The organism is Ruegeria sp. YTSA072, assembly GCF_059610285.1.
Genome location: NZ_JBXWNI010000001.1, coordinates 230,687 through 287,020, shown reverse-complemented (window position 1 = coordinate 287,020; position 56,334 = coordinate 230,687). Strand labels below are relative to the sequence as shown.

General features: G+C 57.5%; 54 protein-coding genes, 1 tRNA gene and 1 riboswitch (2 of these 56 only partly in view). Of the genes, 25 read left to right on the top strand and 30 right to left on the bottom strand.

Features of this window, described 5'->3' with window-relative positions; genetic code table 11:
* On the top strand, positions 1 to 571 hold the 3' portion of the coding sequence (locus AC2FIB_RS01400) for a LysR family transcriptional regulator (protein ID WP_496736530.1). Its footprint begins 326 nt before the window's first position; the window shows 571 of its 897 coding nt (coding positions 327-897); its start codon lies off the left edge, out of view; its stop codon occupies positions 569 to 571.
* A 55-nt stretch (positions 572 to 626) separates the two neighbouring features.
* Here AC2FIB_RS01400 and AC2FIB_RS01395 read toward each other — a convergent pair whose 3' ends face one another.
* From AC2FIB_RS01395 to AC2FIB_RS01375, 5 genes are all read right to left on the bottom strand, one after another.
* A complete protein-coding gene (locus AC2FIB_RS01395) occupies positions 627 to 1,859 on the bottom strand; it encodes a flavin-containing monooxygenase (RefSeq protein ID WP_496736528.1) in 1,233 nt (410 codons plus the stop codon).
* An 820-nt stretch (positions 1,860 to 2,679) separates the two neighbouring features.
* Entirely contained in the window at positions 2,680 to 4,089 is a 1,410-nt protein-coding gene (locus tag AC2FIB_RS01390; RefSeq protein ID WP_496841579.1) for a DUF5906 domain-containing protein, read from the bottom strand.
* Complete coding sequence (locus AC2FIB_RS01385) at positions 4,086 to 5,021, bottom strand: PriCT-2 domain-containing protein (protein ID WP_496841577.1); 936 nt, start codon at positions 5,019 to 5,021, stop codon at positions 4,086 to 4,088. Before AC2FIB_RS01385 ends, AC2FIB_RS01390 begins: the two co-directional genes overlap by 4 nt.
* A gap of 366 nt (positions 5,022 to 5,387) precedes the next feature.
* On the bottom strand, positions 5,388 to 5,576 hold the full coding sequence (locus tag AC2FIB_RS01380; RefSeq protein ID WP_496841575.1) for a helix-turn-helix domain-containing protein: 189 nt from the start codon (positions 5,574 to 5,576) through the stop codon (positions 5,388 to 5,390).
* A gap of 310 nt (positions 5,577 to 5,886) precedes the next feature.
* Positions 5,887 to 5,973 (bottom strand) — tRNA-Leu (locus AC2FIB_RS01375).
* Positions 5,974 to 6,117: 144 nt separating this feature from the next.
* Between AC2FIB_RS01375 and AC2FIB_RS01370 the strand changes: the two genes are divergently transcribed.
* On the top strand, positions 6,118 to 6,777 hold the full coding sequence (locus AC2FIB_RS01370) for a DsbA family oxidoreductase (protein ID WP_496732971.1): 660 nt from the start codon (positions 6,118 to 6,120) through the stop codon (positions 6,775 to 6,777).
* A gap of 39 nt (positions 6,778 to 6,816) precedes the next feature.
* Positions 6,817 to 7,473 (top strand): lipoyl(octanoyl) transferase LipB, encoded by a 657-nt coding sequence (gene lipB / locus AC2FIB_RS01365; protein ID WP_496732970.1) that lies wholly within the window; start codon positions 6,817 to 6,819, stop codon positions 7,471 to 7,473.
* 298 nt (positions 7,474 to 7,771) lie between these two features.
* Here the strand turns inward: lipB and AC2FIB_RS01360 are convergent, their stop codons facing one another.
* On the bottom strand, positions 7,772 to 8,719 hold the full coding sequence (locus AC2FIB_RS01360) for a cation diffusion facilitator family transporter (RefSeq protein WP_496732969.1): 948 nt from the start codon (positions 8,717 to 8,719) through the stop codon (positions 7,772 to 7,774).
* A gap of 84 nt (positions 8,720 to 8,803) precedes the next feature.
* Here AC2FIB_RS01360 and AC2FIB_RS01355 point away from each other — a divergent pair, with 84 nt between their 5' ends.
* Positions 8,804 to 9,229: a MerR family transcriptional regulator gene (locus AC2FIB_RS01355; RefSeq protein WP_496732968.1), complete on the top strand. Its 426-nt coding sequence runs from the start codon at positions 8,804 to 8,806 to the stop codon at positions 9,227 to 9,229.
* A gap of 11 nt (positions 9,230 to 9,240) precedes the next feature.
* On the opposite strand, the gene AC2FIB_RS01350 is transcribed toward AC2FIB_RS01355, so the two are convergent.
* Complete coding sequence (locus AC2FIB_RS01350; protein WP_496732967.1) at positions 9,241 to 9,660, bottom strand: HIT family protein; 420 nt, start codon at positions 9,658 to 9,660, stop codon at positions 9,241 to 9,243.
* A 289-nt stretch (positions 9,661 to 9,949) separates the two neighbouring features.
* On the opposite strand from AC2FIB_RS01350, the gene ctaD reads away from it, so the two are divergent.
* The 4 genes from ctaD (at position 9,950) to AC2FIB_RS01330 (ending at position 14,044) form a co-directional block, all read left to right on the top strand.
* The gene (gene ctaD / locus AC2FIB_RS01345; RefSeq protein WP_496732966.1) at positions 9,950 to 11,623 is read left to right on the top strand and encodes a cytochrome c oxidase subunit I; all 1,674 of its coding nucleotides are present in this window, start codon (positions 9,950 to 9,952) and stop codon (positions 11,621 to 11,623) included.
* A 148-nt stretch (positions 11,624 to 11,771) separates the two neighbouring features.
* Positions 11,772 to 12,800: a bestrophin family protein gene (locus AC2FIB_RS01340; protein WP_496732965.1), complete on the top strand. Its 1,029-nt coding sequence runs from the start codon at positions 11,772 to 11,774 to the stop codon at positions 12,798 to 12,800.
* Between the two features lie 105 nt (positions 12,801 to 12,905).
* Positions 12,906 to 13,505: a 2-hydroxychromene-2-carboxylate isomerase gene (locus AC2FIB_RS01335; protein ID WP_282118722.1), complete on the top strand. Its 600-nt coding sequence runs from the start codon at positions 12,906 to 12,908 to the stop codon at positions 13,503 to 13,505.
* 44 nt (positions 13,506 to 13,549) lie between these two features.
* Positions 13,550 to 14,044, top strand: coding sequence for a DUF2244 domain-containing protein (locus AC2FIB_RS01330; protein ID WP_282118866.1), 495 nt, complete (start codon positions 13,550 to 13,552; stop codon positions 14,042 to 14,044).
* 21 nt (positions 14,045 to 14,065) lie between these two features.
* Here the strand turns inward: AC2FIB_RS01330 and AC2FIB_RS01325 are convergent, their stop codons facing one another.
* Positions 14,066 to 14,551, bottom strand: a complete 486-nt coding sequence (locus tag AC2FIB_RS01325) for a GatB/YqeY domain-containing protein (protein WP_058274249.1) — start codon at positions 14,549 to 14,551, stop codon at positions 14,066 to 14,068.
* A gap of 183 nt (positions 14,552 to 14,734) precedes the next feature.
* Between AC2FIB_RS01325 and carA the strand changes: the two genes are divergently transcribed.
* Positions 14,735 to 15,901, top strand: a complete 1,167-nt coding sequence (carA, locus tag AC2FIB_RS01320) for a glutamine-hydrolyzing carbamoyl-phosphate synthase small subunit (RefSeq protein ID WP_496732964.1) — start codon at positions 14,735 to 14,737, stop codon at positions 15,899 to 15,901.
* Positions 15,902 to 15,981: 80 nt separating this feature from the next.
* Positions 15,982 to 17,850, top strand: coding sequence for a glycosyltransferase (locus tag AC2FIB_RS01315; RefSeq protein ID WP_496841570.1), 1,869 nt, complete (start codon positions 15,982 to 15,984; stop codon positions 17,848 to 17,850).
* Between the two features lie 3 nt (positions 17,851 to 17,853).
* On the opposite strand, the gene AC2FIB_RS01310 is transcribed toward AC2FIB_RS01315, so the two are convergent.
* The gene (locus tag AC2FIB_RS01310) at positions 17,854 to 18,501 is read right to left on the bottom strand and encodes a GntR family transcriptional regulator (protein ID WP_058273905.1); all 648 of its coding nucleotides are present in this window, start codon (positions 18,499 to 18,501) and stop codon (positions 17,854 to 17,856) included.
* A 100-nt stretch (positions 18,502 to 18,601) separates the two neighbouring features.
* Between AC2FIB_RS01310 and AC2FIB_RS01305 the strand changes: the two genes are divergently transcribed.
* The 3 genes from AC2FIB_RS01305 (at position 18,602) to AC2FIB_RS01295 (ending at position 20,854) form a co-directional block, all read left to right on the top strand.
* Positions 18,602 to 19,246, top strand: a complete 645-nt coding sequence (locus AC2FIB_RS01305; protein WP_496732962.1) for a pyrimidine 5'-nucleotidase — start codon at positions 18,602 to 18,604, stop codon at positions 19,244 to 19,246.
* 86 nt (positions 19,247 to 19,332) lie between these two features.
* Entirely contained in the window at positions 19,333 to 19,581 is a 249-nt protein-coding gene (locus AC2FIB_RS01300) for a hypothetical protein (protein WP_109312021.1), read from the top strand.
* Between the two features lie 76 nt (positions 19,582 to 19,657).
* Positions 19,658 to 20,854 carry a UbiH/UbiF family hydroxylase gene (locus AC2FIB_RS01295; protein WP_496732961.1) on the top strand — a complete coding sequence of 399 codons (1,197 nt, stop codon included), beginning with the start codon at positions 19,658 to 19,660 and terminating at the stop codon, positions 20,852 to 20,854.
* Positions 20,855 to 20,867: 13 nt separating this feature from the next.
* Here the strand turns inward: AC2FIB_RS01295 and AC2FIB_RS01290 are convergent, their stop codons facing one another.
* Positions 20,868 to 21,995, bottom strand: coding sequence for an aminotransferase class V-fold PLP-dependent enzyme (locus AC2FIB_RS01290; RefSeq protein ID WP_496841567.1), 1,128 nt, complete (start codon positions 21,993 to 21,995; stop codon positions 20,868 to 20,870).
* 230 nt (positions 21,996 to 22,225) lie between these two features.
* Here AC2FIB_RS01290 and hutC point away from each other — a divergent pair, with 230 nt between their 5' ends.
* Positions 22,226 to 22,927 carry a histidine utilization transcriptional repressor HutC gene (gene hutC, locus AC2FIB_RS01285; RefSeq protein ID WP_496841565.1) on the top strand — a complete coding sequence of 234 codons (702 nt, stop codon included), beginning with the start codon at positions 22,226 to 22,228 and terminating at the stop codon, positions 22,925 to 22,927.
* A gap of 6 nt (positions 22,928 to 22,933) precedes the next feature.
* On the opposite strand, the gene AC2FIB_RS01280 is transcribed toward hutC, so the two are convergent.
* Positions 22,934 to 23,392, bottom strand: coding sequence for an Lrp/AsnC family transcriptional regulator (locus AC2FIB_RS01280; protein WP_496732959.1), 459 nt, complete (start codon positions 23,390 to 23,392; stop codon positions 22,934 to 22,936).
* The gene (locus tag AC2FIB_RS01275) at positions 23,389 to 23,844 is read right to left on the bottom strand and encodes an Lrp/AsnC family transcriptional regulator (RefSeq protein ID WP_109312017.1); all 456 of its coding nucleotides are present in this window, start codon (positions 23,842 to 23,844) and stop codon (positions 23,389 to 23,391) included. Before AC2FIB_RS01275 ends, AC2FIB_RS01280 begins: the two co-directional genes overlap by 4 nt.
* A 132-nt stretch (positions 23,845 to 23,976) precedes the next feature.
* Between AC2FIB_RS01275 and ilvC the strand changes: the two genes are divergently transcribed.
* Together ilvC and AC2FIB_RS01265 are read left to right on the top strand one after the other, a co-directional pair.
* On the top strand, positions 23,977 to 24,999 hold the full coding sequence (gene ilvC / locus AC2FIB_RS01270; RefSeq protein WP_108858914.1) for a ketol-acid reductoisomerase: 1,023 nt from the start codon (positions 23,977 to 23,979) through the stop codon (positions 24,997 to 24,999).
* A 73-nt stretch (positions 25,000 to 25,072) separates the two neighbouring features.
* Positions 25,073 to 25,975: a DMT family transporter gene (locus AC2FIB_RS01265; protein ID WP_496732958.1), complete on the top strand. Its 903-nt coding sequence runs from the start codon at positions 25,073 to 25,075 to the stop codon at positions 25,973 to 25,975.
* Here AC2FIB_RS01265 and glmM read toward each other — a convergent pair.
* From glmM to AC2FIB_RS01220, 9 genes are all read right to left on the bottom strand, one after another.
* The gene (gene glmM / locus AC2FIB_RS01260; RefSeq protein WP_496732957.1) at positions 25,972 to 27,315 is read right to left on the bottom strand and encodes a phosphoglucosamine mutase; all 1,344 of its coding nucleotides are present in this window, start codon (positions 27,313 to 27,315) and stop codon (positions 25,972 to 25,974) included. The two genes, AC2FIB_RS01265 and glmM, sit on opposite strands and share 4 nt — an antisense overlap.
* 34 nt (positions 27,316 to 27,349) lie before the next feature.
* Positions 27,350 to 28,348 carry a dihydropteroate synthase gene (gene folP, locus AC2FIB_RS01255; protein WP_496732956.1) on the bottom strand — a complete coding sequence of 333 codons (999 nt, stop codon included), beginning with the start codon at positions 28,346 to 28,348 and terminating at the stop codon, positions 27,350 to 27,352.
* Positions 28,345 to 29,265 carry a dihydroneopterin aldolase gene (locus AC2FIB_RS01250; RefSeq protein ID WP_496766805.1) on the bottom strand — a complete coding sequence of 307 codons (921 nt, stop codon included), beginning with the start codon at positions 29,263 to 29,265 and terminating at the stop codon, positions 28,345 to 28,347. Before AC2FIB_RS01250 ends, folP begins: the two co-directional genes overlap by 4 nt.
* A 103-nt stretch (positions 29,266 to 29,368) precedes the next feature.
* Complete coding sequence (locus tag AC2FIB_RS01245) at positions 29,369 to 30,739, bottom strand: multicopper oxidase family protein (RefSeq protein ID WP_496766806.1); 1,371 nt, start codon at positions 30,737 to 30,739, stop codon at positions 29,369 to 29,371.
* Between the two features lie 73 nt (positions 30,740 to 30,812).
* On the bottom strand, positions 30,813 to 31,454 hold the full coding sequence (locus tag AC2FIB_RS01240) for a cell wall hydrolase (protein WP_058277625.1): 642 nt from the start codon (positions 31,452 to 31,454) through the stop codon (positions 30,813 to 30,815).
* 186 nt (positions 31,455 to 31,640) lie between these two features.
* Complete coding sequence (locus AC2FIB_RS01235; protein WP_496719912.1) at positions 31,641 to 34,202, bottom strand: putative PEP-binding protein; 2,562 nt, start codon at positions 34,200 to 34,202, stop codon at positions 31,641 to 31,643.
* Between the two features lie 43 nt (positions 34,203 to 34,245).
* A complete protein-coding gene (glyS, locus tag AC2FIB_RS01230; protein ID WP_496841559.1) occupies positions 34,246 to 36,465 on the bottom strand; it encodes a glycine--tRNA ligase subunit beta in 2,220 nt (739 codons plus the stop codon).
* 9 nt (positions 36,466 to 36,474) lie between these two features.
* The gene (gene gltS, locus AC2FIB_RS01225; protein ID WP_496732952.1) at positions 36,475 to 37,689 is read right to left on the bottom strand and encodes a sodium/glutamate symporter; all 1,215 of its coding nucleotides are present in this window, start codon (positions 37,687 to 37,689) and stop codon (positions 36,475 to 36,477) included.
* A 7-nt stretch (positions 37,690 to 37,696) separates the two neighbouring features.
* A complete protein-coding gene (locus AC2FIB_RS01220; RefSeq protein ID WP_109312008.1) occupies positions 37,697 to 38,221 on the bottom strand; it encodes a DUF6446 family protein in 525 nt (174 codons plus the stop codon).
* A 91-nt stretch (positions 38,222 to 38,312) separates the two neighbouring features.
* On the opposite strand from AC2FIB_RS01220, the gene AC2FIB_RS01215 reads away from it, so the two are divergent.
* Entirely contained in the window at positions 38,313 to 38,945 is a 633-nt protein-coding gene (locus AC2FIB_RS01215) for a MarC family protein (protein WP_058277621.1), read from the top strand.
* An 8-nt stretch (positions 38,946 to 38,953) separates the two neighbouring features.
* Here the strand turns inward: AC2FIB_RS01215 and AC2FIB_RS01210 are convergent, their stop codons facing one another.
* On the bottom strand, positions 38,954 to 39,883 hold the full coding sequence (locus AC2FIB_RS01210) for a glycine--tRNA ligase subunit alpha (RefSeq protein ID WP_058274256.1): 930 nt from the start codon (positions 39,881 to 39,883) through the stop codon (positions 38,954 to 38,956).
* A 205-nt stretch (positions 39,884 to 40,088) separates the two neighbouring features.
* Between AC2FIB_RS01210 and AC2FIB_RS01205 the strand changes: the two genes are divergently transcribed.
* Positions 40,089 to 41,822: a serine protease gene (locus tag AC2FIB_RS01205; protein WP_496841556.1), complete on the top strand. Its 1,734-nt coding sequence runs from the start codon at positions 40,089 to 40,091 to the stop codon at positions 41,820 to 41,822.
* A 55-nt stretch (positions 41,823 to 41,877) separates the two neighbouring features.
* Here AC2FIB_RS01205 and AC2FIB_RS01200 read toward each other — a convergent pair whose 3' ends face one another.
* Positions 41,878 to 43,452 carry a thiamine pyrophosphate-binding protein gene (locus tag AC2FIB_RS01200; RefSeq protein WP_496732950.1) on the bottom strand — a complete coding sequence of 525 codons (1,575 nt, stop codon included), beginning with the start codon at positions 43,450 to 43,452 and terminating at the stop codon, positions 41,878 to 41,880.
* Positions 43,452 to 44,900, bottom strand: coding sequence for a TrkH family potassium uptake protein (locus tag AC2FIB_RS01195; protein WP_109312003.1), 1,449 nt, complete (start codon positions 44,898 to 44,900; stop codon positions 43,452 to 43,454). Before AC2FIB_RS01195 ends, AC2FIB_RS01200 begins: the two co-directional genes overlap by 1 nt.
* Between AC2FIB_RS01195 and AC2FIB_RS01190 the strand changes: the two genes are divergently transcribed.
* Positions 44,899 to 45,591 carry a hypothetical protein gene (locus AC2FIB_RS01190; RefSeq protein ID WP_496732949.1) on the top strand — a complete coding sequence of 231 codons (693 nt, stop codon included), beginning with the start codon at positions 44,899 to 44,901 and terminating at the stop codon, positions 45,589 to 45,591. The two genes, AC2FIB_RS01195 and AC2FIB_RS01190, sit on opposite strands and share 2 nt — an antisense overlap.
* A gap of 335 nt (positions 45,592 to 45,926) precedes the next feature.
* Here AC2FIB_RS01190 and folE2 read toward each other — a convergent pair whose 3' ends face one another.
* Complete coding sequence (gene folE2 / locus AC2FIB_RS01185; protein WP_496732948.1) at positions 45,927 to 47,030, bottom strand: GTP cyclohydrolase FolE2; 1,104 nt, start codon at positions 47,028 to 47,030, stop codon at positions 45,927 to 45,929.
* A gap of 169 nt (positions 47,031 to 47,199) precedes the next feature.
* The gene (gene metZ, locus AC2FIB_RS01180) at positions 47,200 to 48,390 is read right to left on the bottom strand and encodes an O-succinylhomoserine sulfhydrylase (RefSeq protein ID WP_496704400.1); all 1,191 of its coding nucleotides are present in this window, start codon (positions 48,388 to 48,390) and stop codon (positions 47,200 to 47,202) included.
* A gap of 65 nt (positions 48,391 to 48,455) precedes the next feature.
* A riboswitch (SAM riboswitch) is annotated at positions 48,456 to 48,533 on the bottom strand.
* 121 nt (positions 48,534 to 48,654) lie between these two features.
* Here metZ and AC2FIB_RS01175 point away from each other — a divergent pair.
* Positions 48,655 to 49,344, top strand: coding sequence for a glutathione S-transferase N-terminal domain-containing protein (locus AC2FIB_RS01175; RefSeq protein ID WP_496732947.1), 690 nt, complete (start codon positions 48,655 to 48,657; stop codon positions 49,342 to 49,344).
* Between the two features lie 14 nt (positions 49,345 to 49,358).
* On the opposite strand, the gene AC2FIB_RS01170 is transcribed toward AC2FIB_RS01175, so the two are convergent.
* Positions 49,359 to 50,444: a Hint domain-containing protein gene (locus AC2FIB_RS01170; protein WP_496732946.1), complete on the bottom strand. Its 1,086-nt coding sequence runs from the start codon at positions 50,442 to 50,444 to the stop codon at positions 49,359 to 49,361.
* Positions 50,445 to 50,567: 123 nt separating this feature from the next.
* On the bottom strand, positions 50,568 to 50,942 hold the full coding sequence (locus AC2FIB_RS01165; RefSeq protein ID WP_496732945.1) for an OB-fold nucleic acid binding domain-containing protein: 375 nt from the start codon (positions 50,940 to 50,942) through the stop codon (positions 50,568 to 50,570).
* Positions 50,943 to 51,069: 127 nt separating this feature from the next.
* Between AC2FIB_RS01165 and AC2FIB_RS01160 the strand changes: the two genes are divergently transcribed.
* Positions 51,070 to 51,393, top strand: a complete 324-nt coding sequence (locus AC2FIB_RS01160; protein ID WP_058273927.1) for a 2Fe-2S iron-sulfur cluster-binding protein — start codon at positions 51,070 to 51,072, stop codon at positions 51,391 to 51,393.
* Positions 51,393 to 52,115, top strand: coding sequence for an FG-GAP repeat domain-containing protein (locus AC2FIB_RS01155; RefSeq protein ID WP_496841552.1), 723 nt, complete (start codon positions 51,393 to 51,395; stop codon positions 52,113 to 52,115). Before AC2FIB_RS01160 ends, AC2FIB_RS01155 begins: the two co-directional genes overlap by 1 nt.
* 81 nt (positions 52,116 to 52,196) lie before the next feature.
* Here AC2FIB_RS01155 and purD read toward each other — a convergent pair whose 3' ends face one another.
* Entirely contained in the window at positions 52,197 to 53,459 is a 1,263-nt protein-coding gene (gene purD / locus AC2FIB_RS01150; protein ID WP_496732943.1) for a phosphoribosylamine--glycine ligase, read from the bottom strand.
* A gap of 74 nt (positions 53,460 to 53,533) precedes the next feature.
* On the opposite strand from purD, the gene xseA reads away from it, so the two are divergent.
* Positions 53,534 to 55,027, top strand: coding sequence for an exodeoxyribonuclease VII large subunit (gene xseA / locus AC2FIB_RS01145; RefSeq protein ID WP_496841549.1), 1,494 nt, complete (start codon positions 53,534 to 53,536; stop codon positions 55,025 to 55,027).
* A 12-nt stretch (positions 55,028 to 55,039) separates the two neighbouring features.
* Here xseA and AC2FIB_RS01140 read toward each other — a convergent pair whose 3' ends face one another.
* Entirely contained in the window at positions 55,040 to 55,465 is a 426-nt protein-coding gene (locus AC2FIB_RS01140) for a hypothetical protein (RefSeq protein WP_282118867.1), read from the bottom strand.
* A 103-nt stretch (positions 55,466 to 55,568) separates the two neighbouring features.
* Here AC2FIB_RS01140 and AC2FIB_RS01135 point away from each other — a divergent pair, with 103 nt between their 5' ends.
* Entirely contained in the window at positions 55,569 to 56,207 is a 639-nt protein-coding gene (locus AC2FIB_RS01135; protein ID WP_496732941.1) for a lysoplasmalogenase family protein, read from the top strand.
* A gap of 58 nt (positions 56,208 to 56,265) precedes the next feature.
* Positions 56,266 to 56,334, top strand: partial view of a signal recognition particle-docking protein FtsY gene (ftsY, locus tag AC2FIB_RS01130; protein ID WP_496841547.1) — the beginning only. The gene runs 1,095 nt beyond the window's last position; the window shows 69 of its 1,164 coding nt (coding positions 1-69); the start codon lies at positions 56,266 to 56,268; the stop codon falls past the right edge of the window.

Sequence of the window (56,334 nt, the reverse complement as noted above, 5' to 3'; positions counted from 1 at the left end):
GCTATTGCCGAGAATGGCAGAGTTTCAACAACAACATCCAGAGATCACTTTGATGCTGAACCCAACTTCTGAACTGGTTCAGATAAAGCCAGGTGGTATCGATGTCGCCATTCGGTATCACGATAGACGCATGCCAAGAAAAAAAGAGGATACTGTCCTTGTTTCCGACATGGTCGTGATCGGAGCACCTTCACTGGTGGAAGGCCAAGATCTGCGTGACCCGGCCTCATTAACGAAGCTGCCCTGGTTGCAGGAACTAGGCACCAACGAGGCGGCCGACTGGTTCACCTATCATGGGGTCGTACCTCCCGAGCCATTGACCATAAATCACATGCCTGGGAACCTGATCATGACTGCGGTTCGCCGGGGTGACGGTATCACGTATTCTGCCAGAGCTTTTTTCGAGGACGATCTGTCATCTGGTCGGATGATTGAGTTGTTCTCTCAGCCACTCTTCGGCGTCTATTACATCCAGACTCAAGCAGAATTTCAGCGTCCCGAAGCTGAGGTGTTCGTCAACTGGCTTATATCTCAGTCGCAAGTCGTCTCGGCAAACACGTCCGAAAACTGATCCAGTTGCAGTTGGAAACCTTCGAACCAAGCTAGGCTCGAGGCTGTCGCGCACCTCATTTGTTCGAAGTGGAAACCAAGTGATCAACTACGTACGCCGCGTCCTCGCCCACGCCATAAAACAGGCCAGACCCTTGTGTATGCATCCAATGCAGTCCGCAGAAGTACAGGCCTGCTATATCCGTAGTACCTCGCTCATATAGCGGATAGCCAGTCTCATCGAAGACTGGCAAGTCGATCCATCCAAAATCGCGGTGAAACCCAGTTGCGTATATGACGGTTGAAACATTTGCTGCAGCCAAGTCGAAGAACGGTGGTTCAGGTTTCGGCTGCCAGTTGATCGGGACAACAATTTCCTTGGGATCATCGAGTCCATTCTCTGCAACAAACGTGTCGATGCTCTCCATTTCCGCGCGACACACATCGTCCACTGCCTTGAGCGTCTCTTCAAGTCCGCCCGCCAAAATCAGACACCCGTCTTGAACACCCTCAATCTTGCTGTGTAGTTTGACCCCGTCGAGCGCCATCTGGCGCAGATCAATAATACGACCACCCTCTCGCCCAGAGAGATGTGGATGGGCTTTGAACCGGATAGCTGTCCCTTTGGGATGGTCCTTTACCGCCATATTCATGTACCCAGTCGCCAAGTCCCATTCAAAAATGTCGCGACCCCTATAGCGACGTGGGATGCGGCCAGCACTGCCCACTGCAAGATGTACGTCGCGCCCGGATAAGTGCAGATCCTCAGCAACCTGACACCCTGACTGACCACTTCCAATAATGAATACCGCACCATCCGGTAGGCTCGCTGAGTTGCGATAGTCACACGTATGTATGCCAGTAACCCTTTCGGGCAGATCGTAATGCCAACTTGGTATATTTGGGTGTTGATGCGTGCCGACGGTGACGATCAAGTTCTGCGCTCTGATTTCGCCATCTGATGTGGTTAGTTTGAACCGACCCGGTCCTGCACTTGCCTCGATTCTAGCCACCTCGACGCCCCCTCGATAGGGCGGACCAAAACTTCTCGCATAGTCTTCGATGTATTTGACGATCTCATCGCGGAGCATGAAACCATCGGGATCATCCCCATCGTAATGGAAACCTGGAAGTCGGCAGAGTTTGTTAGGAGAGACCAGGCAGAACGAGTCCCAACGGTTACGCCATGTATCGCCAATCTGCCCGCGGTCCAAAACAACGTGGTCATGACCAGCCTGCTTTAAGTGCCAGCTAACGGAAAGACCAGCTTGACCTCCGCCCACAACCACAGTGTCAATCAGGGTGTACATAGCAGCAAACCTCTCTATGAAACTCTATCGGCGACAGTTAGTTGCTTCAACGTATCAATGTCCGCTCAGGGCTCGAAGCCGCCGTTCGCTGCACACCGGTCCAACGTCCGCTTCGACACGACCCTTAGGGCTAGTCAGCAATTCTGAATGTCTCTTCGGTTCCGGAAGTTCACCGATACTTTTGGATACCCAACATATCCCGATGAGTGACTGCACAAACGCCTTTTTGCGTGATTAGGTTCTAAGGCATGTCCCTAACGTGCAAACCAAGCGACTGGCCAAACACTGACGGACCGCTTTAGTCAGCTTCGCAACAGAGAGGAAGAGTTGTTGCGAAGCTGTCGGGTTCCTTTCGCAATCGAGCTGCGGATGCATTACAGCCTCAATTGGGTTTTTAGAGAAAAAATTTTTGCGAGGAGCTCTTCCAAGCAGGCACCCGGCGATTTAGTCGACCGGGGGGGGTACCCGCCATGGTGCTTTTCTACCTTTGGTTTCTCAAAAACCCCTCCAAGAAGGTATCACGAAAAGCACACCTAATAAGTAAAACATGACTGCTTTACAATGCTTTACGGTAATACAAGCATGAGATTACGAGGGGATGGGGGAAGTCAAAAACTAGTCGATAAATCTATGAACCAATCAAACCAATGAATATCGCCCAACTCCTTTCACGCGAGTGCACACCCCCCTTTTTTAGAGAGGGGGAAACCACTAACAAGGAGTTTGGCCAAAATCAGTGCTTTTATCGGTTTAAGGCGCGTTTCAAACCAATCAATCCAATGAAAAAGGGCCAATATCTAAGTTGGCCCTCCTAATTTCTTTATGACAGGTACTTGGTCAAATCTGCCTCGGCGTCTTCCCAATCAGGAATTTTCACCTGCCTCGGCTTGCCCTTCGGTTTTTGAAATTCCATCCCTTCGCACATAGCTCGCATGTCGCGCCAGAAAACTTTGTCGTTGGGGATGTCGTAGCGGTCGTTCTTTTCCGCCCATTTCACGAACCAGCCGTAGAACGTCGACTTGTCGATCCACTCCTTAGTCGCCACGCCGGGAGGCGCGCTGATGATCTTGCGCTGCGCGATGCACCGAGACCACCATTGACCGGTCGATTGCATCGACTGCCGTTTGTTCGTCAGGTACAGTTCCGAGATCGGCCTGTCGCGCACGATGTTGAAGCCGTCGAGATCGAGGTCCAGCAGATACTCCAGCACCACCTCGAAACCTCCATCCTCCAGCCACGAGTTCAGCCCATCCCAATACTCAGTGTTTCCCTTGTTGGTGGGCAGCGCACGCACCATCGCATAACGGCGATCTGAACTGCCGATGTGGGCCGCATGCTCGTGGTTGGACGTCATCAGGAACGACATACGATTTTCCGTCTCGAAGCTCGGCACACCCTTCGGCTCGACGCGCATGGTGTCGTCGGTCGCGAGGGTCTTCAACGCATCTGCACCTGCCTTGTTGCCTGCGAACATGATCTCATCGCCGTGGACGAACAGAGCACCTGCCAGATGGTCTGTGAAGCGCCCTGTCACGTCCGAAGCTTTGGTCGCCTTTCGAGCATGGTGGCCGAACAGCTTGCGCATGATGCGGCCCAGCGTTGACTTGCCGGTGCCTTCCTCCTGACTGATCAAGAACAAGATCACGTTGGCGCGCTCGCAGGGGTTTTGGAGGGTGTAAGCGCACCAATCCTGAACATATTCCCAATCTTCGCCGAAGGTGGCTTGCAGATACTCGACGAAGGGGGTCTCGTCGCCGGTGCACTTCTCGACGCCATAGCCGCGCCAGAGGTTAACCTTGTCGCCGAACACCTCACCTGCCTTGTTGTCGATGGTAATGCCGCTATACAGGCGTCGATCATCGCAACGCAGATACACAACGTCAGGTGCCTGCCCCATCGCTCGCGGCGTCAGAGGTGCGACCAAACCTGCAAAGTCCTGCCGCTTGTAGAACCGAAGCTCTTTGCCTTCCCATCGTGCAAACCGCAGACTGCCTTCCCCACCGATCAGAAACCACTCTTGATTGATCTCCGCGACGACGTCGTTTGCTTGATCTGCGTTAACCTGCCGCTCGCGCTGCTGCACTGACTGTTTCAGCGTGCGCTTGGTCATGGTGAGGCCGCGCGAGCGGCACTCCTCCAGCAGCACGTCGATAGCGGTGTCGCGCATCAGCGGGTCTAGTTCGATGATGTCGATCACGCGGCCCTGTAGCCATTCAAATTGCTCAGTCATTTGCGCTCACCTGTTTTCAGCATCTCACGAAGGCGCGCGGCCTTGGCGATATGTGCCTCTGCTAGTTTCTTGCCTTGTTGTCTGGCCTTGGTCGCCCGTGCCTTGCGCATCCATTCCATGCGGTCGAAGCCGTTCTCGCAGGCATGATGGAGAAGCGTGAAGAACGTCGCGCCGCCCTTCGTCTTGTACGTTCCCCACTGGATGTCGTTCTCGCGGTCGTTGAAATGGTTACTGAGACGCGACCAGCGCTGCCAGTGATCCGCCACGTTCCACGAGACGTACATCTGCAGTTGGTGCAAGCACATGCCGATCAGCGTCCACTCGTCCCGGTTCTCGACAAAGGAGCGAGGCAACTTCGACAGCATGCCGCGCAGGCAGCGCTCTTGATCGGCTTGCGACAGGTCCTTGAACCAATGGCCATCCCATTTGCGTTCAAATTCCAGCGCGTGCCGCTCGTGGTCGAGCACCTTACCAGCGTCGGCCACACCCCGGCGCGCGATCAGTCGATCTATCACCTCGTCGTCGCGCGGGATGCCGCCGTGTGACATGAGTTCCGCCAGTGGCGTCGGCACGGTGAAGGCTCGACCGGAGTAAGCGTAGAAGCCGACATTGTTGATGTCAGATATCTTGCAGCGCTTGTTGTCGCCGTCCTTGCGAGGCATGACGATCCGCAGGCCCATCCCTGACGGTGTCACCTCCGCCGGTCCTACATAGTCGCCGATGATGTCCGCGCACCAGTCAAGCTCGTAGCCGTCCTCGTCGAGGCAGTTATCGAGATCGATGCCGACGTACAGGCTGTGCGCCCTCGGCAGGTAGCCAAGCAGCACGTCCTCGCCGTATTCGATCATCATATCGTACTGACGACGAGCCTCCTCGTATGTCGACTTGAAGGTCTGAGCAGGGACCGGCGCGTGACCGGTCTTGACGTCCATCGGCTGCTTGTCGTGCTTGCCCTTCTCCTCGTTTCAGATAAGAGCAAACAAACCCCAATTGCGCTCTGTAGACATCACAGGTTCGCGATTGCGGCCATTATTATTATGAGATAACATTATAAATCTCCTTTCCGGAGTTTAAATTCACAAGTCAAGGACAGGCCCATCACTCTCTGAGCGGTGGGCCTTTTCTTTGATAGTGCGAGGTCTTTTTCGAGAGTGAGGCGAGCTTTCACTGCGTCGTCAAACTCGGTTAAATATCCCGCGTGAATTTGCTTACCTTCGTGGAGGACGAATGCGCGCCACTTATTGAGGCGCGGGAAAACCGATACGCTTGGGCAACCTGACGTGCTATTCTTGTAGAGCTTAGTCATTGCCGCCCCCACTGATCGTGTCGATCACAGGGTGGCCAATGGGGTAATAGCGGACGAGGCCGCATATCTCGACATGTTCCGGCCCTTTCTTGTCGCGTCTCCAGCGTCGCAGCGTTTCGCGCGACACATTCAACTCAGTGGCCTTTTCGTCGATGGTTAATAATTGTAGAGGGGTAGCCATAGGGCGTCTCCAATAAGGAGACCTGTGTCTGACTGACTACCTCACGCCTCTGGAGGCGCTTCCGTCCCGTAACCCTTCTACCTTCTGCCTTCCATGGATGGCACGCGAACCAGACGCGCCCATCCCCTGCAACCTTCCGCTGTCTGCAGGGCAAATCACCCTGTTTGCACAATTCGGATAAGATCATGACTGCCATGCCCTCCCCATGCAAGCAGAAATTTCACAAAGAGTTTCATGGCGGGAAAAGTGGCGGTAAGCCTGTATATTTTTCCTACAAATATCTGATTTTATAGGATTTATTTAATAATTATGGTGCGGTCGAGAAGACTCGAACTTCCACGGGTGTTACCCCACAGCGACCTCAACGCTGCGCGTCTACCAATTCCGCCACGACCGCACTGCCAATGACTTGGTTGAGGGGCGTATAGACGGTGGCGAACAGGATGTGAAGAGGCAAAAAACAAGCCGATTTGAATTCCGCGGTGCCATCCTTATCTGTACTGCAGACAGAGTTTATTTCCCCCTTCCCCGGAGCCCGCCCATGACCGCGCAAGATCCCCGCCCAATTGTCCAGATTGATATCGTCTCAGACATTGTGTGCCCCTGGTGCATCGTGGGGTTTCGCCAGCTGGACCTGGCTTTGAAAGAACAAAACGTGCTGGCTAATCTCAGATGGCATCCTTTTGAGCTGAACCCCAATATGCCGCCAGAGGGCCAGAACCTGCGCGAACATATTATGGAGAAGTATGGCTCTACGGTTGAGCAGAGCCAGCAGGCCCGCGATCGGCTGACCCAGATCGGCGCCGAGCTTGGCTTTGCGTTCAACTTCAATGACGACAGCCGGATGGTGAATACTTTTGCAGCACATCAACTGTTGGACTGGGCCGAAACGCAAGGCCGCCAGCATCCGTTGAAGATGGCCCTGTTCGAAGCTTACTTTACCAATCAACAGGACGTATCCCAATCGGAGGTCCTGCTTGATGCGGCCCAAGTGGCGGGTCTGGACCGGGACGCTGCCCATGCGGCTCTGACTTCGGGCGATCACATTGCGCCGGTTCGCCAAAAGCAGCAGTTCTGGACCAGCCGTGGTGTTTCAGGTGTCCCGTCAATGGTGTTTGTTGGCAAGTACCTGGTGACCGGTGCGCAGGGGGCCGAAACCTATTCGGACCTGTTGCAGCGGTGCCTGACCGAGGCTGCGTGACCTCTTTTCTTCGCACTGCCCCGGCGGTATGGAGCACTTATGGAATGGAAGATCACTGACGGGCTGACCGATTACAATGACGCCGTCGCCTTCATGGAGGCGCGCGTGGCTGCAATTGCGGCCGGAGAAGCGGATGAGTGTGTGTGGCTGCTGGAGCATCCGCCGCTATACACCGCTGGCACGTCAGCCCGGATCGAGGATCTGACCGACCCGGATCGCTTTCCGGTCTTTGAGGCCAAGCGCGGCGGTGAATACACCTATCACGGCCCCGGCCAGCGCGTGGCCTATGTGATGCTGGATCTGAACAAACGCGGCAAGGATGTGCGTCGTTTCGTCAAGCAACTGGAAGAATGGGTGATCGCAGCGCTGGCCGAGTTCAACGTGCATGGTGAAATCCGTGACGGTCGCGTCGGTGTTTGGGTGCGGCGCAACGACAAACCACTGACCGCTTCGGACCAACCTGCCGAGGATAAGGTAGCGGCGATCGGATTGCGCCTGCGCAAATGGGTCAGCTTCCATGGCATCTCGATCAATGTCGAACCTGACCTCGAGCATTTTTCAGGTATTGTCCCCTGCGGCATCACCGAACATGGGGTTACGTCGCTTGTCGATCTGGGGTTGCCGGTCACCCTGGTGGACGTGGACACGGCCCTGCGGAAAACTTTTTCAGAGGTTTTTGACCTCGATAGGGCCTGAATCGATACCCGCGAATCGTTCAGAGTCCATATGCTGTTAACAATATCGCGATTTTTGGCAGCTCTGTTTCCACATTGGGCCGAAATTTCCAAATATTTACAGTTCAAAATGAGCAAATTAGCCAAAAGCTCACTCAAATAGATACATCCTGCGTGTTTGGGGGTAGTATAGACTTACCGTTCTTAGAGTGAGTGGTGTGTTAACCGGTGATCTTGGGTCATCCCGAGTAATCGGAAAGGTATTAGTTAACGAGTCTGCCGTTCCGACCCCAAATCGGAGCGGCAATTCACATTCAACTCTATGGATTCTCTTCTGTACGCCCGAAACGTGACGACCCGACACACGCGCGGTCGATCTGCTCAAGCTCAAGCGTGGTGTGACCAATGGCAAATCGGTCGCGGAGCGAATGTCTGACGCTGGCTCTCACCCCTTCCGCATCAGCCCAGACCGCCGCGTCCACGACCAGATGGGCCGTTAACGCAGGCTCTCTCTCCTGCATGCTCCACAAGTGGATATGGTGAACCTCGGACACTCCGGGTATGTCCTCGATGGCCGAGGCAACTTCTTCCGGGTCCAGATCGGGGGGCGCTGCCATCATCAGAACGCGGATCGTTTCGCCAATTTCACTTTTGACATGCCACAGTATGTAGACCGAAATCAGGATCGTGACGGCGGGGTCTACCCATGTCCAGTTGAACAGGATCACCGCGGTGCCGGCAATAATCACAGCCACCGATCCCAAGGCGTCCGCAACATTGTGCAGAAACGCCGCCCGGATATTCATGCTGTCCTTGGCCATCGAGTAAGTTAGCGCAGCCGTGACAAGGTCCACAATTAAAGCCAGCGCCGCGATCCAGACGACCATCCAGCCGTTGACCGGCTCAGGCTCAAAAAACCGCATCACACCCTCGTAGAACAAGTACACCGACAGCACGACCAGAGTGGTGTAGTTGACAAGCGCGGCTACGACCTCGGCCCGGCCATAGCCGAAACTCATGCGTGGGTCGGCAGGTCGGCGGGCGATTTTGCGGGCAAAAAAGGCGATGACCAACGCGATGGCGTCAGAGAAATTATGCAGGGCGTCAGCGATCAACGCCAGCGACCCTGAAAAAATGCCCCCAATGACCTGTGCCAGCGTCAGGAACATGTTGACGGCAATGGCCCAAGCAACGCGCGCGTCTCCTGCCTCCGGGTCTATGTGATGGTGCGCGTGGCTGTGCCCCTTATGAGAGTGATCATGTGCCATCTGAAATGTGTGTCCCTTGTTACGGCTGCACATTGCATGTAATTCCTCTAGTAACTAGAGGTTCAAGAGCCCTGAGGAAAAAAGATGTATTCAATTGGGTTTCTGTCGCGTCATACGGGGGTCAAGGTTCCGACCATCCGGTTTTATGAAGACAAGGGGCTGTTGCCGCGTCCGGACCGAACAGCGGGTAATCAGCGCCGGTACAACGACACTGCATTGAAACGGCTGCTTTTTATTCGCCATTGCCGCGATCTGGGTTTACCGCTGACCGATGTCGTAGGTTTGCTGTCTCTGGAAGGCGCGTCTGGCCGCGACCTTAACCAAGCGCATGAAATTGCCGAAAGGCAGCTGGCCGACCTGCGGGACCGTATTTCCCGCTTGCGCAGCCTTGAGGCCGAACTGACCCGAATTTCCAAAGCCTGCGATGGCAAGCACGACCATGTCTGCGCCGTGCTTCACGCATTTGGAGATCACAGTGAGTGCGCGGGGCCACACGCGCACTCGAAGTAACTGCTTGCCGGTCAGCTCAGCGCGGCTTTGATCTTTTCGGCATGCTGCGCGATCAGGTCGAAATCGCCCATCGTTCCGGGTGCCCGCACGGCAACACCATCATGGCGTGGCAGGATATGGAAATGCAGATGGAACACCTCCTGCCCTCCGGCGGCCTCGTTGAATTGCTGGACCGTGACCCCATCCGCATCGAACGCTGCAACGACGGCCTTGGCCATTTTCTGGACCGTTGCGGTCACAGCAGCCAGTTGTGCAGGCGTTGCATCCAGAATGTTGCGGCAGGGGGTTTTAGGGATCACCAGCAGATGCCCGTCCGCGCGCGGCATGATATCCATGAAAGCCACCGTATCGTCATCTTCGTATACTCGGCTCGAAGGGATTTCTGCGCGCAAAATCTTGGCAAAAATATTCTCGGGATCATAGGCGGTCATTTCAATTCTCCGATTGACGCGTTGCCGACAGTTCTGCGGCGCACCCCGGCCCGGGTCAAGCGGGGAACGCAATTCCCAGCCGCCCCCTTGAATTCGGGGCGCTGATACCCAGATGAATGCGGAATTTGATGAAAATTTCGTGGGTCGCCCTCCTGCCCGCGACAATTAATCTTGATCCAGATCAAACTCGACCATTGAAGGTCGTCCCCCCGCAATCTAAAACCAGCAGGAATCCCGCGCGTTGGAGAGGTCCAACTGCGCGGTGCAGTTGCAACAGGAGGCACCTATAATGGCAGACGCAGCCATTCATGGTCACGACCATGAAGACCAGCGCACATTTTTCCAGCGCTGGTTCATGTCGACCAACCACAAGGACATCGGGATTCTATACCTGGTCGTCTCGGCACTTGCCGGTCTGATTTCAGTTCTGATGACTGTTGTCATGCGGATCGAATTGATGGAACCCGGGGTGCAGCATATGTGCATGGAAGGCTTCCGACTGTTCGGTAGCGGAGCCGAGCTCTGCACCCCTAACGGACACCTGTGGAACGTGATGATCACCTATCACGGTGTTCTGATGATGTTCTTCGTGGTCATCCCCGCGCTTTTCGGCGGATTTGGCAACTATTTCATGCCGTTGCAGATCGGTGCACCGGACATGGCTTTCCCGCGGATGAACAACCTGTCTTTCTGGCTTTATGTCGCTGGTACGTCGCTGGGTGTGGCCTCGTTGCTGAGCCCCGGTGGTAACGATCAGCTCGGTTCGGGTGTAGGCTGGGTTCTGTACCCGCCGCTGTCGACGACCGAAGGCGGCATGTCCATGGACCTTGCGATCTTTGCCGTGCACGTATCGGGCGCCTCCTCGATCCTCGGCGCGATCAACATGATCACCACCTTCCTGAACATGCGTGCCCCGGGCATGACCCTGTTCAAGGTGCCGCTGTTCAGCTGGTCGATCTTTGTCACCTCGTGGCTGATTCTGTTGTCCCTACCGGTTCTGGCGGGTGCGATCACCATGTTGCTGATGGATCGCAACTTTGGCTTCACCTTCTTTGATCCCGCCGGTGGCGGCGATCCGATCCTGTATCAGCACATCCTGTGGTTCTTTGGCCACCCGGAAGTGTACATCGTGATCCTGCCTGGGTTCGGCATCATCAGCCACGTCATCGCAACCTTCTCGCGCAAGCCGGTCTTCGGTTACCTGCCGATGGTTTGGGCGATCATCGCGATTGGTGTGCTGGGCTTTGTCGTGTGGGCGCACCACATGTACACCGTTGGCCTGTCACTGCGTCAGCAGGCGTACTTCATGCTGGCCACGATGGTCATCGCGGTGCCGACCGGGGTTAAAGTCTTCTCATGGATCGCGACCATGTGGGGCGGTTCGATCGAGTTCAAGACACCGATGCTGTTCGCCTTCGGCTTCCTGTTCCTGTTCACTGTTGGCGGTGTGACCGGTGTGGTTCTGTCGCAGGCCGGTGTGGACCGTGCGTATCACGACACCTATTACGTGGTTGCGCACTTCCACTACGTGATGAGCTTGGGTGCCGTGTTTGCGATCTTCGCGGGCGTGTACTTCTACTTCTCGAAAATGACTGGTCGTCAGTACTCGGAATTCTGGGGCAAGGTTCACTTCTGGCTGTTCTTCATCGGCGCTAACCTGACCTTCTTCCCGCAGCACTTCCTGGGCCGTCAGGGCATGCCGCGCCGCTACATCGACTACCCTGAGGCATTCGCCCAGTGGAACTATGTATCGTCGATTGGCGCGTTCATCTCGTTTGCCTCGTTCCTGCTGTTCTTCGGCATCGTGATCTACGCCCTGCTGCGCGGCGCGAAAGAAACACGTCCGAACCCGTGGAACGAATACGCGGACACGCTGGAATGGACCCTGCCTACCCCGCCGCCCGAACACACGTTCGAACAGCTGCCAAAGCAGGAAGACTGGGATAAAGGCCACGCCCACTAATCCCGGCAATATAGACTGACAAAGCCCCGCAGATGCGGGGCTTTTCATTTTTCACGCCTCAAGAATTAAACAACGCTGGCATAGACTTGCCCGAGAATAAGCCGCTAGACTGATCTGCAATCGCTAATTGCGCAGGACCCGGTCGGTCATGATCCTTCACGACGGAATTACTGTACGACAGATGGTCAAGGGCTCCTTTGGCTTTATCTGCATCGTGCTGACATGGACGCTGCTGGTTGTTCTGGCGGACGAGCTCACGACAATCGAGCTGATCTCGAACCCCAGCCCGCCCGTCACCATGCTCGGGCTCGCAGTGGCATTCTTTCTGGGCTTCAAAAACACATCTGCCTTTGCGCGCTGGTCCGAAGCGCGCAGCATCTGGGGCGAGATCGTCAATGCCAGCCGGGACTGGGGCAACACTATTAGCAATCTGGTGCTGCCCGACGGCACACCGATTGATCCTGCGCTGCGCGACGAACTGATCGAACGTCACATCGCGTGGCTCAATATGCTTGCCTTTCAGCTGCGCCAGCCCTCGCCGACAGGACGCAGCCGACGCCCATGGATGTTTGGGCACAAACCTATTTCTGACCGAACCGAGTTGCATCAAATGCCCGAATGCTGGCGCGAACGCCAGTTGCCAATCGACTTGGCAAGGCTTGAGGGCAAGAGCAATCGCGCCGCCTATCTGTTGTTTCTTCAGGGCGAAAAGCTAGCAGAATTGGCACGCAGCCGCGGCATTGACCCCTATTGGCACGTCGCCCTGATGGACCGCCTCGCCCGGTTTACGACGACACAGGGGCAATGTGAGCGCATCAAGAACACACCGTTCCCCAGACAGGTTGCCGAGGTCGGTCGCGTCTTCAGTTGGATCTTCATCTTCATGCTGCCGCTGGCGTTCAACGACGAGCGATCAATCATCCCCGGGGCAGATATCTCCGTATTGCAGCTTGTTATCTTCGACTGGCTGACATTCGCGCCGGTTGGGGCGCTGGTCTGCTGGATCTTCTTTGTCACCGAGCGCGTCAGCGCTTCGATGGAGGATCCATTCGAAGGGGATGTGACTGATGTTCCAATCTCGGCCCTGTGTCGCAGCATCGAGATCGACTTGCGGCAGATGACCGATTGCGGGGTTGCGCCGCAACCCGCGCAACCCATCGAAAAAGTTCTGTTTTAGAGCGACCCGATTTGGCGCATCCGCAACGCCATTTCAGGGTGCGTTCGATAATCTGCCCATTTTAGGGTATCATGTATCCAGAAACCCTGGGATCGGAGCCATCAGATGCCCGAAATAGATTTTTGGTTTTCCATCGGTAGCACATACAGCTTCCTGACGATCATGCGCCTTGATGATTGGTGTGATGAGCATGACGCAACCGTCAATTGGCGACCGTTTAACGTGCGCACCGTGATGTCCGAACAACAGAACATTCCCTTTGCAGGCAAACCGGCCAAATCCGCATATATGTGGCGTGATATCGAGCGGCGCGCCGCCAAGTACCACCTGCACGCAACGCTTCCTGCACCCTACCCGATATCGGATCTTGCGCTGGCCAATCAGGTTGCCGTGCTGGGTATGGCGGATGGTTGGGGCAAGTCCTTTACCCAAAACCTGTACCGCATCTGGTTTGAAGAAGGGATTGAGGCGGGCAGCGAAACAGCGCTGTCAGAAGCACTGCACCGGTGTCAGCAGGACCCGCGCCTGACCCTTGCACGCGCCCGCAGCCCGGACACGATCTCGGCCCTTGAAACCGAAACAGAACAGGCCACAAAGCTGGGCGTTTTTGGCGCCCCCAGCTTGGTCGTCCGCGGCGAGGTTTTCTGGGGCGATGACCGGCTGGATGACGCGTTGTCGTGGGCCAGAGTTGGGCACGTCATCTGATCTTTCCTGTTAGACACCGGCAGGTGCTGCGCTATTTTTGCACCATGCCGTATCGATGGAATCAAACCTCAAGTTCCGAGCAAGAGTTGCGCCTGTGGCCGCATAACTCTCTGCCCCCACGCTGGGCGATGCGTGTGGTGTTGGCGGTCTTCCTGTTTGGCTTAATTCCCCTGATGGCTGTTCTTGGGTCGGTTTTGCTTTGGGGTTTGCTGCCATTCATGCTGTTGACCGTTCTGGGACTGTGGTTCGCGATCCAATCCAATTACCGTGCACGCAGCGTTTTCGAGGTGTTGACCTTGACCGGCTCGCAGGCCCGTCTGGTGCAGCATCACCCACAACGGGGGCAGCAGGAATGGTCCTGCAACCGCTATTGGGCGCGTCCCGAAATGCATGAGCGCGGCGGCCCGGTCCCAAACTATGTCACACTGACCGGTGACGGCCGCGAAGTTGAAATCGGCGCGTTTCTGTCTGAGGAAGAGCGCATTTCGCTGTTTGATGAGCTCACAAAAAAACTGCGCGAACCTGTCGCGCAGCCTTAGCATCTTAGCAAACAATAATGCCTAGCAGCTGCCGCCTGGTGCAGCGCAGAGCTGATCTTTGACCATCGGGCCAACCTTGCCGAAATCCATCTGGCCGGTGTAACGGGTTTTCAGCTCACCCATCACTTTGCCCATGTCGCGGATCGAACCGGCGCCGGTGGCCGTGATTGCGGTCTGAATGGCCTTGCTCACCTCGTCATCGTCCAATTGCTTGGGCAGGAATTCCTCGATGACCTCGACCTCGCGCAGTTCCCGTTCGGCAAGATCCAATCGGCTGCCCTCTTCATAAGCGCGGGCGCTTTCCTTGCGCTGCTTGGTCATTTTACCAAGAATTTCAAGCACCTCTGTATCGCCGCAGCCTTTGGCTTCTTCGTTGTCAGACGCGCGCGAGGCGATGTCACGGTCCTTGATCGCAGCATTAATCAGGCGCAGCGTCGACAGACGCTCGGCATCCTTGTCTTTCATTGCTTGCTTCAGGGCAGTGTTCACCCTTGATCGCATATCCATATGTTCTGTCCATCCCCATGGCAAAGGAACCCCGACCATATCGAAACAAAAAGCGCGATACAACAGGGGGTGCATGTGGTTAACTTATTGATTTTAAACAATAGCCTAAAAATTGAACAGACTTGACCCGAGCGTACAACCCCCTTAGGTATGCGCCGGTTTACCTTGCAGGAGAGTCGCGCCATGGCCCAGAACGCCCCGTCCAAGCCCACCGCATGTCTGGCATTGGCCGACGGTACATTGTTCTACGGTATGGGCTTCGGCGCCACCGGCCAAACCGTGGCTGAACTGTGCTTTAACACCGCCATGACCGGATACCAGGAAATCATGACCGACCCCTCTTATGCGGGACAGATCGTGACCTTCACCTTCCCTCATATCGGCAATGTCGGCGTGAACCCCGAAGATGATGAGACTGGCGATCCGGTTGCCGCCGGGATGGTGGTCAAATGGGATCCGACCGAGCCATCGAACTGGCGCTCGGCCGAGGAATTGAAAACCTGGCTCGCCCGCCGCGGCCGCATCGCCATCGGCGGTGTGGACACCCGCCGCCTGACCCGCGCCATCCGCCAGCAAGGCGCACCTCATGTCGCGTTGGCGCATGATCCCGACGGTAACTTTGATATCGAGGCACTGGTCGCCGCCGCGCGCGGCTTTGCCGGTCTGGAAGGTATGGATCTAGCCAAAGAGGTCACCTGCGCCCAAAGCTATCGCTGGGACGAAATGCGGTGGGCCTGGCCGGACGGGTACAAACGTCAGGAATCTCCGGTTCATAAAGTTGTCGCCGTAGACTTTGGCGCAAAGCGCAATATCCTGCGCTGCCTCGCCTCGGCCGGATGCGACGTCACGGTTCTGCCTGCAACGGCAACGGCCGCCGAGGTGCTGGCCCATAATCCCGATGGCGTGTTCCTGTCGAACGGCCCCGGAGACCCGGCAGCCACCGGTGAATACGCCGTGCCTATGATCAAAGAGGTTCTGGACGCCACCGACCTGCCCGTCTTTGGCATCTGTCTGGGACACCAGATGCTGGCACTGGCTTTGGGCGGCCATACCGTGAAGATGAACCACGGCCACCACGGGGCCAACCATCCGGTCAAAGACCTGGATACCGGCAAGGTCGAGATCACCTCGATGAACCATGGCTTCGCTGTGGATGGCCAGTCCCTGCCCGACGGAGTTGTGGAAACCCACCGCTCGTTGTTTGACGGGTCCAACTGCGGCATCCGCATGACCGATCGCCCTGTCTATTCAGTGCAGCACCACCCCGAAGCCTCGCCCGGCCCACAGGACAGCTACTATCTGTTCGAACGCTTTGCCGAAGCAATGGCAGACAAGAAAGCGCAGGCTTAACCACTTCATCGTATAGTGTTAACGCGCTGTTAACCTTGATTGAGCCACCCTGACGCGGGTCACCGTGTCAGGGTTTTTTTATGGTTGAACATAACCTTCAGCAATTCGCGCGCGCCGCGCCGATTTCTGTTGGGGCGCGGAAACCCCTTGGCGCCTGTTTACTCGAACGTGGATGCATCACCTCCGCGCAGCTCGAAAAGGCGCTGCATCTGCAATCCAGACAACAGGCCCCGCTGGGCGAGATCCTTGTCGGAGAGGGCTGGATCAGCCGTCAGGAAGTCATGGATGCTTTGTCCCAGCAGACCAACCTGCAAATTGCCGATCTGAAAGACACGCCCCCCTCCCCGACCTTATGTGACATCAAACCGGTCGAGTTCTGGCTAAAGCACAATGTGATCCCGTGGTTGCGCATCGGCCCGATCCTGCTGATCGCGACCGCAGATCCAAACCGCTTTGCTGCGGTCCGCGCCGCCCTGTCCGACACTGAACACACGATTGCCCCGGTACTTGCATCGGCCAGTCAGATTGATCACGCGATTGCCAGCGCGTTTTCCGACACTTTGGCAAAAGGTGCGGAAACCCGGGTCGACAAGGATCAGAGCTGTCGATCGTGGACGCCGACAAAGCGCGCGGGTCCCATCGCTGTCCTTGCGGGACTTCTTTTCTTTTTTACAGCCTTTCCTCTGGTTGGTCTGGCTGCTCTTTTGACCACGGCCACCGTTTCACTGCTCTTGTTCATGGTTTTGCGCATTGTGGGCTTGGTCTCATACCTTATGAGATGCCGCCAAGTGTGCCCAAACCCCAAGCCTGTTCCACTGCGATTGCCGCGTGTATCGATGATGGTGCCCCTTTACAATGAACGAGAGATTGCAGGTGCTTTAATAAAGCGGCTGCAACGCCTGACCTACCCAAAAGCTTTGTTGGACGTCATTCTGGTGCTGGAAGCCTCAGATGAGGTCACGCGCACCACATTAAGCCGAGTGGATCTGCCTAGCTGGATCAGAACGGTGGAAGTCCCGGAACTGAACGGACTGACGACAAAGCCCCGCGCGATGAACTACGCGCTGGATTTTTGTCGTGGGGACATTCTGGGTGTGTGGGATGCCGAGGACGCCCCGCAACCGGATCAGATCGAACGCGTGGTCCGGCATTTTGCGCGGGCTGACGAAGACGTCGTCTGCCTGCAAGGTGTTCTGGATTATTACAACCCGCGCACAAATTGGCGGTCACGCTGCTTTACCATCGAATACAACAGCTGGTTTCGGATCATCCTGCAAGGCATTGCGCATCTGGGTCTGGTCGTCCCCCTTGGGGGCACAACATTCTTTTTTCGCAGGGATAAATTGCTGGAGCTTGGCGGCTGGGATGCCCACAACGTAACCGAGGATGCAGATCTAGGCGTGCGCCTCAGCCGTGCGGGGTATCGAACCGAGATGGTTGATACCACCACCTATGAAGAGGCAAACTTTCGTGCCTGGCCATGGGTCAAGCAGCGCTCGCGCTGGCTGAAGGGGTTCATGGTAACCAATTTGGTGCACATGCGAGCGCCGCGGCGTCTGATAAGCGACTTCGGGTTCAAGCGATTTCTTGGCGTTCAGGCGTTCTTCTTGGGCACTATTGGGCAGTTTCTACTGGCACCGGTCCTATGGCTATTTTGGTTGGCAACACTGGGCTTGCCTGGCCCGTTCGATCCGCTTTTGTCTGACTGGGCCTTCTACGCACTCATCAGCCTGTTTCTGGTGGCCGAGATCACCAATCTGATCGTTGGAATGCTGGCCGTTGCAGCACAGGAAAGACGGTTCCTGATGCCGTGGGTTCCAACAATGCCATTGTATTTTCCGCTAGGCGTATTAGCCGCCTACAAAGCCCTGTGGGAGCTGGCCAGCAACCCGTTCTTCTGGGACAAAACTCAGCATGGGCAGGCCCGCGAAGAAGTACAGCCGCACTAACGGTCATTTCTCGCGCAACACCGCATCCTGTTTCAGCCGGGTCATGAACGCCACCGAGATATGTTCTTTCAGCGCGCGCTCTGCCGCCTCTTCATCACGGGCGGTGATCGCCTCGACAATGCCCTTATGCTCGCTTTGCGCAATCTCGCCGCGGCCCTGAACGGCAAGAGACGTCGTAGCCATCAGAGCCATTGTGCGGTGCACAAGATTCAGCTGCTGCACCAGATACCGATTGTGCGAAGCCAGATGGATCTGTTCATGAAACCGCCGGTTGGCCCGCGACAGTGCCGTTGGATCATTCACCAACGCATCGTCAGCGGCGACCATGTCCTGCAGCACTTTGATCTCTTCTTCGGTGGCGTGTTTCGCGGCCAGCTTTGCGGCCAACCCTTCCAACTCGCGCCGGACCACATAAAGTTCGGCCATTTGGTTGTGATCCAATGAGGCCACGATCAGTGATCGTCCGTCACGCTCTAGCAGGGACTGCGTCTCAAGGCGCTGCAACGCTTCGCGGATAGGCGTGCGAGACACGCCAAATCGTTCTGCCAGCTCACTTTCGACCAATCGGTCGCCGGGCTTGTAAACGCCCACATCAATCGCTTCGAGAATAAGGCTATAGGCGTCTTTGTTGGGCTGACGGGATTGCGGCATGGGGTGTTTTTTCTCCTCGTTCGGACATGTCTATCCGCGTCAGGCCCGTGCAATCAAGTGTAGCATTGAAAACCTGTGCATGGCGGCCTAAACCCAGCCCATGGTCAAACCTTCTTTTTCACACGTCACCCAATGGGTGTTCGACCTCGACAACACGCTGTACCCGCCTCATATGCAACTATTCGACCAGATCGAGGTTCTGATGACGGATTACGTGGTGCAGGCCATTGGCGTCGACCGAGCCGAGGCGGATCGTCTGCGCTCGCACTATTGGCGGGAATACGGCACCACGCTGGCCGGCTTGATGGCCGAGCATGACCTGGACCCAGAACCCTATCTGTACGCCGTGCATCAGGTGGACATGAGCCACATGGACCCCGACGCCGAGTTGGCCGACCACATCCGGTCCTTGCCCGGCCGTCGCATTGTCTACACCAACGGCAGCGCGCCTTATGCCGAACGTGTGCTAAAAGCACGCGGCCTCAGCGGTTTGTTCGATGCGGTTTATGGCGTAGAACACGCGGGCTATCGTCCAAAACCCGAACAGGCCGCGTTCGAGACGATCTTTGCACAGGATGGCATCGACGCCGACAAGGCGGCCATGTTTGAAGATGATCCGCGCAATCTGGCTGCTCCGCACGCGATGGGAATGCGCACTGTTCACGTAGCGCCCGAGCCGCATAGGGCCGATCATATACACCATCACACCGACGATCTGACTGCGTTTTTGTCCCGCCTGCGATAGGCTGTCACACTGCGACGATCTGCACATTCTGCAGGTGCATCATCGACCCTATATGCGCCTCAGCGACGAACAGAATCGGAGACCCCATGAGCGCGATCGAGATGCCCGGACGCCTGCCCATCTGGCAGCGCCTGTTATTTGCAGTTCCCCTGTTTGGCTGGCTGGCCAAGGATGCCGCTCATGCAAGGGGCGCAGATTGGGGTTATACAGCGGCCGCGATTTTCAGCATGTGGGGCTGTTCTGCCCTGTTGTTCGGTCTGCCGGGCCTATACATCCCAGCCGTGATGATGGTGCCGGTGATGTTCCTGATCCTCATCCTGATTTCACGCGGCTGACACGCGGGACAGGATGTCACTTGGCGCCCGATGCAGAACCGAACTAGGGTCTGCCAAACACTCGGAGGCCAAGGTCATGAAAGACAGCTGTGACATCCTGATTTCCGGCGGCGGAATCGCTGGTCTGACCGCTGCGGCGGCCTTTGGAACCGCCGGGTTCGACGTCATTTGCGTCGACCCGACGCCCCCGATAACCGAGCGCGACGTGGACGGCTCTGATTTGCGGACCACCGCCTTTTTGCAACCAGCGCACGGCTTGTTAGAGCAATGCGGGTTGTGGCAACGGCTGGACGCACACGCGGCCCCCTTACAGATCATGCGGATTGTCGACGCAGGCGGAGATGTTCCTGAACCCCGCGTGGTACGCGATTTCAACGCCGCAGATATTTCAGATCTGCCCTTCGGCTGGAACCTGCCCAACTGGCTGTTGCGGCGCGAGATGGTGGCACGACTGGCCGAACTGCCCAACGTCGATTTCCGCCCCGGTACTGGCACTATAAGTCTGTTCACCCGCACTGCCGAAGCGCGTGTCGGCCTGAGTGACGGCAGCCGCATTCATTGCAAACTGGTGGTCGCAGCTGACGGGCGCAACTCTCCCATGCGCGAGGCGGCTGGGATCAACGTCCATACCACGCGCTATGGCCAGAAAGCATTGGCCTTTGCAGTCACACATCCCATCCCGCACGACAATGTTTCGACCGAAATTCACCGCTCGGGCGGGCCGTTCACCCTGGTCCCCCTGCCCGATTGGCAGGGGCAACCGTCTTCGGCGATTGTGTGGATGGAGCGCGGACCCCGCGCGGTTGAGTTGCTCAACACCGAGCCCGAGGCGTTTGAAGCGTTGATGACCGAACGGTCCTGTGGGTTGTTCGGACCGTTAAAACTGGCTTCGCGCCGGACCATCTGGCCGATCATCAGCCAGTCAGCAGAACGTTTATCAGGCGAGCGAGTCGCACTAATGGCCGAAGCCGCCCATGTAGTGCCGCCAATTGGTGCACAGGGATTGAACATGTCGCTGGGTGATCTGAGCAGCCTGCTGGAACTGGCGCAGGCCCGCCCCGAAGGTCTGGGCGATGCGCAGATGCTCGATGCCTATCACAAAGCCCGCCATACCGAGATTGAGATGCGGGTCAAAGGCATCGATCTGTTGAACCGCGCCTCAATGATTGAAGCGCGACCGTTAAGGGACGTGCGGGCAATGGGGTTGAATGCGCTCTATTCCTTGCCGGCTGTTCGCAAGACCTTGATGCAAATGGGCCTCGGCGTACGCTAAGGCCCGAGTAGTTTCACAGAACCTGATCCAGCACGCGCTTGAGCCGCCCGATGGTGCCGTCAACGTCATACAATTTGTCCAAACCGAACAGACCAAGGCGGAAGGTGCTGAACCCTTCAGGCTCATCACATTGCAACGGCACACCTGCTGCGATCTGCATGCCCAAAGCGGCAAATTTCTTACCGTTCTGAACATCTGGGTCCGAGGTATAGCTGACCACGACACCCGGCGCGCCAAATCCGTCTGCCGCGACCGAAACGATGCCTTTGTCCAGCAGCATCGCCCGCACACCATCGCCCAACGCCCATTGGGCGTCGCGCAGCTTGTCGAACCCATAATTGCGGGTCTCGACCATAGTATCGCGGAACGCCTTCAACGCATCCGTGGGCATGGTCGCGTGATACGCATGCCCGCCATTTTCATAGGCTTGCATGATCTGCCGCCATTTCTTCAGATCAACGGCAAAGCTGTCAGACGTCGTCTCCTCCAACCGCGCTTCGGCACGCTCAGAAAACATGACAAGGCCCGCGCAGGGCGATGCGCTCCAGCCTTTCTGGGGGGCCGAGATCAGAACGTCCACACCGGTGGCCTTCATATCGACCCAGGCACAACCCGACGCGATGCAGTCCAGCACCATTAACGCCCCAACCTCATGCGCCGCCGCGGCCATGGCGGTCACGTAATCGTCGGGCAGAATGACACCGGCCGAGGTCTCTACATGTGGGGCAAATACAACATCCGGTCGCTGTTCACGGATTGTTGAAACAACCTCATCAATCGGTGCGGGGGCAAAGGGCGACGGGCTGGAATTGCCGGTTTCACGGGCTTTGAGAACCGTCGCTGACGCCGTCAGATCACCGGATTCGATAATCTGGCTCCAGCGGTAGGAAAACCACCCATTCCGGACGACCAGTACATTGGCGTTGCGTGCAAATTGCCGGGCGACGGCCTCCATCCCATAGGTGCCGCCACCAGGGATAATGGCTACACCATCCGCGTTATATACATCCTTCAGCAACCCCGAGATGTCGCGCATCACCTGTTGAAACTGAACTGACATGTGGTTCAGAGACCGATCCGTAAACACGACCGAGAACTCTTCGAGCCCAGAGGGATCGACGGTGTCCAATAGCGCTGGCATGGTTTGTCCTTTCAAATTGTCGTCAGCGGCCTCGCGACCCGGGTTAATTTGCCCAGACCCGTACTGAACCCGAATATCTGACCTAAGGGAACTAAAAACAAAACACTCAAATGATATTTTGTTGGTCGAATCTGGCAAGAAATGACGCCAATTAGTGTCAGCTGCCCTTTACACTCTGACGTGTTTCTGACCAGATGCACTCACTTTACAGAAGAAAGGTATTTCGACAGGTGAATGCGCATAAGCGGATCAGTTTTCAAGTTGTTAGGGACGAAGTCAAACGGCGGATTGAAAGCCGCATTTGGCCGCAGGGATCGCTTCTGCCAACCGAAACGCAACTTGCCGAGGAATTCAATTGCGCACGCGCGACAGTGAACCGCGCCTTGCGCGAACTTTCCGATCAGGGCTTTGTCGAGCGCAAACGCAAAAGCGGGACCCGGGTCAAAAAGGAACCTAGCAAGCATGCAAAACTGGAATTTTCTTCGGCTCGTCAAACGGTTGAAAACCAAAATGCAACCTATCGGTACTCGCTGGTCGAACGCAACGTGGTCGCAAGCCCCGGTTGGCTGGCTTCACAGATCGGTGTATCGGCGGACATTCGCGTCCTGCAAGTCATCTGTATGCACTATGCAGATAACCGTCCCTTCCAATTGGAAGAACGCTGGATCAACATAGATGCGGTGCCCGAAATCGAACATGCCGATCTGACCAACCACGGCCCTCATGAATGGCTACTGAACGCCTCTCCGTTTACCGAGGCTGAAGTCTCCTTTTGCGCGATCTCCGCGGACGGACGATTGGCGGAATTCATGGGAACAACCCCCGGAACGTCGATGATCCAGCTAGAGCGCACGACCTGGAAGAACGGAAATCCAATGGCATTTGCTCGGATGACCCACCATCCCGGATATTGCATCCGCACGCGGTACTGAACGGGCTTATCCGATCGGTCCCGGCAAACGCTCCTCACTTAGCAGGACGTTGGCTTCGACATCTCCTGCGCCGGGCAAGGTCATAATCCGACGGCGCAGGACCCGCTCAAAATCGGACAGGTCGCGGGCAACCACCCGCAGCCGATAATCGTACAGACCCAGCACATGCTCGACGGTCTGAACTTCGGGAATCGCACTGACGGCACGCTCAAAATCCTCCAGACTGACCTGACCCTTGCGCGCCAGTTTCACGCCAAGGAACACGGTCACACCAAATCCCAGCGCCTCGGCATTCAGGCGCAATCGGCGACCCTTGATAACGCCCGAGTTTTCCAGCCGGCGGATGCGCCGCCAGGTCGCCGGCTGTGACAAGCCCAGCTTACGTCCCAACGCCCCCGCACTTTGCGATGCGTCCTGCGCCAGCGCACATAGTATCTTTCGGTCCAGCTCATCCAATTCGGTCATACCGGCAAGACCTCTTCGCTTTTCACCCTCGCGATATGCATCAAGGCCTCAATATCCGCGATATGCGGCAGGGTCAGAATGCGGTCGCGGTAGAGTTGTTGGTAGTGTGACATATCCCTGGCAATCACGGACAGCCGCACATCCACCCTGCCCAGAAATGTTTGCAGTTCGATCACCTCGGGCACTTGCCGGGCGGCGGCAGTAAATTCGTCAAACGCGCGCGATTGAGTCTTGTCCAGCGTTACCCGCAGCGAAACCTCGACCGCATACCCAAGCGCCGCCCAGTCGATCACGGCCTCTTGCCCTTGGATGATGCCAGCGGCCTGCATTTTTTCGACCCGGCGCCAGCAGACACCTTGGCTGATACGGCAACGCTCGGCTAGTTCCGCAGCAGTCAGGCTGGGATCGGCCTGAAAGTGGCGCAGGATTCGACGGTCTATGTCATCAAGCATGATTTTTTCGTATTCTTATCATTACACGAATTATTCTTCATATTTTTCACAAATACTCAAGTGCAACCCTATCGCCAATACACGATCTGGCAGGTAAAACCCTCGGCAATCTAACCAGAAAGGACCGGCGACATGCGCGTCTATTACGATCGCGATTGCGACATCAACCTGATCAAAGACAAGAAAGTGGCGATCCTGGGCTACGGCTCGCAAGGCCACGCCCACGCACTGAACCTGCGCGACTCGGGCGCGAAGAACCTTGTCGTCGCTCTGCGCGAAGGCTCGGCATCGGCCAAGAAAGCTGAAGCCGAAGGCCTGGAAGTCATGGGCATCGCCGAAGCGGCAGCCTGGTGCGACGTCATCATGTTCACCATGCCCGACGAACTGCAGGCCGAGACCTACAAGAAATACGTGCATGACAACATCAAGCCCGGCTCGGCCATTGCTTTTGCCCATGGCCTGAATGTCCACTTTGGTCTGATTGAGCCGAAAGAAGGCATCGACGTCATCATGATGGCTCCTAAAGGCCCCGGCCACACCGTGCGCGGCGAATACGTCAAGGGCGGCGGCGTGCCTTGCCTGGTTGCCGTGAACAACGACGCGACCGGCAAAGCGCTGGAAATCGGCCTGTCCTATTGCTCGGCCATCGGTGGCGGCCGCTCGGGCATCATCGAAACCAACTTCCGCGAAGAGTGCGAAACCGACCTGTTCGGTGAGCAGGCCGTTCTGTGCGGCGGTATCGTCGAACTGATCCGTTGTGGTTTCGAAACTCTGGTTGAGGCAGGTTATGCGCCCGAAATGGCCTATTTCGAATGTCTGCACGAGACCAAGCTGATCGTTGACCTGATCTATGAAGGCGGTATCGCGAACATGGATTATTCGATCTCGAACACTGCCGAGTACGGCCAGTACGTCACCGGCCCACGGATCCTGCCTTATGAGCAGACCAAGAAAGCGATGAAAGAGACGCTGTCGGACATCCAAACCGGCAAATTCGTGCGTGACTTCATGCTGGAAAACGCTGTTGGTCAGCCGACCATCAAAGCGGCTCGCCGCCACAATGATGAGCATCAGATCGAGCAGGTTGGTAAGAAACTGCGCGACATGATGCCGTGGATTTCCGCCGGCAAGCTGGTCGATCAGGAAAAGAACTGATCCTGCCAAGCGAATGCGAAGGGGCGGCCCATCAGGCCGCCCTTTTTTGTCCAAGCCTCAAGGCGAAACTAAGATGGTCCAGCACCCCACATCCCGCGATTGGAGCGGTGTTATCACCCTCGGCCTGATCTGGGGCGGGACGTTCATGGTCGTTGCCATGGCACTGGAAGGGTACGGACCTATCACCGTCGCCACCGCGCGCACTACGTTGGGTGCCATGATGTTGCTGGGGTTGATGGCGGTCACAAACCGCAAGCTACCTTCCGGATCCGCCGCCCTTTGGACCTCGGTCATTGTGATCGGTATCTTGTCGTCTGCCCTGCCCTTTGTTTTGCTAAGCTGGGGACAGCAATACGTGCCTTCGGCCTTTGCCGGCCTGTCGATGGCCGCGATTCCGCTGATGGTTCTGCCGCTGGCACATTTCTTTTCAGACGAGCCTTTGAACCTGAGAAAACTGGTGGGCGTGACCCTTGGATTCTGCGGTGCGTTGGTGCTGATTGGCCCCGGTTTGGCGCAACTCGGCCACGGGTCGGAACCTTTGGCGCAACTGGCCTGCATCGGGGCCGCTCTATGCTATTCCTGCGCGTCGATCTTCACCCGCCAATGTCCGCCTATCGATCCGGTGGTTCTGGCCGCCCTGACCCTGCTGGTCGGCGCAGTAATCCTGCTGCCAATCATGTTCGTGACCGAAGGCGTCCCCACGTGGGAAGGTACCCGCCCAAGCATTGCCATCATCGTTTTGGGGTTGGTCCCTACGGCATTCGCAACACTGCTGCGCGTATCCGTCATTCGCAGCGCAGGATCGGTGTTCATGACACTCGTTAACTACCAAGTGCCAATCTGGTCGATGGTGTTCGGCGCATGGGTCCTGTCCGAGGCGTTGCCGCTGCGCTTTTTCGTGGCGCTGGCCATGATCCTGATAGGTCTTGCCATCAGTCAGTGGTTCAGCCTGCGAAAGATGCTGACCGGGCGCTAGCCTGTGACGGCCTCGACTTCGGCAACGATGCCGTCGACAACCTGGATCAACAGCGCGTCATCTTCACATTCCGCCATGACGCGGATCAGAGGTTCCGTACCCGATTTGCGGATCAGCAACCGCCCCTGCCCGTTCAGCCGCGCCTCGGCGTCAGAAATTGCAGCCTGCACACTGGCGGCCTCAAGCGGGGCTTGTCCTTCGCTATAGCGCACGTTCTTCAGCATTTGCGGCACGGTTTCGAACTGCTCCGCCAATTCCGATGCTTTGCGACCCGTATGAACCATCTCCGCCAGGAAATGGAGGCCCGCCATCAGGCCGTCACCTGTGGTCGCGTAATCGCTCATGACGATGTGGCCTGATTGTTCGCCGCCCAGATTGAACCCGCCTTCGCGCATACGTTCAACGACATAACGGTCCCCGACGCCGGTGCGCTCCAGACGCAGACCATGGGTTTCAAGATGACGTTCCAGGCCTAGGTTCGACATAACCGTTGCAACCAACGCACCGCCTTTCAGACGGTCTGCCTCAGCCCAACTGGTCGCCAAAAGCGCCATCAACTGATCGCCATCCGCGACCTGACCATTCTCGTCGATCATGACGACGCGATCGGCGTCACCGTCCAAACAAATCCCGACATCTGCACCATGGGCCACGACGGATTCGGCAGCCAGCTGCGGTTTGGTCGAGCCACAGTTTAGGTTGATATTCTTACCATTCGGCGTAATGCCGACCGGGATCACTTCGGCACCTAATTCCCACAAAACCTCGGGCGCCGTGCGGTGCGCGGCCCCATTGGCGCAATCGACAACAACTTTTAGCCCGTCAAGACGCAAGTCACGCGACAGCGAGGATTTGACGCGCTCACCGTATCGGAACCGCGCATCATCCACCCGCCTGGCACGACCGATATTCTGGGCCTGCGCAGGTTTGACACCTTCTTCGATCAGCCTTTCAATCTCGAGTTCCGCCTGATCAGACAGCTTGTATCCGTCAGGGCCAAAGAACTTGATACCATTATCTTCGGCCGGGTTATGGCTGGCCGAAATCATGACCCCCAGATCTGCGCGCATAGACCGTGTCATCAGACCGACTGCGGGCGTCGGCACCGGCCCTAGCAGCAACACGTTCATCCCGGTCGAAGTCAATCCGGCAGTCAGGGCGTTTTCCACCATATAGCCGGACAGGCGCGTATCCTTACCGATCACAACACGGTGGACGTCGGATTGATCGCGGCGGAAGTAACGGCCAGCGGCGGCCCCGATGCGCAATGCCATTTCAGCCGTGATAGGATGAGTATTGGCGGTACCCCGCACCCCATCGGTTCCGAACAGCTTGCGCATAATGTCACTCCGTCATTTCTTGCCTGCCTCCGCCTTACCGGACGGCGACCCAAAGGCGCAAGGCCTGAGCGGTTTCTGCAACATCGTGCACGCGCAGAATTTGAACACCTTGTGACAATCCAGCCAGCCCGACGGCGATTGATCCCGGAGCGCGGGCGTCCTTGCGCGGCTCTTTGCCAATCTGCCCGATAATACCTTTTCGGGACACGCCTAACAGGATCGGGCAACCTAGACCATGAAACAGGCTGATCCCCTGCAGCAAGGTCAGGTTATGTGCCTCGGTCTTGCCAAACCCGATGCCTGGATCAACGATAATCTGATCCCGGTCCAACCCGAGGTTTTCGAGACGATCCACCTGACCTTCAAGGAAATCGTAGACGTCCAGCAGAACGTCGTCATAGGTCGGATTGTCCTGCATCGTGCCTGGGTCGCCCTGCATGTGCATCACACAAACCGGGGCACCAACTTTTACACAAAACGGCGCCAGCTGCGGATCAAAGGTAAAGCCGGTTACGTCGTTGATCAGCCCAGCTCCGGCCTCCCACGCGGCTTTGGCGACGGCGGATTTGCGCGTATCTATGGATATCAACGCATCTGTGCGGGATTTGATCGCTTCGATCAGGGGGCGGGTCCGGGCGATCTCTTCATCTTCGGGCACGAAGGTTGCTCCGGGTCGGGTCGATTCACCGCCGATATCCAGAATGGTTGCATCTTGTGACACCATCTGTTCAGCTGCAGATTGGGCCGAACTGACCGAGTTGTGCACGCCGCCATCCGAGAAACTGTCCGGCGTTGCATTCAGAATGCCCATAATGTGCGGGCGATCCATGGCAAGGCCCGCAACATCGGTACGCGGACGCGTCAGACGGTCCAGCGCATCGTCTGGCACAACCTGCACAGCAATGACTCTTGGGGGCTCTTCACGGCTTAACCGTTCGACATGGGTAAACCACAGCGGCTGGCCCGCAATTGAGACAGCCCCCGACGGACGGTTCGGACCGTGCTGAACCAGAGGTCGAAAATACGCGGTCATAGTTGTGCCTGATCCACCGAGATCGCACGCAACGGGGTTTCAGGGGCGTCGGGCAGCGCGCCGCCGATCACCATCATCTCGCTCGCCTCAAAAGTAGCGGCAAACCATGCCGCCAACGCGACCGCATCCGAAGGTGCCGCCGATTGGCCATCAACAGCATCCAGTACGATTTTTGAGGGCGCCCAGACGCAAATCTGGCCATTCTTCATGGCCCAATCCAGCTCAGTCCGCGTTGAAACGACAACGCAGCGGTGATCGCGGGCAGCCAGAACCCAGGCGTTCTGTTCAATCGCCAACAGATCAATTCGGCGCTGGGTCATCGCGTGGCCAGTCTGTGAAACAGGCATATCCGCCGCGCCGACGCACAGAATCAAAGGCCGCTCGCGATTTTCCAGCTGGTCGATCCACCCGGTCAGATTGGGCGATGCGATAGCCTCGTTCGACAGAAAGGCCAGTCGGGGATGCGGGCGCTCTTCCTCGACGACGTCGTGATGAGCCTTGTCTTTTCCGCGCACAATCTCGACACCCAAAGCCCCAGGACCACGATCCAGTTTTTCTATTCTTACAAAAGCCCTTACGGCCTGCGGTTCAAGTAAAATTCGTTCAGCCACCCGGTCTGCCAAAGTCTCAAGCAGGTTAAGACGTTCCGCCGCAAGCTCATACGCGATCGCCTCAGTCACCCGGTCGTAGGACAGGATGCGATCCACGTCATCGTCGATGGGATCGGTCAGCGGGCGAACTTCCACTACTATGTTAAAACAAATACGCTGGGTCGTACCACGCTCGGCCTGAAACGCGCCGATTTCAACCTCGACGATATGATCGCGCAGAGAAATTCGGTCCAACGGCCCCCGGGCAGCGGTCGCTTCGGACCGCTCGGACGGGTGCGCAAAGGCAAGACGGATTTCAGAGCTCATACAGGCGGACCTTTTCGGGCTTTGTGGACGTGTTTGCCCAAAATAAACGATGCGCGCGCGTATAGCACCGCAACATGCGTCTTTCCAGCCATCGAATGCGGCGTCAGCTGACGCGGAACCAGCTCATCATGCCCGAGGCGGCGTGTCCCAGCATGTGGCAATGCAGCAGCCAATCGCCTGGGTTATCTGTGACCAGAGCGATTTGACGGGTCTGGCCCCGGTCCACCAGTATAGTGTCGCGCCAAGGCCCCAAACTGCCATCCGGCAGGATGAGCCGGAAGTGGTGACCATGCAGGTGCATGGCATGAGGGAAAACGGTTTCGTTCACAAACTCGATCCGGTGCACCTGACCCAGACGCGCATCCAGAAACGGATCCTTGGGTCGTTCCGCGTATCCGTTCAACGCCCAGAACCTGCCCAGTTGAGCCAGCTCACGGCCTGTCAGGTCCTGATCGCCAAGCTTGGCCCCTTCCAGCCATCGCATCGCGCCGCCCTGCAGGGACATGCGATGCAGCGGTGCCTGATCATACTGAAATTCAGGCATATTGTTCGCAGGCAATGGTTCAATACCCTGCCTTTGCGATATGGAGGCCTCGGAAACTTGAAAGCGTACCAAGCCATAGCCGCCGTCCCGCTCGATACTGGCGAGACCCGCGACTTCCCCGGACGCGGACGTTACATCCACGACAAGGTCCGCCCGTTGTGCGGGCGCAAGTGGGAAGCTGTCCTCTACAGGCAATGGAACTGCCAGCGGCATCCCATCCAAAGCCACAATCCAACCTGCAAGCCCGTCCAACGCCAAATCAAATATCCGAGCGTTCGATGCGTTGATCAGGCGTAATCGCAATCGTTCCCCCGATCCAACAGGGTATGCCGGATCGAAACCGCCATTGACGGACACCAGATTACCCAGCCGCCCCGCATGGCTAAGATCGTGCCCATTGTCAAAATCGTCCACGATATGCGCGGTTTCCGGGTCCAGCCGCCAGTCGTCCAGCATCAGCGTCAGATCCTGATCAACATCCGGCGGGCTGGATTCTTCAACAATCAGAGATCCATAGAGACCTCGGGTAACCTGTTCGGTAGACCGGTTATGCGAGTGATACCAATAGGTTCCTGCATCGGGTGCAACAAAGTCATAGTCGAAGGATTGGCCCGTCTCGACCGCGTCCTGCGTCAACCCCGGCACGCCATCCATGGCGTTGTCGATCCGAATTCCGTGCCAATGCACTGCCGTCGGTTGAGACAGGTTGTTTATCAGCTTGCGACTGACGCGCCCGCCCTGAGGCAATCGGATGTCGACTCCGGGAACGCGGCCGCCATAGGTCCAAACCGGCGTAGCTGGATATCCGTCAGGCGCAATCTGTTGCACCGCTTCTTGCGCAACCAGATCGGAGCTGGCCGCATGCGCCACCTTTGGCAGCAAGGCAAGCGCGGTCGAAGTTTGCAGAAACCGTCTGCGGGATAACATCATGGCGGACCTCCTGGTCCGCTACATAAGGCAGAAAACGCCCCGCGCAATCAAGGTTCCAGCGCGGGTGCGTCAATCAGTTGCTCGCGGTCCGATAGTTGTGGCGGTAGAAAATGTGAACGCCGATCCGGGCCGTTTCTTTGTAGACGCGCGACCATGACGGGCGCACCGCCTTGGTGTGGTAATGGGTCGCCCCTTCGGTCAGCCCGACGCCAACGCCGTCGATTGCCGCACGGGCAACCTTGGACACACGCTCATAGGCTCTTTTCTCGCGGATAACTTCTTTCTGACCATCGCAGGTGTAGGTGAACTGGCATTGGTACTTCTTACCGGTTCCCTGCTTGATCACCCCGCACAGCGAACTTGGAAAGCGGCTACTTTTGACCCGGTTCAGGATCACCTCGGCCACGGCAAACTGACCGCGAACGCTTTCGCCGCGCGCTTCAAAGTAAAGCGCCTCAGCCAGACATTTGAAGTTCTCGTCACCAGCGGCAGTCGGCAGTTGATCCAGCCAATCCTTGGAATAGGACACCTGTTGCAGCACGGGTTCTTTACGTGGCTTAAACAGGCCCAAGTAATCACGGAACTTTTGCCCGGGCAATTCGCTTCGGGTTACAAGTTCGCGTTTGGCAGATTCGGTGGCTTCCCTCTCGGCGACGGAAACACTCGGCAGCACGGTTGCTGCCAATGTGGCAACAGCCAATATGTATCGTAGCATCAGATAACCTCGCACAGGCACAATTAGCGCCAGACCCTCCCCCGGCGGGCGCGATGAGGCTCATACCGAATTCAAACGGCGACGTCCAGTTCTGACGAAAAAGCAAGTGGAAAATCGCCGTTTCGTCAACAATATTTGACGACGGCGCTTTCTGTTACCTACTAATTCTAGAGTGCCGCCCTTCTGTCAACCCCCAAGTCTGGACGAAATCGCCAGTTGAGCGGCAGCCAGCCGAGCGACGGGCACCCGGAAGGGCGAACAGGACACATAGTCAAAGCCCAATTCCCGGCAAATGGCGATTGATTCGGGGTTCCCGCCATGTTCGCCGCAAACTGACAATGTGACTTCTGGTTGTGCTTGCCTGCCGCGTTCAGCTCCCAGTTTAAGCAATTCGCCAACTCCGTCCGCGTCCAACACATGAAACGGATCTTCGACAAAGACACCCTGCCGGACATAAGCCGACATGAACCGGCCTGCGTCATCGCGGGACAGGCCATAGGTCATCTGCGTCAGGTCGTTGGTTCCGAAACTTAAAAACGCGGTTTGCGGCGCGATCTCGGCTGCCCGCAAACAAGCCCGAGGGGTTTCGACCATCACGCCCAGCCGGTACTCAAATTCCTGCCCGCGTTCAGCGGCGACGGCTGCCGCCACGGAATCGATGCGCGCCTTGACCAGCTCGACCTCGCGCTTGGCAGAGACAAGCGGGATCATCACCTCGGGCACCACCGGTGCCCCGTCTTTGCTGGCTTCAAGCGTCGCCTCGAAAATCGCACGCGCCTGCATGTCGTATATTTCGGGAACCGTCACGCCCAGACGAACTCCGCGCAGGCCCAGCATCGGGTTGTATTCGGTCATGGCGTCGACCCTGCGTTCGACATCTGAGACCGGCAGGTCCAGCGCTTCGGCAAGTTCGCGTTGGCCGGTGCGCGTGGTCGGAAGAAACTCGTGCAACGGTGGATCGAATAGACGGATACAGACAGGCTGGCCTTCCATGATCCGGAATAGCTGCGCGAAATCATCGCGTTGCATCGGCAGCAAGCGTTCCAACACCGCTTCGCGACCTGATGAGGTCTGCGCAAAGATCATTTCGCGCATTACGATCAGACGACCGGGGTCAAAGAACATGTGCTCAGTCCGACACAACCCGATCCCTTGCGCCATGAAGTTCCGCGCTGTTTGTGCGTCTGCGGGTGTGTCCGCGTTGGCGCGAATTGCAATGTCCCGCTCTGCGTCCGCCCACCCCATCAGGGTCTGAAAACAATCATCCAGCGCGGCCTCGAGCATCGTCGGCCTCCCCGCCAACACCTGACCCGAGCTACCGTCGATGGTCAATGTGTCGCCTGTTTTGAAAACCCGACCGTCGGGAGCCATCAGCTGTTTTTTCTTTGTCTGAAACCGCATCTCGGACGCGCCGACGATGCACGGCAGGCCCAAACCCCGGCCAATCACGGCCGCGTGGCTGGTCATACCGCCCTTTTCCGTCAGGACCGCCACGGCAGCATGCATACCGCGCACATCTTCCGGGGAGGTTTCACGGCGCACCAAAATGCACGGCTCTCCCCGCGCGGCGCTTGCCTGAGCCTCCGCCGAGGTGAACACGATCTTGCCGGTCGCAGCACCCGGACTGGCGGCAATTCCGGTGGTCAGGGTGTCGCGTTCCGCATCAGGGTGAACCTGCCGGTGCAACAGCTCGTTCAGGGAATGTGGATCAACCCGCATTACAGCCTCTTGCGGAGGAATGATCCCGTCTTCGGCCAGGCGCACAGCGATCCGCATCGCCGCGCGTGCGCTGCGTTGAACCCGGACACCATCCAAAATGTGAACGTGGCCGTTTTCAATCACGAACTCGACCTGCATTTCCTCGCGCAGCTTGACCCGCATCAGCGCCGCATGCGTTTTGAGGTCCGCAAATGCCTTGGGCGCGACCTCCTCCAGGGACTTTCCGCGCGGATCCTTTTCCAGGTACAGCGCCGCGACGCCTTCCCCCAGCGCATCCCGTCCCTGACTTTGGCTCAGATACCGGCCGGTTATCTGCGGCAGTCCAGTGGTCGGATCAATCAGTTGCAGCACACCCGATCCGCACTCGCCCTGCCCAACGCCGGGGATCATCTCTTGGATCACCAAACCCAGACCCGCGTCCGCCGGCGCCCCCTTTGCCTGACGCAACAATCGGGCCGAGGTGCCCTCCCATGCGCGTGCCATCGAACGCAGCACGGCAATCAGCTGCTCTCCGCGATCCTGTGGAAAGGCTTCGTCCGTCTCGTCTTCGTAAGCCCGCAGAGATTCCTGCAGCCCCTCACGGCCATCTGCATCGATCTCGTCAAATACATCCGGGTCCAGCCGCGCAACATGAACGGCATAGCTTTGGACAAAGCGCAGATACAGCGCAGCCGCGGCCTCGACCCCCATCGAATCCGACAGATCGACATAGCGCGCGTCATTCATGCCGATGTTCAGGATGGCACCCGGGCCGCCCCAATCGGGATCTTCGGAACTGGGCCGGACACACAGCAGCGCGGTCTGTTCAAACTGCTCAAGAACAGCAGCTAAATCCGGCACCTGCCCGTCCGATATCTGATGCACCGCATCAAATGACAACGCGACCGTTCGTGGAACCGGCAGTTCCAGACGAACCAGACGTTGCAGACATTTCGCCCGTCCGCCATGCGTGTTGGCGGCAACGGGCGCTTCGGACGTGATAAGCGTAGTATGCGGATTATTCTGCACTGCGGCACCTTTTGATTTCACCGCAGCATAAGCCCCTGCACCAATGGCGCAAGGGCGTTCTGGATCAGCCTTCGATGCGGCTCAGATCAGCAACACTGGAGCAGACCTGACGGATCTGGCTTAGCAGGTTCAGGCGGTTACGGCGCAGTATGTCATTGTCGGTATTGACCTGAACATCCTCAAAAAACGCATCCACCGGGCCGCGCAGGTCGGCCATGGCCGACATCGCACTTGGGAAATCCTCGGCTTTCAGCGCCGGGTCGATCTTGGCCTGTGCAGCTTCTAACGCGCCGAACAGAGCCTTTTCACTGTCAGTCTCCGCAAATTTGATATCAGCGCCATAGGAATACTCGACCCCGTCCTTTTCCTCGGCCTGGGTCAGAATATTGTTGGCGCGCTTGAACCCCTGCACGAGGTTTTCGCCATCCTCGGTCGCGATCACGGCATTCAGCGCGCGGGCGCGCTTGACCAGCAGGTTGAGGTCATCATTGCCGTCCATCGCGATGCAGGCGTCGATGATGTCGTGGCGAATGCCCTCGTCGCGGAGGAAGGTTTTGAGTCGGTCGTGAAAGAAGGAGAGGAGATCGTCGGACGCGTCCGGGACTTTCTTCTCCAACCCCAGAAATTCAGCGGTCGGCTTGTCGCCGAGATTGTCTTTGACCGCTTTGAAGGCTGCACCGAAGACGCCGTGATCCGCGATTTCTTCCAGCAGGTCCTCGACATCTGATTTCGGCAACGCGTCATTGATGGCACCCTCTGCCCGAACCAACTGGCTATCAAAGAACCGATCCAATCTTAGACGCAAATCGTTTTCGAGTATCAATCGCGTCACGCCCAACGCCGCGCGGCGTAGGGCAAACGGGTCTTTCGATCCCGTGGGCTTTTCCTCAATCGCCCAGAACCCGGTCAGCGTGTCCAACTTGTCGGCCAGCGCCACAGTTACTGACAACGGCGCGGTGGGCACATTATCCGACGGCCCCAACGGCGAGTAATGTTCCTGCGCCACGGCGGCCACGGCGGCGTCCTCGCCGGCGGCTTCGACGTAATAACGACCCATAAGCCCCTGAAGTTCCGGGAATTCATAGACCATCTCGGAGCTTAAATCGGCCTTGGCCAGACGAGCGGCTTTCTCGGCCTGATCGGCATCCGCGCCCGTCACCGGGGCCAATTCGCGGGCAAGCGCCGCGATGCGGTCGATCCGCTCGGCTTGAGTTCCCAGCTTGTTGTGGAAGGTCACATTCTCCAGCGCGCGGGTCCATTGGGCGATGTCCGATTTGGCAACGCGCAGATCGTTCTCCCAAAAGAACTTGGCATCCGCCAGACGAGCCGACAGCACCTTTTGATTGCCCGCCAGAATGGTCGCGCCATTATCGGTGGTTTCACGGTTCGCAACAGTGATGAACCGCTCAATCCGGCCCGTTTTGGGGTTCTTCACGGAAAAGAACTTCTGATGCTCTTTCATCGAGGTCTGCAGAACCTCGGGAGGCAGTTCCAGAAACTCGTGGTCGATCTGCCCCATCAGGACAACTGGCCATTCGACCAGACCCGCGACCTCGGCCAGCAGGCCCTTGTCATCGACTACTTCCAGACCCGCCGCAAAGGCAAGGTTCTGGGCGTCGTTCCAAATATGCTCGGCGCGTTCTGCAGGCGACAGTACAACGAATGCGCGTTTCAGCTTGGCGGCATAATCCTCAAAGGACGACACGGCGAACCGACCCGGCGCCATGAAACGATGACCATCAGTGGTGTCACCAGTCTTTATGCCATCGACTTCCATCGGAACAACCTGCGCACCGGTCTCATCGGTCAGGATGCACAGGATCGAATGCAGTGGACGCACCCAGCGCATCGCCCCACAGCCCCAACGCATGGATTTGGGCCAGGGGAAATTGCGGATCGTCGCCTCAAGCACCTCGGCCACAATCTCAGCCGCAGGACGGCCCGGTTTTTCGATGGTGGCGAAATAGACCGCGCCTTTGGGTGTTTCACGCTCTTCCAGTTGATCGCGTGTCAGACCTGCGCCCCGAAGAAATCCTTCGATGGCTTTGTCCGGCGCGCCGACTTTCGGACCCTTGCGTTCCTCGCGGATCATGGGGCTTTCCGAAAGCAACCCTTCGACCGCCAGCGTCAGGCGGCGCGGCGTTGTCAGCGTAGCAGCAGATGCGTAGGTCAAACCGGCCTCGACCAAACCATCGGTGATCCGCTTTTTCAGGTCTTCGCCGGCACGGGTCTGCATGCGCGCGGGGATTTCCTCGGAAAACAATTCGATCAGCAGGTCGGGCATATTCGGTCCTTAGAAATTAACGATCGTCTGAATGACGATGGCATTAGCGATATCCACAAAGAATGCGGATACAAGGGGCAATACGATAAAAGCAATAGGCGATGGGCCATATCGTTTGGTGACAGCGGTCATATTTGCAATAGCGGTCGGGGTGGCGCCTAGGGCGAAGCCTCCGAAACCGGCGGCCAGAACGGCAGCGCGGTAATTGCTGCCCATGACAGGAAACAGAACCCAGATCACAAATGCCACTGCGAACAAGGTCTGGGCCGACATGATGACCACAATGGCAAGGCCGAGTTCCGCGATGGTCCAAAGCTGCAGGCTCATTAATGACATTGCCAAAAACGCACCCAGCGAGAATTCCGAAATCAACGCCAGTGAGGGTGTACGTTCGATCGGTGGACGGCTGGGTGCAAGCCATGCGCGCAGGTTCGCGATGATGATGCCCATGATGAGACAAGGCACGAACAGCGGCAGCTTCAAACCGGCAGCGCTGATCGCCTCGCCCAGCGAATACCCCGCAATGATCGCCAGGTTGAGGAACAGGAGAACGCGCATGATCGACAGATGATCGATTTTGCTGGACACGTCATCGCCGTCAGTGGGAAGCCCCACTGTGTGATCCTCGTCGGGGCGTGCAGGGCTGAGGTTGCGCCCTTCGACCAAAAGCCGCGCTATCGGTCCACCAACCAAAGCAGCCAGAACAAGCCCAAGTGTTGCAACGGCAACGCCTAGCTCAGTTGCGCCGTCCAGGCCGGTGGCCTCGGCAACCTCGGGGGCCCAGGCAATCGCAGTTCCGTGCCCGCCGATCAGAGATGCCGAGCCGAACAGAACCCCAGCCTGCGCCGGATACCCGAACATAGACGCCCCAAATGCCCCGATCCCGTTTTGCGCAACAATCGTCGCCAAAGTCAGGATCAGAAGTAAAAACAGAGGCTTGCCGCCTGATATCAGGTCAGAGAGTCGCGCGTTCAACCCGATGCCCGCAAAGAACACCACTAACAGAAAATCCCGTGTGGCAAGGTCAAAGGACAGCTCAAGATCGAAGGCCAGATACAACAACAACACGACCAGTGAGGCCAGCAGGCCACCCGTGACAGGTTCGGGAATGTTAAACTGGCGCAATGCGGCGACGCGCGCATTGATCTCTACCCCCAAAAGATACACCGCAAAACCCAACGTAGCGGTCAGGAAATCAGGTATCTGCAGGGTCTCGGCGGTCATCTTATCCTCAATTCTGTGGCCGGTCCGGGCATTCTTCGCCAATCACGGTGCCGTCATAGGCCTTTTCGCCGCAATTGTTCAGCGCGTGCCAGACATAGCCTTTGCCGCCATTTGTAACGGCAACAATTCGGTCAACGCCAAAGTGGATGTTTTTTGCGCCCAGAAAGGCTTTGGCCTCGCCTGATTTCAGGGCATCCGCCACCGCCACGGCGTCAAAGCAATCGAACCATCCGGGCGCGGTCAGCGGCTCTGCATTCTCGACCGCGACATAGTTTTCCTCAATCTGCGCAAGCGTCATATCCGTTTCGAAACAGGCACGGTAGCGGATGGGTGAGCTGTCCGCGTCAATCGCCTGAAACGCACTGTAGGATATAGGCGTGGGCGCCTCGGCCCCTTCCGTCATCAACATGACATCCTGCCCGGGCTTGGATTCCACGTCATAATAAAATCCGTAGATCTGCAGGTAATACATCCCAAAACCGGCTACTGCCGCCGAGATCAGCACTATGATCGCAAGCACTTTTCCTGTCATTGTCTTTTCCTTTTGCTCACGATGCCTCTTTCACGATCGGTAAAAATAGGACAGGTTCCAATTGATTACAGGCCGGAAAGAGACTTTTGAAATGGACAGCACCCTTGCCGTAGGATTCTTCGGAGCGCTTTTTGCGATCATGAATCCAATCACGAACCTGCCAGTGTTTCTTAGCGTCACCGACGGCCTTGCCCCGGCTGAGCAACGCAAAGTGGCTACAAAGACGGCGCTCTACTGCCTGATCCTTGGCGCATCGTTTGCGGCTGTGGGAAGTCAAACGCTCAGCCTGTTCGGCATCAGCGTCGATGACCTGCGCGTCGCGGGTGGTCTGGTCGTTCTGATGATTGGCCTGAACATGCTGAACGGAAAGCCCAGCACGTCGCATCACGGAACCGAGGGGGAACGGCAATCCTATCCTGAACCGGACACGGTTGCCTTTTATCCGCTGGCCTTTCCGATCCTTGTCGGGCCGGGCACAATCACTACGTTGATCCTGTATGCAAGCCACATCCATAAACCGGTAGATGCCATTGTTTACGCTGGCGTTTTCCTGGCCGTCCTGCTGTTGCTGTTCGTGACGTTCTGGAACGCCGCAGCCATTGCCAAACGTCTGTCTGACAATGCTCGTGTTATCATGAGCCGGTTCATGGGCATGATCCTGTCGGCCATCGCAATCAGCATGATCGCGGCTGGCCTTAAGGTCTTGCTGCCCGGACTGGCCTGAGCGGCGCATTAGGCCTGGAACCCGGCGGCCTCGGTCAGCAGGAATGCGTCTGCGCATTGCTTCGCCAAAGCCCGCACGCGGCCGATATAGGCCTGACGCTCGGTTACCGAGATCACGCCCCGCGCGTCCAGCAGGTTGAACACGTGACTGGCCTTGATGCACTGATCATATGCTGGGTGCGCCATGATGATGCGCTTGCCAGTTTTTGGGTCGTCATGCTCTTGTGCCAGAATGGCGGCGCACTCAGCCTCGGCTTCTTCGAAGTGGCGCAACAACACTTCGGTGTTGGCCACGTCAAAGTTCCAGCGGGCGTATTCTTCTTCGGTCTGCTTGAAGATATCGCCATAGGAAAGCGGGCTTGGTGACTGCGGATCGTTGAACGGCATGTCCATCACGTGGTCGATGCCAAGCACGTACATCGCCAGGCGCTCCAAGCCATAGGTCAGCTCGCCCGAGACCGGCGCACAATCATGGCCACCGACCTGTTGGAAGTATGTGAACTGGCTGACTTCCATGCCGTCGCACCAAACTTCCCAACCCAGACCCCATGCGCCAAGGGTGGGGCTTTCCCAATCATCCTCGACAAACCGGATGTCATGCAGGTTCATGTCGATGCCAATCGCCTCAAGCGAGCCCAGATACAGGTCCTGCAAATCCGGCGGACTGGGTTTGATCAGCACTTGATACTGATAATAATGCTGCAACCGGTTGGGGTTCTCGCCATAGCGCCCATCTGTCGGGCGGCGCGAAGGCTGCACATAAGCTGCGGCCCAGGTTTTCGACCCCAGCGCGCGCAAGGTGGTCGCCGGGTGGAACGTACCTGCACCAACCTCCATGTCATAGGGCTGCAGAATGGCGCAGCCTTTTGAGGCCCAATAGGTCTGAAGCCGCAAGATAATCTCTTGAAAAGAACGTGGTGCGCTGGACTGGTCGGTCATGACATTCCCTTTGGACGCCACTGCGCCCGGTTCCGTTGGGTTTTGTCCTTCCTATGCAAGGGGCCGTTGGGCGTCAACGGGCGGCAAAGCCTATGCTGTCACTGCGCAGCCACACTGGAAATTCCCCGTATTCCGGGCATGGCTTTCGGTACGTTGTTTCGCGTAGGGTCCGGCAAAGATAAAACACTGCAGACACGGGCAGACAATGACTCGCATATTTACGGCAATTTTGTTTCTTTTTCTCATCGGCGCGCGCGCTGTTTTTGCACAGCAGGACGCAGGCGTCTGGGTGCAGGTCGAAGCGCAGCCCTCGCTGCGCGAAGCGCAGGAACGTGCGCGGGCCTATGCTGGCACCCTGCCGGACGTAAACGGGTTTCGATTGAACTCTGGCTGGTATGCCATTGTTATCGGGCCCTATTTGCGCAACGACGCGGAACAGGTTCTAAGCGTTTACCGCGCCGAGGGACAAATCCCTGCGGACAGCTATATTGCGTTTTCTAGTGCACTGGGTCAGCAATTCTGGCCGGTCGGAGAGAACATATTGGACCGGGGTGTCGTGACGCCACCAGTTGAACCTCAGCCGGAACAGCCGGTTGTTGGCGTAACCCCGCAGGCCTCTGACGAGACACGCCCACAAGCGTTGCAAAGCGAGCGTCTTCTAAGCACGCAGGAACGCATGAATTTGCAAACCGCCCTGCAGGCCGCGGGTTTTTACAATTCAACGATCGATGGCGCATTTGGCCAAGGCACGCGGCGCTCCATGGGCGACTGGCAACGGTTCAACGGCTTTGAAGCAACCGGCGTTCTGACGACCGCACAGCGCAAGGCGTTGATTGACGACTTTAACGCCCCCCTTCTGAGCGTTGGGATGGAGCGTTACTCCGACCCGCAGGCCGGTATCGATTTGGATCTGCCGATGGGTGTCATCGCATTCGACCGTTATGAGGCCCCGTTTGTTCACTTCAAAGGCACAACCGATCTGGACGCCAAGGCCCTGTTGATCAGTCAGAAGGGCGACAAGGCCACGCTGCGCGCCCTTTATGAGGTGTTGCAATCGCTGGAAATCGTTCCACTCGACGGCCCACGGCAATTGCGCGGCGACAGCTTTACGCTGGAAGGGCGCGGTAATGGGATCGTGACCTATAGCGAAGCACGGCTGGACGATGGCCGGATCAAAGGCTTTGCACTGGTTTGGCCCGAGGGTGACGATGCCCGGCGCGCCAGAGTGCTGGCCGCAATGCAGACCGGCTTTACCGCAACTGGCACGGTGCTGGACGCCGCAGCGGGTGCCAATGCCGAGCAGCGGATTGATCTGGTGTCCGGACTGCAGGTACGCACACCGCGCCTGTCCCGTTCGGGCTTCTTTGCTGATACCAGCGGCACGGTCCTGACCGTATTTGAGGCCGCTGACAGCTGCACACGCATCACGCTTGATGACGATCAAGAGCTTCAGGTCGCCTTGTCAGATGCAGATCTGGGCGTGGCGGTTCTGCGCCCCAGCCGCAATCTGGTTCCGGTCAACGTGGCAGAATTCAGCGCCGATGCGCCGCGTATTCAATCTGAGATCGCGGTGTCGGGCTTCTCGTATGAAGGCGCCTTGGGCGCACCGACACTCACCTTTGGTCAGATCGCTGATGTGCGCGGCCTGAACGGAGAAGACAGCGTGAAACGTCTGGCATTGGCGGCCCAGCCCGGCGATGCGGGCGGACCGGTTTTTGACGGCAATGGCCAGGTTGTTGGCATGCTGCTGCCAACCCCGACCGAAGGACGCACCCTGCCCGCGTCCGTCAGCCTTGCTGCAACGGCCAACAGTCTGAACGAAGTTCTGGCCAAGGCGGGTGTGTCCGGTCAATCGGGTCAGCCGACGGCGCAAATCTCGCCCAATGAACTCAGCCGCCGAGCCACCGGAATGACCGTGTTGGTTCATTGCTGGGACTAAGGACAATACCAAAAAGAAAAAAGCGCCGCTCTTTCGGGCGGCGCTTTTTTGTTGGCTAGAGGATATCCGGTGTGATGCGTATCAGCGTTGGAACAGGTGCGGAAAAGGCTGACCGAACCGCCTCTTGCATCTCGGGCAAACTGGAGGGCGCAGAGGACAACGCGCCAAAGGCCTCGGCGAGTTTGCAGAAATCCGGGTTCCGCGCGACAACCGCATTTGGGGCGATCTGACCTCGGACCATGCTGTCCTCAATCTCTTTGAGCTTTCCGTTGTCCCAAAGAATAATCGGCAGAGACAGGCCCAGTTCGACTGCTGCCCCAAGCTCTTGCATCGTATAGTGAAAACCGTAGTCCCCGGCGATCACCGCTGTAGGCTTACCTCGGCGCGCCACGGCCCCGCCAATTCCGGCCGGCAGCGCATAGCCAAGCGTGCCGAACCCGGTCGGATGGTGCCAGTGATAGGGATAGCCCATATCCCAAACCTCTTTGGCGACATAAGCAAACTGGGTCATGTCAGAATAGATCATGGTGTCGCCTGGCATCGCCGCGCGAAGGGCATCCAGGACCGGGACGATACCCGGTCGTTCCGCATCCACTTCGGCCCGCCAACGGCGGCGCGTGTCTGCTACTTCCTCCGCTGTCCAGCCCGTCGAAGGTTTAACATGGTCGATGGCCGCCCAAAGTGCATGGGCAAAGCTTTCCCCGTCAGCCTGTAGTTTCACTGCGGCGCGATGGTGATCGGACAGAACCTTCGGGTCCACATCTATACGCACCAGATTGCCCGTGTGGCCCAATGCATTTCGCCACAGGTCGACCTCGCCCAATTCCGCGCCCACGACGACCACTAGGTCGGCGGAAGCGATAACATCTGCGCTGCCCGGTCGTGGCAACATGGCTCCGTAGTCCAAGGCATAGCCCAACCCCGCCATTCCGCGCCCGGCATACGTGGTAAAACAGGCCGCACCCAACTGCGTCAGGATTTGCCGCCACAGATTCGACCGCGCACCACCACCCAGAATAAACAACGGGCGCCGTGCGATGTTCAGCATGGACATTACCGGAGCCAAGTCCGGCGGCAGAACTTTTGAGCGCAAGCCAGGTTGGTTGGGAAACGGTGCGGGATCAGCATCTGCCTCAAGCTGTGCAATCGGCACTTGGATGTGTTTTGGGCGTGGACGGTTGAGTTCGAACTCCTCAAAAGCACGCTCGACCAGATTGTAGGCAGCCTGCGCCGTATTGGCCTGATGCGACCAGTCCGTCACGGTTTCAGCCGCAGCACGCTGGTCTTTCATCTGGTGCAATTGCCCGTGCACCCCTTGCGTTTCATCAAGGCACGAGGAAATCACCAGCATCGGGACCGAGTCCGTATAGGCCTGCCCCATCGGTGTCATGATATTGCACAACCCCGGTCCGGTGATGACATATGCAACACCCGGCTTGCCGGTCGCACGGGCATAGCCGTCGGCCATGAACCCTGCCCCCTGCTCGTGCCGGGCCAGCACATGGGTGATTCCGGCCTCTTCGATCCCGCGATACATTTCCTGATTGTGCACGCCGGGAATACCAAAGATCACATCCACTCCGCGATCCCGCAGCATATGCGAAATCTGCGCACCAAGGGGTCTTTTCATCAATTCCTCCAGAACTGGACAGTGAAGAGTGCATAAACGGCCAAAAGCTCAAGCCGCCCTACCAACATACCGATTGACAGCAGCCATTTCGCGGTGTCGCTGAGCCCTGCAAAATTGCCGGCCGGTCCGATTTGATCCCCCAGCCCCGGCCCTACATTGGCCAGCGCTGTGGCTGCACCGGAGACGGCAGTTATGAAATCCAATCCCGTCAGTGCCAGCGCCCAGGCCAGCACGCCCAACGAGAGCACAAAAAACATGAAGAAGCTCATAACCGAAGTCAGGACGTCCGGACCAATCGAACGGCCATCATATTGCGGCTTAAAAACACCATGAGGTGAGCGGATGCGGCGGATCTGGGTCTTGATCGAAGCAAACAGCAGTTGATACCGGAAGATCTTGATGGAACAGGCGGTTGAACCCGCGCAGCCGCCAATCAGACCGATCAGGAAGAACATCATGATCGGGAAACTGCCCCAACCCATGTAATCTACGCTGGCATACCCGGTACCCGAAATGATCGAGGTGATGTTGAACAGGGATTCCCGAACAGCCTGTTCCCAATGATGCGGGAAAACGGAGGTCAGAAAGACCGCCATAATGACCACCAGCACCAGAATGGTCGCCAGAAAGGTCCGTATCTGGCTGTCGCGGAAAATGGACCTCGTATTGCCATTGGCGAATTGGACGTAGCGCACGAAAGGCAGTGCAGCGAGGATCATGAAGACAGCGGCTGCATATTCTGCTGGGCCGGAAAACGTGCCAAAGGACGCGTCATAATTTGAAAACCCGCCCGTTGAGATCGTCGTCAGGGCGTGAACCACGGCATCAAAAAAGCCCATCCCCAGACCTGCATAGACCAGCGCGCAAACAATCGTCAGAAAGACGTAGATCAGGGAAATCTGGCCCGCGATCTCTTGCGCACGCGGAAGAATTTTCCCCATGGTTTCAAATCCTTCCGAGCGGAAGATTTGCATCCCCCCGACGCGAAGCTCGGGCAGGAACACCATGGCCACGACGATGATGCCGATGCCGCCCAGCCATTGCAGCAGGCCACGCCAAAGCAGCAACCCCTGTGGCAGGTTATCGAGGCCGGAAATCACGGTCGAGCCTGTCGTCGTCAGGCCCGACATCGCCTCGAAATACGCATCGACAAAGCGCAGTTCGGTCTCGCCCAAAAGAAACGGAATGGCGCCAAAAAATGGCAATGCGACCCAGACCCCTGTGGTCAGTAAAAAGGTCTGACGGATCGTCAGACCTTCGCCTACTCCGTTCGAGCAGCTCATCGCCAGAACGACGCCGGTCAGAATCGTGATGACACCGCTTTCGAGAAAAACGTGCCACTCGCCCCGGCCTTCGATGAAGTCCGCAAGCATAGGCAGCAGCATGGTCGCCCCAAGAATGGCGACCAATAGGCCAATCACATATCCAACCGGGCGCATATCCGTCATGAGGCGCAGCGTTGGCGCGCCTGCACGACTGTGTCAAGCCAGTGTCGGGTTTTACCCGTCCGTTTTGCGGGCCGTTGTTGGCATCGCGGGCGGATTAGACGGGGCGCGCGGGCGACGCGCCGGAGTTGCCTGTGCCCCTTCGGGCTTTGCGGCAACGGCTTTTGCAGGCGCAGGCTGCGCCGCGACCGGCTTGGGTGCGGCTGATTTGGCCGGGGTCTTTGGCGCAGTGGTGTTCGCTGCCACAGGTTTCGGCTTGGCAACCGATGCCGGTTTTGGCGCAGGTGTTTTTCTAGCAACGGCAGGCTTTGGTTTGGCTGCCGCTGCTGGTTTTGCCGCTGGCTGTCCTTTGGCGACGGCAGACTTGGCGGCAGGCTTTTCTGCAACTTCGGCCGATTTGGCTGCCACCGGAGTGGGTTTGGTTACTGCAGCCACCGTTTTGGGCGCGGTCGGCTTGGGTGATTCGACCTTAGGTTTTGCGGCGGCTTTCTTGCGGGCTACAGCCTTAGGCTTGGCCACCACCACAGGTTTTGCCTTGGCGACCGGTTTGACCTTGGGCGCGGGTTTTGCCGAGGGTGCAGCCGGGGCCGGAGCAGCAGCCGACGCGTGCAAGGCACTAACCGACACAAACGGCAGCTCCATCGCCGAACGGGTCAAAATCTGCATAATTTTCATTTGGTTGCTAACCGCATAGCCGGCCATTCGGATGGCCGCAGCCTGAAATTCCAGCGGTTGGGAAATTGGATTCATACTTTAGTTCTCCTCTGAAAGCGATGCAGCCTGCAAAAGAGTGAATTGAGCTGCCCGTCCCGATTTTTCGGGCGGATCAAGCAGTCACAAAGTCCTGAGCGTCGCACGTCTCAGCTTCCTTTCAGAATGGCAGACGCACGAACAGAAATTCGCCTGCCACGGCTGCATTCCACACCAGTGTTACTTGAACGACCGTGCAAATGCAGCACGAATTGCCGCGCTGCGGCGGAAAACCACTCTTAGTCTAAAAGTGATACTTTATTGATCCACCCTGCCCCGTCACCCGACGTGGAACAGGGTGGTGAACAGCCGCGGGTCCAGGCTGGGTGACACAAAGGTCGGACCTTCGGTCAGAACCGACACCGCATCGTGGCTGTGCAGGCTTTCCTGATGGCTTGCGACCACGCGGAAATCACCGATATGGTGATCGGCCAGCAATTCGGCGCAGAACAGGCGGGCCGCATCTTCGACAAAGATCGGATTGGCAGCGTTTAGCTCGGCGAAGGCCTGTTCATCCTCGCGTTTGACCATCACCTGCGTTTCAGTCGGAACGGCACGGCGGCAGATGGCAATCAGATCTTCGAACCACAGGCAATCCGTGTCGCAGTCGACCACAACAGATATCCGCACCACTGAACGTTGCGAATGCGGTGTGGCCAGCTGTCCACGTGTTGCGCGTGCGTGCTCGCTAAGTTCCAGCGAACAGGGACATGTTGAGGAATATACGTAGTCCAGATGCATGATCTTCTGGCGCACTCCGCCCTGTTCAACCAGCTCAAGTGCGATGTCGTAATACTGGTACCCTTCCAAACCGGATCGCAGGCTTTGCACACGGTCGGGATAGGAAAACCGCATCTGGATACGGGCGTCAAAGCTGTCCAGATCAGTCATATAGTCATCCAGCGCGGCCTCCATGACCTCAAAGCTGAACGTACGCTCGGCGTGTTTGTAAAACGAGCGCATGATCCGGGACATGTTGATGCCCTTCTTTTCGGCATCAAGGCTGACAGTGCCAGTAACCGAAGTCTCAAGCGCTAGATCATCGCCATTCTTGCGGTGAAATCGGATCGGCAGACGGAAGTTCGAGATACCAACATGCTGGATTTGTTGCTTAGCGCCTCGGATCAGGCTGGACGGGCCATTTTGCAGATCCGGCAAGGTCGCGCGATACGCGCTGTCAACGGTGAATCCTTCGGGGTACTCGCGCGACAGAGATGGATAGTTTACGAGCACTAGACCAGGAACAAGACGCGCAATTGCCGGGTCGAGCTGGCTGATCTCGGCCTCGGTTGCGGACTCGGCCCATTTGCGCAGCGTCTTCAGAGCGGCGGCGGCTTCGTCATTATCGGGCATATCCTCAATGTCGCGGGGGTGCACGTTCATCGATCGGGTTCCTCGGTTGGTCGCCGGACCATATTCGTGTTCGGCTTGCTTTCCAGTGTAGCTTTATACGCTGAAAAACACAGCCCGGATCGAAATTCGGCGAAAATCGCATGACTTACGTCATTTTCACCTAGTTTCGACCCGGTTGTCAGTAAACCGCTGCCGTTAGTTAACGTTGCGACACATCCAGCGCGTGTTTGATGTCTGCAAGCAGATCGCCCGCGTCCTCCAACCCGACGGAAAAGCGGATCAGGCCGGGCGTGATGCCCAATTCGTCTTTCTGATCGTCGCTCAGACGCTGGTGCGTAGTCGTTGCGGGGTGTGTCGCGATTGATTTGGCATCGCCCAGATTGTTCGAAATGACAGGGATCGTCAGCGCGTTCAGGAATGCAAACGCTGCGTCCTTGCCGCCCTTGATGTCCAGCGACAGAACTGTTCCGCCTTTGCCACCCAGCTGGGCTTGGACCAATGCGTTTTGCGCATGGGTTCTCAGACCCGGATAAAGCGTCCGTTCCAGCGCCAGATGCCCCTCAAGCGCTTCTGCAATGGTCTGTGCCGTCTCGGCCTGAGCGTTCACGCGCAGTGCCATCGTTTCCAGACCTTTCAGCATGACCCAGGCGTTAAACGGGCTCAGCGCTCCACCGGTATGTTTCAGATAGGGCTCAACCGTACCCCTGATGAAATCCTTAGTACCAATGATGACACCGCCCAAAGCACGCCCCTGCCCGTCGATATGTTTGGTCGCGGAATAGACCACGACATCCGCCCCCTGTTCGATCGCGCGCGAGAAGACGGGCGTGGAAAAGACGTTATCCACGATGACAAGCGCGCCAACCGCATGGGCCAGTTTGGCAACCGCCTCGATATCAATGACCTCAAGCGTCGGGTTTGACATGGATTCGAAGAAAACCGCCTTGGTCTCAGGGCGGATCGCCGCTTTCCAGGCGTCCAGATCGGTGCCGTCAACAAAGGTGACGTCCACACCATAACGGGAAAGGATGTTTTCGAGGATATACAAACAGGACCCGAACAATGCCTTGGCCGACACCACATGGTCGCCCGCCTGTAACATCGAGGTCAGCGCCGCGTTCACCGCAGCCATGCCGGATGCTGTGGCAAACGCATCCTCGCCACCTTCCAGCGCCGCGATGCGCTGTTCGAACATCGAAACGGTCGGGTTGCCATAGCGGGCATAGATGAACTCATCCGGGCCGGATTCGATGAACCGCGCCTCGGCTTGTTCGGCTGTCTCATAGACAAAGCCCTGTGTCAGAAAAATTGCTTCGCTGACTTCGTTGTATTGGCTGCGACGGATGCCGCCATGGACGGCTTGGGTGCGTTTGTTCCAGCTCTCGCTCATCTCATTCCTCTCGACCCTTGTCTGGCAAGGGCATCAAAAAAACCCCAGACGCGGTCAAGCGAAAGGGGCCTTTCATCCTGACCTTTTAGCGGTGTTGTTTAGCGTGGCCCGCAATCCGGTAACAAATCGCCACGTAGCTTCTGCGATGCAAATACGCCGCGTGTACATGGCCGTCAAGCCCGGTTGCCCTGTGTCACGCTTTCGTAACCGCCTCTTGCCGATTCCGCGGAATACCGCATGATCGCCTCAACCTGAGGAGGCACCATGATCGATCTGTATTTCTGGCCCACGCCGAATGGCTGGAAGGCGTCCATCGCTTTGGAAGAGATGGACCTTCCCTACGCCACTCACCTGATCAATATCGGCAAGGGTGATCAGTTCGACCCGGAGTTCCTGAAAATTGCGCCCAACAACCGGATGCCTGCCATCGTTGACCCGGACGGCCCGGATGGCGCACCTATCTCGGTGTTCGAAAGCGGCGCGATCCTGATGTATCTCGCCCGCAAGACCGGACGCTTTTATGGCAAAACTGAACGTGACCGGATCGCGGTCGAGGAATGGCTGATGTGGCAGATGGGCGGCGTCGGCCCAATGGCCGGTCAGGCGCATCATTTCCTGAAATACGCGCCGCAACTGGACCCGCCACAGGACCTGCCCTACCCCAAAGACCGATACCGGTCAGAGGTTACGCGCCTTTATGGGGTGCTGGATCGTCGGCTGTCTGAAAACGAATACGTCGCTGGCGATTTCTATTCCATCGCCGACATGTCAATCTGGGGCTGGGCCAGCCTGTGGGAGGGTCAGCAGCAGGTTCTAGACGATAAACCCCACTTTACCCGCTGGCTCGAAACGGTCGCCGCCCGCCCAGGCGTTAAAGCCGGACGCGCGCTACATGCCGAGTTACGTGGAGAACATCGGGACAAGCAATCACAGGGGGTTTTGTTCAAGCGGTGAAACGACTTGAACACCTACTGCATGTATTGCGAAATCACCATTGCAGCTTCGTGTTTTCTGAGGACCTTCGCTGCAGTTGGTCCGTACCCCCACGGCAAGCTTTCAAAAATGTCAGGGAAGATTTCAGCGAGTTCCAATTGCGCTTCATGCGCCATGCCCTTTAACGCGATATCCCCTGGAAACAGACTTTCCGTATATGCGCCGTTTGACACCACAATCTCGTGCTTCTCGAATATAAAGTGGTAATAGACGACACGGCAAGAATCCGAGACAACCTCAACCCCCGGCAGATCTAACAGGAACTTCGCGGGTACCAGAACGTCCGCATCCTCAAAAAGCAATTCTAGCCCGGCAGCAGAAACAAGTATCCGGTGATTGGGCGACACAAAAAGATCGGATGCTGGCAATCCTTGGCCCAATGCCCCTTTGGCAATTCTAACGGGCTTCAGATGGCATTTATCAGCACGTGAGACATCAACCGACCGTGATCCGATCCACTTGATCTCTTTAGCCTGCCCCTCAGCGGTCAAAACCAGATCGCCGACCTCAAGCGTTTCAACAGCCTTTTCACCAGACGGCGTCCCGATCAATGTGCCCTGAACGAAACAAGGGACGTCAACAATTGCATCCGGGTCTGTCGTATCCGGCGCATTGTCCGGTGTCACATTTGATGGGGTAGAGTCGTAAGCAACACCTGGTACCAACGGTTCAGAGGTTATGTAACCCGCAAGAGCGCCGTCCACTTCAACCCTGTATACGGTGATTGTACCGCCATCGGGATCTGAAAGCGCATAGGACTCTTCAAGATAGATGTTCCCGTTTTCGGTAAGGCCGGAAATGGGATTGCCGTCCAGATCTGTAACAAGACCTTGTTGGGTCAGGTCATCCCCGATTTCGTTGTTGAATCGGTCACCATTGAAATCCGTACCATTGTCAGGGTCACCGTTGATAAGCGGCGGTGGCCCGGGTTCGTCTTCAACATTGAATACGCGCCGGTCTGTGCTGGGATCGTAGGTTGGTGACAGAGTGACTGTACCAAAACCAAAAAACGTCACCGATATGACGTCAGGCGAGTAACCTATGTAGGAATAGTTTGCCACGTGAAACCTCGGACCAATTACGGTGCTCAATGTTCATCGATCAGGATGCCTTGTGTCCATCAGTTTCTGCGACGGTCCTTCAAAATGCAAATATTCGATTTTTAGTGCATCTTTTCTGCCAGTTTACACAGCCTCCCCCCGCACCAGCACATCCAGCATGCCCGAGATATCCTCAACCTCTTCCGCGATCACATGGGTCACCGAATGCGCCCGCTGCATCCGGCCCGTGACCCGCAGCAGCCGCCCCGAGATCACCGCCCGGCGGAAGGTTTCGTAAATTTTGCGCCAGACCACCACGTTCACGATACCGGTCTCATCCTCGAGCGTGACAAAGATCACCCCCTTGGCCGTCCCGGGCCTCTGCCGCAGGATCACCAGCCCCGCGACCGCCACCAGCGCGCCCTCGGGCGGGTCGTTCAACCGGTTGGCGGGCAGACACGCGGGCGGGCGCGGCCAGTTCCGGTCCGAAGACACAGGGCGGGTAGGTAACGCAATCATGAGAACAAAAATAGAACAAACGCAAGGAAAGTCCATAGGCGGCGTGACGAGTCGCAAATGAGGCTGGAAAGACCTAAATGCCTTCACTATGGAAGAATTCGACAAGCGAAAGAGGAAGACGCACGCAATGGCAAAGATTACCTATGTCGAGCACGGCGGTACCGAACATACAGTCGAAGTCGCCAGCGGCCTGACCGTCATGGAAGGGGCCCGTGACAACAATATCCCCGGCATCGAGGCCGATTGCGGCGGCGCCTGCGCCTGTTCGACCTGCCATGTCTATATCCACCCCGACTGGGTCGAGAAGGTTCCGGCCAAGGACGACATGGAAGAGGACATGCTGGATTTCGCCTTTGAACCCGACCCGGCCCGCTCGCGCTTGACCTGCCAGATCAAGGTCACTGATGAATTGGACGGGCTGGTTGTTCAAATGCCGGAAAAGCAGATCTGATGCTTTTCAAAGCGATCGCGGCGGCCGCGATCGCAATTGGAATCTGTCCGAGCCAGACAAGATCTCAGCAGCTATGGCAGTATGAACCGCTGGGTTCGGCAGAGTACTCCGAACCCACTGCCCGATACCCGCACGGCGTACTCGGTGATCAGATTGAATACGGCGCTCTGATCCTGCAATATGCGCCGGAATGGGCGAAATACACAATCCGGCTGCCAAAAGAGCGTGTTTTCGAAGATATCCGTCCGCGCCTGATTGATGTTGACAATGATGGCCGTCGCGAAGCTTTGGTGGTTGAAAGCCATCGTGATAAAGGTGCACGGCTTGCAATCTACAATGGCGGCGGTCTGATCGCCGCTACGCCCTACATCGGCACCCGCTTCCGTTGGCTCGCTCCGGTCGGTGCCGCCGACCTGGATGGTGACGGCAACGTCGAGATCGCCTATATCGATCGCCCTCACTTGGCCAAAACCCTGCGCATATGGCGATTTACAGACGGCGAATTGATCGAAATCGCATCGCTGCCCAATCTCACCAATCACCGCATTGGAGAGGATTTCATCTCCGGCGGTCTGCGCGATTGCGGCGGCACTCCGGAACTGATCCTTGCCAACGGCAACTGGACCCGCGTCATCAGCGTCACTTACGAAAACGACTGGACCACCCACGACCTCGGCGCGTTTACCGGCCACAAAAGCCTGAACAACGCACTCAAGTGCTGATCCGCCTCTTCATCTGGCTAAAAATTTCCTGTGAGCGAGGGGATAGGCCGAAGGGGCAAAGCCCCCTGACCTACCGACTGTTCAAAGAGCCCGCCAGCCGATATCGCGGCGGTAAAAGCCTTCGGGCCAATCCACACCTTCAACCATCGCATATGCCCGGTCGCGAGCCTCTTGCAGTGTATTCCCGCGCGAGGTCACATTCAGCACGCGCCCGCCTGCGGCTTGCACTTGCCCATCAACGGCCTTGGTGCCCGCGTGGAAGATCATGTTGCTGCTGTCTTCAGGAAGCGCATCCAACCCCTTGATCGCAGATCCTTTTACGTAGGAACCCGGATACCCCTGTGCCGCCATCACAACAGTGATCGCATGATCGTCGGCCCAGTTTACCTGCGTCTCGCTCAAACGGCCCTCGGCCGCGGCATGAAGTAGGTCCAGAACCTGGGCACCAAGCCGCATCATCAGAACCTGGCATTCCGGGTCACCAAAGCGGACGTTGTATTCGACCAACCTCGGTTGGCCGTCCTTGATCATCAGGCCAGCATACAAAACGCCCTGAAACGGCATGCCTCGGCGCTTCATCTCGGCCATAGTCGGACGCACGATCTCTTCCATCGCCCGCGCCTCAATCTCGGCGCTCAGAACGGGTGCAGGCGAATACGCCCCCATGCCGCCGGTGTTCAGGCCCGTGTCGCCTTCTCCCACGCGTTTGTGGTCCTGCGCGGTGCCGATGGACAGGATGTCCTCACCATCACACAGCACGAACAAAGATGCCTCTTCGCCTTCCATAAACTCTTCGATAACGACCTCGGCACCCGCGCCCCCAAAAGCGCCGCCGAACATGTCGTCGATAGCCTCCAGCGCGGCCTGTTCGTCCATCGCGACGATCACACCCTTGCCTGCCGCCAAACCATCGGCTTTGACCACGATCGGCGCGCCCTGTTCGCGGATATAGGCTTTGGCAAGATCGGCCTCGGTGAACTTTGCATAAGCTGCGGTCGGAGCGTTCGACGCGTCACAGATTTCTTTGGTAAAACTCTTCGAGGCTTCCAGCTGTGCTGCATCGGCCGACGGCCCAAAGACCAGCACACCCGCTTCACGCAGACGATCTGCGACGCCAGCGGCCAATGGGGCCTCGGGGCCAACAATCACGAAATCAATCGCGTTCTCTTCGGCAAAGCTGACAACCGCACCGCCATTCTCGATATCCAGCGCAGCACAATCGGCGATCTGCGCAATCCCTGCATTTCCCGGCGCCACGATCAGTCGGTCACATTTGGGATTTTGCATCACCGCCCAGGCGAGGCTGTGTTCCCGCCCGCCGCTGCCGAGAATAAGGATGTTCATGAAGGTCTCCGATCTGCTTGGCCTCGCCTTCCGGGCGTTCTAAGCTGACCGGGCATTTGACACAAGGCGCTGAAATGTCCGAACTGCTTGATGACCCGATCCCGGGCCAAAATACCACTGAATACACCGTTTCGGACATCTCGGGTGAGGTGAAACGTACGCTGGAAGGCACGTTCGGACGAATCCGTGTGCGCGGTGAGGTCGGCCGTGTGTTCACGGCGCGCTCGGGCCACCTGTACTATGACATCAAGGATGACCGAAACGTTTTGGCCTGCACCACCTGGAAAGGTCAGGTTTCGGGTCTTTCGGTGGTACCAGAAGAAGGTCTTGAGGTTGTCGTCACCGGTCGCCTGACCGCTTTTGGCGCGCAATCGAAATACAACCTGAACGTCGATGAGGTCGCGGTCGCCGGGCAAGGCGCACTTATGGCCTTGCTGGAAAAGCGCAAGAAACAGCTTGAGGCTGAAGGTCTGTTTGCGCCCGAACGGAAAAAGCCTCTGCCGTACCTGCCGCAGATCATTGGCGTGGTGACCTCACCATCTGGTGCTGTGATCCGGGACATCCTGCACCGCCTGCGAGATCGCTTCCCGCGCAAGGTGCTGATCTGGCCCGTCGCTGTACAGGGCTCCAACTGCGCGCCCGAGGTTGCGCGGGCCATCGAAGGGTTCAACAAGCTGACACCTGGCGGTTCACTGCCCCGCCCCGACCTGATCATTGTCGCCCGGGGGGGCGGATCGATCGAAGACCTTTGGGGGTTCAACGAAGAAATCGTTGCACGCGCGACGGCCGCGTCGGACATTCCGCTGATTTCTGCCGTGGGTCACGAAACAGATACGACACTGATCGACTTTGTATCAGACCGCCGCGCGCCAACACCGACCGCCGCGGCCGAGCTTGCCGTGCCGGTTCGAATGGAATTACTGGCCTGGACAGGTGAGCAAGGCGCGCGTCTGTCTCGTGCCGCTACGGATGCGGTTCAAAGGCGGTCTCAACGGCTTCGTGATCTGTCCCGCGCGTTGCCTCGCCCGGACAGTTTGTTGAACACTCCACGCCAACGACTTGATTTGATTGCAGATCGGCTGGCGCCCGCACTGAATCGCGGCGTCCAGAACCGACGTCTGCAGGTCGTCGAGCTGTCCGCACATCTGCGCCCGTCGACGTTGCGCAATCTCGTTTCGACCAGAAACGAGGCCTTACGCAACCTGTCATCCCGTCTGTCTCTACGCCCAATCCACAGAGAGATCGAACAACAAAAGCAGAATATTAACAGGTTGGCCGACCGTATGAACGCGGCACAGGCCACGCGCCTGGATCGGATGCGGCAACAGCTGGACGCCGCTGATCGCCTGCGTGAAACACTTAGCTACAAGGCGACGTTGCAGCGAGGCTACGCTGTGGTCCGAGCTGAGGGCGAGGTTCTGACAACCAAGAAACAGGCGGCAAAGCACAGCGCATTCGAGATCGAATTCGCAGATGGTCTGCTGAACACGGGCCAGCCCACGACTTCACCGGCGGCACCTAAGAAGTCAGCAAAGAAAGATGCACCGGACCAGGGCTCGTTGTTCTAGCCGAATGCACCTTCAGACCCCGACTTCGGGGCCGAGACAAACCATTTCTTCATTGATGTCCTCGGCCTCGTACAGCTCGGTGGCGTCCGAGTTGCCCTCGAACAAGGCGATCAGGCCCCCGTCAGACTTGGTAAAGACCCAGCATTGCGGGTCAATCCGGTCTTCGTAGACAAAGCAGATCTGGCCCGCTTGTTCGTACCAGACACCCTCTTTGCAATTGCCGTCCAGAAAAGACCAGATCACGCGGCGATTGGGCAAATAGCGTTCGACGCCGTAAACCGTTCCCTGAAACCCATAGAACATGGTTTTTCCGCGCGTATAACTGTCGAATTCAGCCCCAGACAAAGCTGACTGAGCCGCTGCCGTCTGCGCAGAAAGTGTCAGAAGAATCGCAATACGCCTGAGCATGGGAACATTCTGACAGATGCCGGTCAGCATCGCCAACAGACAATCCTCTAAAACCGGCTGCCTTAACGTCACCGCTTGAGTTGTAATGGCGATCCCGGTGATGCTGCTAAAAAAGCCAAATGGGGGACATTTGATGACAACCGCTCTTTTCTGGATCGCTGCTGCCAGTGCGCTGGCCTATTTGCCGATGTCACCGCGCCCGGTCAGCCCCCTGCGATCCCTCTTCAAGACGGCCTCTGTCGCGCTACTGGCGCTGGTTGCTGTCTTAAGTGGTGCACCCATGCTACTGACCCTTGCGCTAGTCCTGTGCGCGTTGGGCGACGCGCTGTTATCACGCGAGACGGACTCGACCTTCATGGCAGGGATCGGTGCATTTACAGCCGGCCACCTGGCCTATGTCGCTCTGTTCCTCAGCCACCCATCCAGCGACACCGCTCTGATCTTCGACAAGCCCGGCATCTTTTGGTCGCTGATCATCTTCGGGATCATTGCTGCAACCCTGCTCGCCCCCCGCGCCGGTGACCTCAAGATACCGGTTCTGGGCTATATCCCGATCATCCTTGGCATGGGCATCACGGTCCTCGCCCTGCCTGAGGCAGGCGCGTTACGCTGGGCCCTGCCCGCCGCACTCGCCTTCATCGCGTCGGACCTGATCCTGGCGACTGAAAAGTTTCTGCTACCTAACGGCCATCCGGCGCTACGCATCACGCCCTATATGATCTGGATCCTATACTGGGGCGCGCAAGCGGGGCTGTTGATTGCGTTTTTGTGACCCTTTGCAACTGCCGCAAATCCGCATTAGGTGAGAGGAACACCTGCGGAGACTAAAAATGGCGTTTTTCTCAAAGCTCAAGGACAAGCTGTTCAAATCCTCGTCCCGCCTCGAACAGGGGCTGGAT

Bases quoted from the DNA above. Each gene is read 5' to 3' on its own strand.
- AC2FIB_RS01370 (WP_496732971.1), top strand. From the start codon at position 6,118: ATGACCGCGCAAGATCCCCGCCCAATTGTCCAGATTGATATCGTCTCA.
- glyS (WP_496841559.1), bottom strand. From the start codon at position 36,465: ATGCCCGACCTGCTGATCGAATTGTTTTCCGAGGAAATCCCCGCGCGC.
- AC2FIB_RS01330 (WP_282118866.1), top strand. From the start codon at position 13,550: ATGCCGTATCGATGGAATCAAACCTCAAGTTCCGAGCAAGAGTTGCGC.
- AC2FIB_RS01385 (WP_496841577.1), bottom strand. From the start codon at position 5,021: ATGGACGTCAAGACCGGTCACGCGCCGGTCCCTGCTCAGACCTTCAAG.
- AC2FIB_RS01290 (WP_496841567.1), bottom strand. From the start codon at position 21,995: ATGCCAGCGCTATTGGACACCGTCGATCCCTCTGGGCTCGAAGAGTTC.
- AC2FIB_RS01215 (WP_058277621.1), top strand. From the start codon at position 38,313: ATGGACAGCACCCTTGCCGTAGGATTCTTCGGAGCGCTTTTTGCGATC.
- glmM (WP_496732957.1), bottom strand. From the start codon at position 27,315: ATGCGCAAGCTGTTCGGAACCGATGGGGTGCGGGGTACCGCCAATACT.
- AC2FIB_RS01395 (WP_496736528.1), bottom strand. From the start codon at position 1,859: ATGTACACCCTGATTGACACTGTGGTTGTGGGCGGAGGTCAAGCTGGT.
- AC2FIB_RS01300 (WP_109312021.1), top strand. From the start codon at position 19,333: ATGAGCGCGATCGAGATGCCCGGACGCCTGCCCATCTGGCAGCGCCTG.
- AC2FIB_RS01305 (WP_496732962.1), top strand. From the start codon at position 18,602: ATGGTCAAACCTTCTTTTTCACACGTCACCCAATGGGTGTTCGACCTC.
- folE2 (WP_496732948.1), bottom strand. From the start codon at position 47,030: ATGAACGTGCACCCCCGCGACATTGAGGATATGCCCGATAATGACGAA.
- AC2FIB_RS01275 (WP_109312017.1), bottom strand. From the start codon at position 23,844: ATGCTTGATGACATAGACCGTCGAATCCTGCGCCACTTTCAGGCCGAT.
- AC2FIB_RS01140 (WP_282118867.1), bottom strand. From the start codon at position 55,465: ATGCTGACCGGCATCTGTCAGAATGTTCCCATGCTCAGGCGTATTGCG.
- AC2FIB_RS01200 (WP_496732950.1), bottom strand. From the start codon at position 43,452: ATGAAAAGACCCCTTGGTGCGCAGATTTCGCATATGCTGCGGGATCGC.
- carA (WP_496732964.1), top strand. From the start codon at position 14,735: ATGGCCCAGAACGCCCCGTCCAAGCCCACCGCATGTCTGGCATTGGCC.
- lipB (WP_496732970.1), top strand. From the start codon at position 6,817: ATGGAATGGAAGATCACTGACGGGCTGACCGATTACAATGACGCCGTC.
- AC2FIB_RS01175 (WP_496732947.1), top strand. From the start codon at position 48,655: ATGATCGATCTGTATTTCTGGCCCACGCCGAATGGCTGGAAGGCGTCC.
- AC2FIB_RS01210 (WP_058274256.1), bottom strand. From the start codon at position 39,883: ATGACCGACCAGTCCAGCGCACCACGTTCTTTTCAAGAGATTATCTTG.
- AC2FIB_RS01380 (WP_496841575.1), bottom strand. From the start codon at position 5,576: ATGGCTACCCCTCTACAATTATTAACCATCGACGAAAAGGCCACTGAG.
- AC2FIB_RS01190 (WP_496732949.1), top strand. From the start codon at position 44,899: ATGAGGCGCAGCGTTGGCGCGCCTGCACGACTGTGTCAAGCCAGTGTC.
- AC2FIB_RS01315 (WP_496841570.1), top strand. From the start codon at position 15,982: ATGGTTGAACATAACCTTCAGCAATTCGCGCGCGCCGCGCCGATTTCT.
- AC2FIB_RS01310 (WP_058273905.1), bottom strand. From the start codon at position 18,501: ATGCCGCAATCCCGTCAGCCCAACAAAGACGCCTATAGCCTTATTCTC.
- AC2FIB_RS01325 (WP_058274249.1), bottom strand. From the start codon at position 14,551: ATGGATATGCGATCAAGGGTGAACACTGCCCTGAAGCAAGCAATGAAA.
- ilvC (WP_108858914.1), top strand. From the start codon at position 23,977: ATGCGCGTCTATTACGATCGCGATTGCGACATCAACCTGATCAAAGAC.
- metZ (WP_496704400.1), bottom strand. From the start codon at position 48,390: ATGAGCGAGAGCTGGAACAAACGCACCCAAGCCGTCCATGGCGGCATC.
- AC2FIB_RS01355 (WP_496732968.1), top strand. From the start codon at position 8,804: ATGTATTCAATTGGGTTTCTGTCGCGTCATACGGGGGTCAAGGTTCCG.
- AC2FIB_RS01245 (WP_496766806.1), bottom strand. From the start codon at position 30,739: ATGATGTTATCCCGCAGACGGTTTCTGCAAACTTCGACCGCGCTTGCC.
- AC2FIB_RS01265 (WP_496732958.1), top strand. From the start codon at position 25,073: ATGGTCCAGCACCCCACATCCCGCGATTGGAGCGGTGTTATCACCCTC.
- AC2FIB_RS01220 (WP_109312008.1), bottom strand. From the start codon at position 38,221: ATGACAGGAAAAGTGCTTGCGATCATAGTGCTGATCTCGGCGGCAGTA.
- AC2FIB_RS01165 (WP_496732945.1), bottom strand. From the start codon at position 50,942: ATGATTGCGTTACCTACCCGCCCTGTGTCTTCGGACCGGAACTGGCCG.
- AC2FIB_RS01155 (WP_496841552.1), top strand. From the start codon at position 51,393: ATGCTTTTCAAAGCGATCGCGGCGGCCGCGATCGCAATTGGAATCTGT.
- AC2FIB_RS01205 (WP_496841556.1), top strand. From the start codon at position 40,089: ATGACTCGCATATTTACGGCAATTTTGTTTCTTTTTCTCATCGGCGCG.
- AC2FIB_RS01250 (WP_496766805.1), bottom strand. From the start codon at position 29,265: ATGAGCTCTGAAATCCGTCTTGCCTTTGCGCACCCGTCCGAGCGGTCC.
- AC2FIB_RS01390 (WP_496841579.1), bottom strand. From the start codon at position 4,089: ATGACTGAGCAATTTGAATGGCTACAGGGCCGCGTGATCGACATCATC.
- AC2FIB_RS01350 (WP_496732967.1), bottom strand. From the start codon at position 9,660: ATGACCGCCTATGATCCCGAGAATATTTTTGCCAAGATTTTGCGCGCA.
- gltS (WP_496732952.1), bottom strand. From the start codon at position 37,689: ATGACCGCCGAGACCCTGCAGATACCTGATTTCCTGACCGCTACGTTG.
- AC2FIB_RS01195 (WP_109312003.1), bottom strand. From the start codon at position 44,900: ATGACGGATATGCGCCCGGTTGGATATGTGATTGGCCTATTGGTCGCC.
- AC2FIB_RS01335 (WP_282118722.1), top strand. From the start codon at position 12,906: ATGCCCGAAATAGATTTTTGGTTTTCCATCGGTAGCACATACAGCTTC.
- folP (WP_496732956.1), bottom strand. From the start codon at position 28,348: ATGACCGCGTATTTTCGACCTCTGGTTCAGCACGGTCCGAACCGTCCG.
- AC2FIB_RS01135 (WP_496732941.1), top strand. From the start codon at position 55,569: ATGACAACCGCTCTTTTCTGGATCGCTGCTGCCAGTGCGCTGGCCTAT.
- AC2FIB_RS01240 (WP_058277625.1), bottom strand. From the start codon at position 31,454: ATGCTACGATACATATTGGCTGTTGCCACATTGGCAGCAACCGTGCTG.
- AC2FIB_RS01340 (WP_496732965.1), top strand. From the start codon at position 11,772: ATGATCCTTCACGACGGAATTACTGTACGACAGATGGTCAAGGGCTCC.
- AC2FIB_RS01280 (WP_496732959.1), bottom strand. From the start codon at position 23,392: ATGACCGAATTGGATGAGCTGGACCGAAAGATACTATGTGCGCTGGCG.
- AC2FIB_RS01360 (WP_496732969.1), bottom strand. From the start codon at position 8,719: ATGGCACATGATCACTCTCATAAGGGGCACAGCCACGCGCACCATCAC.
- AC2FIB_RS01160 (WP_058273927.1), top strand. From the start codon at position 51,070: ATGGCAAAGATTACCTATGTCGAGCACGGCGGTACCGAACATACAGTC.
- purD (WP_496732943.1), bottom strand. From the start codon at position 53,459: ATGAACATCCTTATTCTCGGCAGCGGCGGGCGGGAACACAGCCTCGCC.
- ctaD (WP_496732966.1), top strand. From the start codon at position 9,950: ATGGCAGACGCAGCCATTCATGGTCACGACCATGAAGACCAGCGCACA.
- AC2FIB_RS01295 (WP_496732961.1), top strand. From the start codon at position 19,658: ATGAAAGACAGCTGTGACATCCTGATTTCCGGCGGCGGAATCGCTGGT.
- xseA (WP_496841549.1), top strand. From the start codon at position 53,534: ATGTCCGAACTGCTTGATGACCCGATCCCGGGCCAAAATACCACTGAA.